The organism is Egibacteraceae bacterium (assembly GCA_040905805.1).
Classification (GTDB): Bacteria; Actinomycetota; Nitriliruptoria; order Euzebyales; family Egibacteraceae; genus DATLGH01.
In genome coordinates this window covers 78,706-129,355 of the sequence record JBBDQS010000048.1, presented here as the reverse complement: position 1 = coordinate 129,355, position 50,650 = coordinate 78,706, and the positions used below count along the sequence as shown (strand labels likewise).

Sequence of the window (50,650 nt, the reverse complement as noted above, 5' to 3'; positions counted from 1 at the left end):
GCAGCGACCGCCATGGAGGTGCTGAGTCATCCATCCCGCCGGACCCGGCAGACACACGATCCCCCCGTCGCATTCGCGGCGGGGGGATCGTTTTGGAACCTGATGGCCCCAGAACTTGGGACCGCACTGCAACCTAGTTGCCGCCCTTGGCGCTTCTGACGGCGAACCTCTGCAGGGTCTTGCTCACGTTCTGCACCTTGTGCTTGGTGCGAAGGTGGTCACCGACCTTGCTGAGAAGCTCGTCTTCGCTCGACGCCTTGAAGTGGCCCTTGCAGGTTGCACCTGCATCCGTTCAGCGGAACTCGTATGCCATGGAAGCCCTCCTCGGTTGAGGTCTCGGACGTTGGGCGCCTCCACCTGCTATTCGCAGCCAGGTGGGGGCCCGGATTGCAACGGACCGCCGCTCAGCCCTCCACGCCGAGCGCGTCCTCGAGTGCGTAGCGGGTCTCCTCCAGGTGCGAGTAGATCTCGCCGATGAGCGGCTCCAGGGGCTCAGCGCCCTGGGCGATCGCACGGACGCCGGCGTTGATCGTGCCGACCGTGAAGTTCACGTGGTTCAGGATGAGCGCCACCCGGGTGAGGTAGATCGCGAGGACCGCAACGGTCAGCGCGACGCCGATCAGGGTGACGACAGCAGCCAAAGGCATGTCTACTCCTTCTCTACAGCTGCTTGAGGGCAGCGCCGTAGCTCTTGACGCCGGAGGAAACCTCGGCGAGCAGGTCGCGGGTGTTCTCGAGCTCGTCGACGGCGTCGAGCGCTGCGATCAGCAGCACACCGTGCTCGAGGACGTCGTCACCGTACCGTCGAATCTCGACGATGGGCTCCATCAGGTTGTTCAGCAGGGTCACCACCACCGGGATGACGACCGCGACGAAGATCAGATTGCCAAGCCACCACAAAGCCATGTCGTCTCCTTCTACTGGACGGCGCGCGCGTAGCGCTGCACGTTGCCGGCGATGCGCGGAAGCATCTTGGCGATCTCGCCGAGCGCCTTGTTGACGCGTACGACGGGCGGCGCGATCGATTGCACCTGCTCCTCGACGGCGCGCACACCGAAGGCGACGTTGGCCAGGGTGGCCGACACCGACCGCAACCGGGTGGTGATGACCACCAGGTAGATGGCCAGCACGAGCACCAGGAGCAGGATCTCCGCGACGGTCAGAACGATCAGCAGTCGGATCATTGGGCACTCCAGAGCTCGTCGTGGCGGCGAATCTCGTCGCGCAGCTTGTCCACGGTGTTGGCGGTCCCTTGCAGCTGCCAGGCGGTGGCGGTGTTGGCCGCCAGCTTGGTGGCCATCTGCCAGACGTCGGCGAGACCTTGGTCGATGTCCTGCACGAAGCGCAGGAGCAGCGTGAGCAGCGCGATCACGACCGCGATCACGACCGCGCCGATGCCGAGCGCGACCGACCACATCGCGATCTCTTCTTGGGCGTACGCGAGTACCGTCATGCTTGCGGTCATGCTTGTGCCTCCAACGCTTCCCGGGCTTCGGTCGCACGATCCAGGATGGCCTTCGCCGAGGTGTTCACGGCGTCGATGTCCCACAGCGGCAGGGTCTGGACCCGTCCGCGGTCGAGGCCGATCAGGATGTCCTGGGCCTGCTTGGCGATCCGCGACGCCCGCGACAGGATCGCCGAGACGAGGATGACCACCACCCATACGAGGGCGAAACCGAGCCCGAGGCCCAGCCACCATCCCCACAGATGTGCTTCGCCGTGATCTGCGATCACCAGCAACTGGCTCAACATCCGGTCCTCCTTCTGTGCGCGCTCTGATCTCCGACTACGATCGGCGCATGCGGCGCAATCTCATGCTCTTCGGCGCGGCCTTCACGGCCGGCCTGATCATAGTGGTCGGGGCGACGGCCGGGGAACGCTTTTTCGAGGTCCCTGGCCTTGCTGCGCCGGCGCAACCGGACGCGGCTCCGACCATTGCCCAGGAACCCGTCCAACCGGTGCCTGCTCCCGCTGACGTGGGGGACTTCACCGAGTTTCACGACGAGGAGTGGGGCTTCGTCGTCTCGTACCCGTCGGGCTGGGAGCAGGTTGCCACGGACGATCCATCCGTCCGCCTGCTCGCCACGCTCAACGGCGCTCACTCCATCCTCGTACGGGTCGTGACGCTCGACGCGGAGGTCAGCGAGGACGACCTGGCGGGCGTCCGGACCTTCACCGACCCCATCGTCATGGACGGTGAGCAGGTGGAGATGCTGGCGGAGCCGTCCGTCGTCGTCGTCGGCGGTCTGCCTGGCATCTACTACCTGTACACCTTCACCGATGCCGCCTCGAGCGCGGAGGGGGTGCACCTGCACTACTTCCTGTTCGACGGTGACACGATGATCACCATCGTCCTGCAGGCCTTGCCGAGTGCGGACCTCGACCCGCTCGCCCCCACCTTCCGAACGGTGATCGAGAGCTTCGACGCCTCGATCTAGCAAGGATGGTGGGAGCGAGCGGGTCTCGGTCACGGTGGTGCGCCTAGCAGGAGCCGCCGCCGCCGCCGCCCAGCAGCCCGGCCAACAAGCCGGCGGGATCAAGGCTCAGCAGGCGGACGACCGCGTTGCAGTCGATCGAGTTGGCGTGCCCGTAGATGGTGTTCTCCTGCGGGCTGAGGCCGACGTTCGCGACGATGCCGCCGGTGTCGGCCTTGATGCCCTGGACCTCAGCGATGACCACGTCGACGCGGCGGTTGATGTCCGCGACGCCCACGTTGATGTCCTGCACGACCGGCAACAACGTGTTGAACGTGGTGCCGATCTGCTGCACGGAGCCGCGGATGCCGGCCTCGGACCCGCCGATGGCGAGAACGTTGGGATTGATCTGGCCGGCCGCGACCGAGTTGATCTCCCCGGCGGTGCCGAGGATCTGGGTGACGGTGCCGTCGATGCTGCCGGCGGAGCCGATCACCTCGTCGAGCTGAGCGGACAGGGGCGCTGCCGCGTCGAGGATGCCGGCGGCACTCGCGTTGATCTCCTCGGTGAGGGCGACGTGCCGGGTGTCGTCCTCGATGTCGGTGACGAGATTGCGGATCTCGAAGACCCGCTCGTCGATCTGCTGTGCCGCCACGAGCGTGCCCGTGAGCATCAGCACGGCCGCCAGCGCCCAGGCGATGACGATGACGAGGGACGCCCCGGCGAGGCCTTCCTCGCCGCTATGGATTCGTTCCCGGAGTCGGTTGGTCATGGTCAGGCCTCCTAGCACGGGCCCGGAGTGGGGAGGCCGGTGCAGATGCTCTCGAGGTGGCCGTCGGTCTGCTGGAGCGCCGGAAGGACGTTGTTCGTATCGCTTCTGACGGGGCCGAGAATGCTGTTGGCGATGTCGACTCGCATCCAGATGTTGTCCGCGGAGAAGCCCTGGCCCGCCGGCATGCCGGTGGACTGGGTGTTCTCCAGCGAGGCCAGGATCTCATTGGCCCGCGCCAGCACCGACTGCAGGGTGTCGGAGGTGCCGACCAGGCCACCGCCGGTCCCCTGCAAGGAGCTGGACGTGTTGTTCAGCGACGCCAACGTGGAGGACAGTGACGAGTCGACCTGCTGCAGCGAGCCGCGGATCGTGCTCAGCTCGCTGACGATGGTCTGCGCCTGGCCCGGGACCGGGAGGAGCGCGGTGTCGATGCTGCCGAGGGTCTCGTTGACGAGCGCGACCTGGTCAGGCAGCGGGCGGACGTCGCCCGTGACATCGACCAGGTCGGAGTCGGTCGAGGCCAGCGCGTTGTCGATCGAGACCAGCGCGTTGGAGATGCCGATGAGGAACGCGATCACCACGACGAGGACCAGCAGGGCGATCGTCACCCAGATCCACAGCCAGCGGCTGACACCGGCTGATTCGACGTCGCCCGCCGAGCCGGGGGTCACCTGCGACGTGCGCTCGGTCTCGGCGTATCTGCTTTGGAGCTTGGTTGCCATTGGTCATGCCTCCTATTGACAGACGCCGGTGCCGGCCAGCGGCCCGAGCAAGAGCTTGTTGTCGATGCCGCACGCCGTGAAGTTGATCGACTGCGCGGTGGTCAGGATGCCGCCGGTGTCCTGCTTGATGCCTTGTGCCAGCGGGATCGTCGTGTCGAGGCTGGTGTTGATGCGCACCACGTCACCGTCGATGCGCCGGGCGACGTCGAGGATCGCGGCGGCCGTCTGGTTGATGCCCACGGCCGTCGTGTCGATGGTGGCTGCGGTGCCGCCGATGCCACCGGACGCGGCGGTGGTGTTGATGGTCTGGGCGGCTCCGAGGATCCCACCGGCGGTCGAGTTGATCGAGGTCGCGAGCCCGTCGACGGCCTGGGCGAGCGCCACGATCTCCGCGAGCAGCCCCTCCAGGGGGTCAGCGGTGTTCAGGATCGACGCCGCGGTCTCGTTCGTGCGGTTCAGCTGGACGATGGAGTCTGTCGCGGCGTTGATGCCGGTCCCGCTCTCGGCGATCGTGTCGGCCTTCTCGTTGATGCTGCGCGCGGTCGTCAAGGTCCGACCCAGCAGGCCGGCGGACACCGCCACAGCGGCGAGGACCACCACGAGAACGAGTACGCTGGCGATTTCGACCTGCCCGTGCTCTCGGGCGTGTCGTGGTGCTTTGCCTGGCCCCTGTCGGGTCGTGCCGATCACTGGACCACCTCCTGATCGTGTAGGGACGACGCGCGGTGACCACAGGTCACCACAACGGCTGTTGATGTTGATCTGGGGTCAACGCAAACCGCGTCTTGGATCAACGCGAACCTCCTTCGGGCCGGCTTGGCTCGATGTCGGCTGGACGGGCGAACGGACTGGCGACTGGATGGGCAAGGGTGCGGGGGCGGCACCAGGCACAACCGGTCACGCCTCCGGCAAGGAGGCGCAACGCTGCGTTCCTGATCCTGCGAGTGCCATGTTGGCCCTCCCCTCGATGGGGCCGACGTACGTGTACCACACACCTAGGAGCCTGACTAGTCCCGCCGGAATAAACGACTGGGACAGCCAGGGGGTTCGGTGCGGTCGGCACTTCACCCGACCAGCGCTGCTCGGACCCGGATCAGGTCAGCCGCTGGGTCATGCTGTGCAGGGTGCGGGCAGTCTAGGGGATCACGACGCGCGTCGGAGCAAGCGGCCGGAGGGAAACGTGTTCCAGTGCCTGTGGTACCACAGGTATATGCGGCTAGCATGGAGTGGCGGCACGAGCCATCGCCCCCTGTACGGCGCGGTGGCAGCAGATACCATGAGCACCCCCAGGTGGAGGAGCATCCCATGTGTCTCGGTATTCCCGGCAAGATCGTGGAGCTGGTCGATCCGGAGAACGGGATCGCCAAGGCAGACGTCAACGGCGTGCGCCGCAACGTCTCCATCCAGCTCATCCCGGCGGACGAGGGCGGCATCGAGGTCGGTGACTGGGTCTTGATCCACGTCGGCTTCGCCATGTCCAAGATCGACGAGAAGGAGGCGGAGGAGACGTTCCGGTTCCTCGAGCAGCTCGGCTCGATGTACGAGGAGGAGCTGTCCGACCTCGCCACCAGCGACATCGAGTAGGGGGCGTGTCGTGAGCCAGCAGTCGACGGCGGCGGTGCGGTCGGCGGTCGACGCGGCCCGCGCGCGGCGCCGGGCGCCGGGCGAGGCGGTGGCGGCCGACGCCGAACGGGTGGCCCGCGCGTGCCACGCCATGGCGGAGCGCTTCCACCGCGGGGGCAAGCTGGTCGGCTTCGGCAACGGCGGGACCACCTCGGACGCGCAGCACGTCGCCGTGGAGTTCGTCCATCCGGTGCTGGTCGGCAAGCGCGCCCTGCCGGGGATCTCCCTGACCAGCGACGTGGCCACGATCACCGGGGTCGCCAACCGCGAGGGGTTCGCCGAGGTGTTCGCCCACCAGCTGCGCTACCTGGCCAACCCCGACGACATCGCGCTCGGCGTCTCCTCCGACGGGCACTGCGCCAACGTGCTGCGCGGCTTCCAGGTGGCCAAGGAGCGGGGCATGCTCACCGTCGCGCTGGCGGGCGGTGACGGCGGCGCGATCGCCGCCGACGCCGCGGTCGACCACGTGCTCATCGCCCACTCCGACGACCCGAGGATCATCAAGGAGGTGCACGTGACGCTCTACCACGTCCTCTGGGAGCTCGTGCACGTGTTCTTCGAGCAGCCCGGTGTCCTGAGCCCCGAGGTGCTGCGATGAGCGACCCGGTCCCGTTCGGCACCCAGCTGACTCCCCCCGTGCCGGAGTGCTACGGGGAGGTCTGCATCACCTGCTCGGACGAGGCCGTCGAGGTCACGATCGTGGAGCTGCTGGACGATGGCCTGGCCCGGGTGGACACGGGCGCGGGCATCGAGGAGGTGAGCGTGATGCTCGTCGACGCCGAGGTCGGCGCGCGCATCCTCGTGCACGCGAAGGAAGCCATCGTTCGCTTGGCGGACTGATCATGGCCAACGACACCCCGGGCGGTTTCGAGTCGCTCTACCCGTTCCTGTACGCCGACGCATCGAACGTCGACGCCGTGCTGACGGAGGCGCGCCGGTCCACCGCCGAGAAGGCGGCGGAGATCGTCGCGCTGCGCGAGGAGGTCTTCGAGCTGCACGCCGATCGGCTGGTCGACTGCGCCGAGGCGATGGCCGCCTCCTTCGTCGCGGGCCGCAAGCTCTTCGCCTTCGGCAACGGCGGGTCGAGCACCGATGCCCAAGACGTGGTCAACACGTTCCTGCACCCCGGTCCCCCCGACCGCCCCCTGCCGGCGCTGTCGCTCACCGGTGACATCGCGGTCCTCACCGCGCTGTCCAACGACGTGAGCTTCGACGTCGTGTACGCCCGCCAGATCGCGGCGTTCGGGCGCCCCGGCGACATCGCCGTCGGGCTGTCGACGTCGGGCGGGTCGACCAACGTGCTCCGCGCCTTCGACGAGGCCTCGCGTCGCGGGCTCATCTCCGTGGGCCTGGCGGGCTACGACGGCGGACAGATGGCCGAGGCCGACAACATCGATTTCCTCTTCGTGGTGCCCTCCACCTCGGTGCACCGCATCCAGGAGGCCCAGACGACCCTGTACCACGTCCTGTGGGAACTGACCCAGACCGCCCTCGAAGGCCTAGGAGCGACACCATGAAGTTCGTCGACGAGTACCGCGACGCGGACATCGCGAAGCGGCTGTCCAAGGAGATCGCCGAGCTTGCGGGCTCCCGCGAGTACAAGTTCATGGAGGTGTGCGGGGGGCACACCCACACGATCTACCGCCACGGCCTCGAGGACTACCTCCCGGAGAACGTGTCCCTGATCCACGGACCCGGCTGTCCGGTGTGCGTCATCCCCATGGGACGCGTCGACGACGCGATCGCGATCGCCGAGTCCGACGACGTCATCATGACGTCCTTCGGCGACATGATGCGCGTGCCCGGGGGCCGGGGATCGTTCTTCGACTCCAACGCCGCCGGCGCGGACATCCGCATGGTCTACTCGCCGCTGGACGCGCTGAAGATCGCCCGCAACAACCCCGACAAGCGGGTCGTGTTCATGGCGATCGGCTTCGAGACGACCGCCCCGTCCACCGCGGCGACGGTGCTGCGTGCGGCCGCCGAGGGCCTCGAGAACTTCTCGATCTTCTGCAACCACGTCACGATCATCCCGGCGATCAAAGCGATCCTGGACTCGCCGGACCTGCGCCTGGACGGCTTCATCGGGCCGGGGCACGTCTCCACGGTGATCGGCTGCCGGCCCTACGAGTTCATCGCCCGGGACTACGGCAAGCCCATCGTGACCTCGGGCTTCGAGCCGCTGGACATCCTCCAGGGCGTCTACATGATCCTCAAGCAGCTGCAGGAAGGGCGCTCAGAGGTCGAGAACCAATACAGCCGCGTCGTCCCGTGGGACGGCAACCGCGCGGCGCTGAAGGTCATCGGCCAGACGATGGAGCTGCGGCCCTACTTCGAGTGGCGCGGCCTGGGCTTCATCTCCCAGTCGGCGATGCAGGTCCGCGAGGAGTACGCCGCCTTCGACGCCGAACGCGTCTTCGACGTCCCGGGCGTGCGCGTGGCCGACCCCAAGGCCTGCCAGTGCGGCGAGGTCCTGAAGGGCGTGCTCAAGCCGTGGGAGTGCAAGGTGTTCGGCACGGCCTGCACCCCCGAGACCCCGATCGGCACCTGCATGGTGTCCAGCGAGGGCGCCTGCGCGGCCTACTACAACTTCGGACGGTTCACCCGCGAGCGCGTCCGGGAGGCGACCGGGACATGACCGACCAAGCCGCCGCTCCCGGCGTCCCCCCCGACGACGACGGGGCGCGTTCCGCGGACTGGGCCGAGGAGGCCCTGCGCGAGCACGAGGAGTTCCACGAGCTCGCGCCGCACGCCCCCGGTGAGGCGCACCTCTCCCGCGAGGAGCAGGTGCACCAGAAGATCGAGCGCGCACGGGCCCGCAAGGCGCGGATCAAGGAGGAGCGCATCACCATGTCGCACGGGGCGGGCGGCAAAGCCACCCAGACCCTGATCGACGCGCTGTTCCTGGAGAGCTTCCGCAACCCGACCCTGGAGCGCATGGAAGACCAGGCGATGCTGGACGTGGGCGGCACCCGGCTGGCGTTCACCACGGACTCCTTCGTGGTCTCGCCGCTGTTCTTCCCGGGCGGCAACATCGGCGACCTGGCGGTCAACGGAACGGTCAACGACCTCGCGGTCTCCGGCGCCCGCCCGCTCAGCCTGTCCGCCGGGTTCATCCTGGAGGAGGGCTTCCCGATCGCGGACCTGCGGCGGATCGTGGAGACCATGGCGACCGCCGCGGCCGCGGCGGGTGTGCAGATCGTCACCGGGGACACCAAGGTCGTCCCCCGCGGCAAGGGCGACGGCTGCTACATCAACACCTCCGGCATCGGCTTGCTCGAGCGGGACCTGAACCTGTCGGCCGCGAGCGCCCAGCCGGGCGACACGATCATCGTGTCCGGACCCATCGGCGAGCACGGCGTGACGGTCATGCTCGCCCGCGGGGAGCTGGAGATCGAGTCCGACGTCGTCTCCGACACCGCCCCCCTGCACGAGCTGATCGACCGGCTGCTCGACGCCACCACCGGCGTGCGCTGCATGCGCGACGCCACGCGCGGGGGCGTGGCGACGGTCCTGAACGAGATCGCGCAGGCCTCGCAGATAGCCGCGGTGCTCGACGAAGGCAAGGTCCCGATGCGCCCCGACGTCTTCGGCGCCACGGAGATCCTCGGCATCGACGCGCTCTACGTCGCCTGCGAGGGTCGCATGGTCCTCGTCATCGACGGCGCCGAGGCGGACGCCGCCCTGGAGGCCCTGCACGCCCACCCCCTCGGCAAGGGCGCTGCGGTGATCGGTTCGATCAGCGACGATCCCCCCGGCCTGGTGCTGCTGAAGACCACCTTCGGCGGGACCCGCATCGTCGACGTCCTGGTCGGCGACCCCCTCCCCCGCATCTGCTGAGGCGGCCGGGCCACTAGCTGTCTTGGGGGTCGGGCTCCTCCATGAGCTCGGTGATCTGCGACACGGCGCGCGCGAAGGCGACCATGGAGAAGTTCTTCAGTCGCAGGTTGACCCCCCCGGCGGGCCCGTCGGCCTTGAAGCTCAGCGACAGGCCGGGGTGGCGCATGTACCAGCCGCCGACCGCGCGCAGGGCACTGGCGCAGGCCGCCGCGTCGGGGAACTCGAGGAGGAACACCCGCAGGGCCACCTCCTCGGTCTGCTGCGGGGTCGGCGTCAGGCGCGGCTCGACCTTCTTGGGCCCGCTCGGCAGCGACAGCTGCGGCAGGCGGCTCAGGCGCTGCTGCAGGCCCATCTGGTCCTTCAGCACCTTCTGCAGCTCGTTCAGGATCGTCGTCTGCTCCTCGACGTCGTAGTCACCCTCGGGGAAGGTGACGACCACGCGCAGCTCACTCACAGCGCCCTCGCGACGAAGGCCTCGAGCTGGGCGAGCGTGCGGACCTCCACCACCTCGTCGCATGCCGGCGCGAACTGGCTCATGACCGAGTCTCCCGTGTCCCAGTGGGCGCGCGGCTCGGGGTTGAGCCAGTACAGGCTGCGGGCGCGGTCGGCGACGCGCTGCAGGTACTCCACGCCGGTGCTGCGGAAGTTCCCGCGGGCGTCGCCCACGACCAGGACCGTCGTGCGCGGAGCGATCTCCCGGCCGACGCGCTGCCAGAACTGCTCCATGCAGTTGCCGTACCAGGACTGGCCGTCCGTGGTGACCACCTCGGCCTCGGCTTCGACCCGGGCGAGCGCGGCCGGGAAGGAGCCCGCCGTCTGGAGCATGGACGTGACCTCGTCCACGGCATCGACGAAGACGAACGTGCGCACCCGCTGGAACTGCGTGGCGAGCCCGTAGGTCAGCTCAAGCGTGAACTTCGCGAACGCCCGCATGGACCCGGAGATGTCGCACAGCAGCACGATCTCCGGCTTGCCGGCGATCGGACGGCGGAACCGCGGCTCGACGAGCACGCCGCCCGTCGACAGCGACGAGCGGATCGTCCGTCGCATGTCGAGCCGGCCCCGGCGGGCGCGGCGGCGACGGTGGGACAGGCTCTGGGTCAGCTTGCGGGCCAAGGGGGCCAGGGCGGTGCGCATGCGCTCGACGTCGGACTGGCTGGCCCAGAGGAAGTCGATCTCATCCGGTGGGGGACGGCGGTTGCGGCCCGCCAGCTCCTCCGGGCTCAGGACCCCCAGCATGTCCGAGAAGATCTCGTCGGTGAGCATGTCACGGAAGGCCTCCATGCGGTCGCCGATGTCCTCCGTGATCGCACGGCGCTCCAGGGCCGTGAGCCCCTGGCCCGAGACCTCGTCGTCGTAGAGCTGCTGCATGATGGCGTCGAGGTTCAGCCCCCGCAGCGCCCGGAACACCGCGGCGTCCTCGCTGAGGTTCGCGTCGGACTCGTCACCGTGCTCCTCGACCCGCTCCTGGGCCATCTCGCGCAGCCGCTCCCGGTCGCCGGATCGCAGGGCCTCCGTGAGCTCCTGGCTGGGGTCTCCCCCACCGCGTCTCCTGCTCTCGGCACGGCCCTGCCGCGGTGACCGCATCGGGAAGTAGAGGTCGAAGATGCGATCGAAGCGCGGCCGCAGCGCCGGCTCCTTGCAGAGCACGGCGGCGAGCGCGGCGCGGACCACCTCCCGGTGCTCCAGCGGCACGGCGGGCAGGGCCACCAGGGCATCGCTGATCTCGGGGGCCGACACCGCGATCCCCGCGGCCCGCAGTTCGCGGGCGAAGGCGACGACGTGCTCGCCCAGCCCGGCTGTCCGGGTCTCAGCCACCGGAGCCCTCGTCGAGCTCGCGCAGCACCGTCGCCTGGTCGCTGCGGTGCTTCAGCAGCGTGCCGCCGGTGCGCTCCAGCGCATCGCGGTCCGCCGGGGTGAGCCCGAGGTCGACGAGCGTCGCCGCCCAGTCGAGCGTCTCGGCGATGGACGGGGCCTTCTTCAGCTCCAGGCCGCGGATGGCCTGCACCGTGCGCACCACCTGCTGCGCGAGCGTCTCGGTGATGCCGGGCACCCGCGACAGCACGATGGCACGCTCGCGGTCGGGGGTGGGGTAGTCCATCCACTGGTACAGGCACCGGCGCTTGAGCGCCTCGGACAGCTCCCGGGTCGCGTTCGACGTCAGGATGGTCAGGGGCTGGCTGTGGGCGGTGATCAGCCCAAGCTCGGGGATGGTGACCTGGAAGTCCGACAGCACCTCCAGCAGCAGCGCCTCCGTCTCCATCTCGATGCGGTCGACCTCGTCGATCAGGAGCACGACCGGCTCCGACGAACGGATCGCATCGAGCACCGGACGCGACAACAGGAACGGCTCGCTGAAGACGTCGTCCAACGGGCTCCCGCCGTCCTCGCCGTTGGCCGTCGCGGCCTGCAGGCCGAGGAGCTGCTTGCGGTAGTTCCACTCGTACAGCACCTTGGTCTCGTCGAGACCCTCGTAGCACTGCAGGCGTATCAGCCGGGCACCGGTGGCCTGCGCCAGCGCCAGCGCCAGCTCGGTCTTGCCGGTGCCGGCCGGACCCTCGAGGAGCAACGGCTTGCGCAGGCGAGCGGCGAGGTAGACGGTCGTGGCGGTCGCGGCGTCGGCGAGATACCCGCCCCGCCGCAGCATGTTGGCTGCTTCCTCGACCGACGGGATGTGGAGCCCGGTAGCAACCATGGCGCCTCCTCTGGGTGCGGGTGGGGACTACAGGCGGATCAGCACGCGGATGCCGTCCTGCGACGGTTCGTTCTCGATCCACGCGTGGATCGGGTCGATCTCGCCGAAGGCCTCCGCGATGGCGCTGCCCTCGGGCAACGGTCCGCGCACGCGCACGAACCGCTCCATGAACCCCTGCAGCTCGTCGGGGTCCGGGACCTGTGACTCCAGCCAGCGCACCGGGAAGGGGTGGTCGGTGAAGCTCGCCGGTGGCCGGTCGCACAGGAACGGCCGGAACGACAGCTCGGCGATCTGGGCCGTGCGGCGATCGTCGGGCTCGGCCACGCGGCCGCACTGCGGGCACTGCCCGGGATCAGTCATAGGGGCACCCTACCTCTGCTCGCCGGTCATGCCACTTCCGCACGCACCTCGTCGAGGATGCGGCAGACCTCGGTGACCGCCACGTCGACGGCCTCGCTGACGACGTGGGAGAGCCCCACCTCGAGGACGTCGGTCTCCTGCGGCTGGCAGCCCACGAGCAGGAAGCGCTCGGGCAGCACACCGAGCGCCCTGGCGAGCATGAACGCGCTCTCCGGCTTCGTGTAGTGCATGTCGGAGAGGAAGTCCCAGCGCTCCAGGTCCGGCATGTCCTCGACCACCGCGACCTCGGGTTCGATCACCATCACCGTCCCGGGTGGCCGGCCGTGGTCGACCGCGTCGAGCACGATCAGCACGTCGGTCGGGTCGTACAGCGCCATGACCAGGTTGATACCGCCCGTGCCCGTCTCGATGACCCGCACGGTCTCGCCGAGGTCCATGTGCACGAGCCGGCGGACCGCCTCGACGCCGAACCCGTCGTCGCCGCGCAGGACCTGCCCGACGCCGGCGACCAGCACGTTCTTCACCGCAGCGTGTCCAGGGCGGTGCGGATCGCCTCCCGCCCGTCCTCGACGCTCAACCGCACCAGCTCGTCGACACCCGCGTCGAGGCTGGCGACCAGCGCGTCCGCCACGTAGAAGCCCACCCGCCACTGGTCGTCGATGAATCCCGCGCCGAAGAACATCTCGGTCGCCTCCTGCTCGTCCTCGTCCAGGGCCTTCCCGAAGCGCTGGAGCACCAGGTCCTGGTTCTCCCGGCACCACGGCAGCCACTCCTCGAAGCCGGCGACGCCGTACCAGAAGTAGTCCGCCTCCGGCCGGTCGGGGGCGACCGCTCGTGAGACCTGGATCGCCAGGCCCTCGGCGAACGCCGTCCAGGCGAGATCGGTCGGCGGTGCCTGGCCGAGGAGCGTCTCGTGCCAGGCGTGGGTGTCCTCGTGGGCGACGAGCACGCGCTGGGTGTCGGGTTCGCCGAACCACTCGAGGCAGTGCAGGACCGCCACCTCACCATCGAGGCGCACCACTGCGGCGTTGGTGGAGAACGTGCCGACCATCAACACGTGCATTGGCTCGGGCAGGCCCGCCAGCCCGAGGGTGTCGCGGACCGCGGGCTCGACCTCCTCGATCAACCGCGTCACGATCGGCGCCGCCGGCTCGACCACCCGGCGCACGTCGGTCAGCTTGTGGGTCACCGCGGGCACCTGGTCGGCGTCGCCGTGCCCATCGAAGAAGACCGCGAACACCTCCGGGTGGCGCGATCGGTAGCGCTCGTCCCACAGGTACCCGCGCGTGGCACGATCCTCGAGGAACGCCGCCTTAGCGAGCGCTACGAAGTCAGGGATCGTATCCAGAATGCGGGCCACGGCGTCGCCACGCTAGCACGCCCACGCTTGCCTGTTTACCCCGGGCCCGTCGTATGGCAGGCTCGACGGTGAGGGAGAAGGCAGGAGATCGCCATGAGGAAACCGTTGAACAGGCTCGCGGGCAAGGGTCCCAAGGGGGGCTCTGACCCCGAGCAGGAGGCCGCGCGGCAGCTCGAGGAAGCGCGCCGTGAGACCGCTGAGCGCCTGGGTGGGTCCAGGATGGCTCCCGCGGCGCCGCCGCCGGGGTCCGTCTCGGCGCCGAGCGCGTCGCCGCCGGCGCCCACCCGGCCGCCCGCGCAGCCGGAGCCGGCCCCCCCGAAACGCGGGGGCTTCCTGGGCGGGACGCCACCGCCTGCGGCTCCCCAGCAACAGGGGGCCTTCGCGGCACCGCCCACGCTCGGCGGGGGCGCGACCCCCTCCGAGGAGCGCCGGGCCATCACCGACATGGCCATGGAGGATCTGCAGCGCCAGCGGCAGGCCGCCGCCGAGGACAGCGCCGCCGCGGCTCGCGCGGCGCGCATCCCGGAGGAGGAGTACGAGCGCCGCCGACCCCCCGCACCCGGTGAGAGCCTGCCGGGGGTGCCGCCGCCGCACATCCCCTCCGAGGACCTGCGGGACCAGGCGCTGCGCGAGATCCTCGAGCGCAAGGAGCGCCTGGACCGCGAGTACCGCGAGCGCAACCCCGAGGTGGCGGGCGGGGCCCCGTCCGACGCCACCAAGACCAAGCTGCACGGGCTGGCCCAGAAGAAGCAGGCGGCCGCACAGGCCGCTCGAGCGCAACCCGCGCAGCCGGCTCCCGAACCGGCGTCGACCACCACCACCGACGAGTCGGTCGAGGAGGCCCTGGCCGCCATCAAGGGGGTCGGGCCGGTGATCCGCAGCGCATTGCTGGAGCGCTTCGCCTCGGTCGAGGAGATCCGCGATGCCGATCCCGCGGAGCTGACCGAGGTCGACGGCATCGGGCCGGCGCTCGCGTCGCGCATCAAGACCGCGCTCTGACGGTCGGCGGGTACTCTCCTCCCATGGAGATGACGGCCCCGACGACGCCTGAGCAGCAGCTCGCAGAGCTCGAAGCCCGACTGAAGGCCACGCCGCGCGCCGCCCGTCCGCTCGAGCATGCCTCGCTACGGCACTCGATCGGTCTGGCCTACGCCGAGCTGCCCTCGGGCGACCGGCGGATGAACCTCTCCCGAGCCGTGGCGTCCTACCGGCAGGCGGCGAGCCTCTTCGGCCCGCACCGCTTCCCCGTCGAGCACGCCCGCGTGCAGAACGCGCTGGGGGCGGCGTTGCGCGAGCTCGGTGAGCCGCAGGCGGCGATCGACGCCTGCTCCCGGGCGGTCGACCTGCTCGCAGGAGGCCACGTCCCCGGCGAGCTCGCCGCGGCGCTCAACAACGTCGGTCTGGCCCGCAGCGACCTCGGCCAGCACGAGCAGGCGGTGGGCAACCTGCGGCAGGCCGTGGAGATCTTCGCCGCCGCCGGGGAACCACGCCAGGGCGCGATGGCGCGCCACAACCTGGGGCAGGCCCAAGCGGCCGGTGGCGACCACGAGGCCGCGGTGCAGACGTACGAGGACGCGATCGGGGAGACCGACGACGAGGAGCTGCCCTACCAGTGGGCACTCCTGCAGCACGCCCGTGGTGTCTCGCTGACCGCCCTCGGCCGCAGCCAGCAGGCTGCGTCGGCGTTCGAGGAGTCGCTCGGGGTCTTCACGCGCCAGCGATACCCCTTCCAGTACGCCCTGGCCAAGAACAACCTGGGCCTGGCCCACGCCCAGCAGGCTGACATCACGTCCATGCGCCGGGCGCTCGCGTCCTACCACGACGCGCTGCAGGTGCTCGACATCCGCATGCACAAGCCCCAGCGGGACCAGACCTTTCGCAACCTGGAGCTCGTCGAGGCGGCACTCGAGGATCGGGGCGAGCAGTCCACCAGGGCCGAGCACTTCGTGGCGCTGCTCGGCGACATCGAGGAGCCCGAGCGCCTCGGCCTGCTCCGCCGGCGCATGCTCGACCTCCTCATGCTGCCGGAGAAGCAACGCGACGAGCGGCTCACCGAGCTGGAGGTCGCGGTGCTGAACCTCGAACGGGAGCAGGCGCTGCGGATCACCGCGACCTGGCTCGACGTCCTGATGGAGCTGCCCGACGACCTGCTGGTCGCGGCGCTCCAGGCCCGCATGTTCGCGCACGGGTTCCTGCCATCCGACGAGGCGCGCGAGGCCGCGGGCGAGATCATGGAGTACGCCATCGCCAACGAGCTGCTGGCCCCCCAGCGCATGCGGGTGCGCGACACCCTGGAATCCCTCGGATACGAACGGCCATGACCCGTCGACACGACAAGGGCGCCCGATGACCGACAACGGCCAGGCCATCACCAAGGACGAGCTGGCGGAGGCACAGGCGGCGGCGGAGCGCTTCCTGACGTCTATCGACAAGGGCGACCACCACGAGGTGTGGGAGCACTTCTCGGAGCAGGCCCGGGCCTACGTGCTCAACCGCGCCGTCGACCGGGGCATGGCCTTCGACCTGATGAGCGCCCTCCGGCAGGGGACCGCCTCCGAGGAGGACCTGGACACCTACTACCAGGAGCTCTTGGAGGGGCTGCGTCGTGATCTGCGCGCCGTGGAGATCAGCCGCATGACCTACGAGGCCAAGCCGGAGCCCGAGTCCACCACGCGCCAGGTGCGGGTGACCTACCTGCTCGAGATGGACGTGGCGATCGGCAACCAGCGACCGTCCATACCGGCGGGCTCGGTGATCATGACTCCCGAGGACGGTCGCTGGAAGGTCGATCGGCTGATCCCACGCCCGGGATAGTGGTGGAAGAGCCCGCAGGCGGCGACCTCTCCGCCGAGCGCATCGTGGCCGCGCTCGGCTCCGACCGCACCTTCGGTCACCCGGTCCAGTACTTCGGGGTCGGCGTCTCCGCGGAATCGCTCGCCCTCGGGTGGGCGCGGAAGCAGGACGCGCCCGAGGGCGCCCTGGTGGTCATGGACGTCGAGCTCTCCGCGCGGGGCCGGCGCGGGGTGACCTGGGTCTCGGTGGCGGGTCGGTCGCTGGCCTTCGCCCTGGTCCTGCGTCCGGCGCTCCCCCCTGCCGGCGAGGGCCTGCTGTGGTTGCTGGCATCCCTGGCCGCCGCCGAGGGGGTCGAGGCGGCGACGGGCATGGACGTCGCGCTGAAGTGGCCGAACGACCTGTTGGTCGGTGGGCGTGGGGTGGGTGGAGTCCGGGTCGACGCCCAACTCGGTCCGGGGATGATCGACACGGCGGTGCTGACGGTGCGCCTGAACGTCGGCTTGGAGCCCGACGACTTTCCCGACGGCCTGCGCCCACAGGTGACCAGCCTGGCGATGGAGATGCAGGGCGCCGCCCCGCCACGCCTGGCGGTGCTGGAGGCCATCCTCGGTCGACTGGACGAGTGGTACGAGGCCGGCGTGCCGGCACTGCTGGAGGGCTACAAGGCCCGGTGCGGCACCCTCGGCACGCGGGTTCGGGCGCTGCTCATGCCTGCCGGCGACGCGGTCGGGACCGCCGCGGACATCGATGACCAGGGCGGGTTGGTGATCAAGACGCCCAGCGGGCACGGCAGCATCGGCGTGGACCGCCTGAAGCGGCTCGAGGCCGACTAGCGCCTCGGTGCCGCTACGCGTCGCCCTCCCCGGGCACGACCGCCGCGCGCGCCGCAGCCTCCGGCACGGGGATGGCGGACCCGCCGGTGCCCAGCGGTTCGCGTCGCAACCGCAACGTGTCCCAGTGCCCGAACTCGTTCTCGGGCTTCCAGCGCATCATCCAGCAGGCCTCGCCCCACCGCTCGTGCATCTGGCGTTGCTTCACGTCCGCCAGGAACCGCGAGCAGGCTTCCTCGTCGCGCAGCACGGCCAGCGCGTAGTGGTCGTTCAGCCCGGAGAAGCCCGTGACGCTGCGCAGCACGGCCTCGTCGGCCTGCAGCCGCCGCCCGACCCGCCGCATCTCCCGCCACGCCCGGAACGTCTGCCCCGGTCGCGCCTCGATGCGCAGCACGATCGAGCCCGCACCGCTCACCGCGCGGCGGTGGCGGCGAGCCGCCGGGGACGAGTCGTACGTCGGGTTGCCGTCAGGGCCGGCCGAGGCCTTCAGCACCGGCAGCGCCTCCAGCGCGGCCTCGAGCGCGGCCTGCTCCTGCGGCGTGCGCGGACGCGACTTGCGTCGACCGTCGTCGCGTGGACCGAGCGTGGCGTCGTTCCACGTGCCCACCTCCTCCTCCGTCGGCCGCCACCGCATCAGCCAGAAGGACTCCAGCCACTTGCCGAAGAGCCACATGATGTCCTCGTGGGCCCCCGACCGCATGAAGTCGAGCATCTTGTCCCGGGTCTCCCACGCGGTGATGGTCCAGAACTCGCGCGGACCGGCGATGATGCTGGCGAACCGCACGCATCCCGGCGTCTCCTCCAGCTGCCGGCGGATCTTGCGCGAGTGGTAGAACATCTGCGGGAACCGGTGGAAGCCGCGCAGGCGCGACCGCGTGGTGACGGCGAAGGTCACAGGGGGGGCCAACGGCTCACCCTCCCGCGGTCGTGCGGGCTTCTGCGGCGGCGTAGTCGATCAGCGTCCGGGTCAGGACGACCCCGTGCCGATCGCGGGCATGGGCCGCCACCTTGGCAAGCAGCTCATCCTTGCTGGCTGCCCGGTGCACCGCCCTGCAGGCGACGCCGACATCGGCGCAGGCGAGCTCGACGCTCATGGTGCTCCCTTGTGTCGTGGTGTCACTCGGTCACGGTGGCTCACGTATCGGCGGTGACGGCGTCGGCGACGCCCTCGAGGGCCTCTGCGACCGCCGTGAGGTTGCCGTTGACGTCGGTGAGCGCCGGGCCGACCGGACCCGTGCGATGGGCGATGGACCGGACCCCGAACGTCACCTTGCCGAGCGTGTCGTTGACGTGGTTGACGATCATGACGACCCACGTCAGGTAGAAGGCCAGCGCACCCACGAGCAGACCCGCGAGGATCAGCGTGACGATCGCCGCTGCGGACATCTGCTGCGTCTCCTGTCGGGTGGGTGCCGGTCAGATCAAGCGGTGCAGCGCCGTCACGTACCGGCCGGCGTGTTCCCCGGCCTCCGCCACCGCGGTGCGCGTGTCGGCAAGGGCAGGCAGGGGATCCAGGGTGCCGGTGAGGCGGACGCCGTGCTCCAGGATCTCGTCGGCGTACTGGCGGACCTCAAGCGCCTGGGCGATGACCCGGTTGGCGAGGAGCACCACCAAGGGGATGACGACCAGCAGGGCGGTCGCGTTGGCGATCCACCACAGGACCACGCCGGTCACCCCTTCCTCGAAGCTCTCCCCGGGCCGGTTCGCTGCCGGGACACGTTCGGCTCGGACTACTCCCCAATGATGGCACACATCGCCGCCACTGTGTAGGGGCTCAGCCCGGCACCATCGGGCATGCTCGTGGTACCGTCGAGGGGTCGGGCGTCGTACACCGGTGGCGAGGAGAAACCTATGAAACTCGGAATCGTCGGCAAGGGTGGCGTGGGCAAGACCACCTCCTCCGCACTCATCGCGCAGGCGTACGCCGCGCGCGGAGATCGCGTCATCGCGATCGACACGGACTCGAACCCGAACCTCGGCATGTCGCTCGGCCTCAGCTGGGACGACATGGAGGCGGTGCCGGTCCTGCCCCGCGGGCTCATCGTCGGCACCGACGGCGACATGACCTCCCAGGAGGTCATCGACAAGTACGGCCGCGAGACACCGGCGGGTCCGATCCTGCTCTCGGCGATCCGGGTGGTGGAGGCGGGCGCGGGCTGCACCTGCTCGGGGCACGCGTCGGTGCGCAACTTCCTCGGCGAGGTCCTCGCCGAGCAGGCCGACGTGACCCTCGTGGACATGGAGGCCGGCCTGGAGCACCTCAGCCGATCCGGTGGCACCCTCGCCTACGCCGACGTGCTGCTCGTGATCATGGAGCCCAGCCGCAAGTCGGTCATCACGGCGGCCCGCACGATCGCGCTGGCCGAGGAGCTCGGCATCCCCAGGGTCTACGGCGTCGGCAACAAGGCCCGCCTGCCCGACGACGCGGAGTTCTTCGCCGAGATCGCCGCGGAGTACCGCGTCCCGTTGGCGGGGGTCATCCCGATGGACTCCGGCGTGACCGACGCCGACCGCGACGGATCGGCGGTCACGACGAACCCGCCCGACGCCGTGCGGATCGCGCTCGACCGCGTGATCGACTTCATCGCCGAGGAGCCCGCCGACGTCGCACCGGTCGGCTAACCCGACCCTGTCGTGGTCGTGGCACACGCCGGCGGCTGACCCCCACCATCGGGGTGTGGTTGCGCCGCTGCGTACAGCCGGGCTGCTGCGTACAGCCGGGCTGCTGCCGGCCACCGGCAGGGGCGGGCGGCGTGCCCGGCCCGCAGTGTGCGTCCCGCGCAGCGCTGCGCCCGCCCGACCAGGTGATCGAGTGGACACTTATCGGGTTCGAGACACCGATACATCCTGATATATCCGGGTGCTCAACCAGAAAAGTGTCCACTCCACACCCAGGACGGCGCCGACCAGCTGCTTGCGCCCTGGAAGTACTGCGGCCTCCCAAGCCAGCGCTTGCGCACAGCCGGACACGCAGGCCACAGGCGGCGTCACACTGGCCAGCGGGGCCAAACCCACCCACGGTCGTTCACAGGAGCCAACTTTTGGGTCTTCTCAACGATCCGTGGGTTCACCGAGCGTCTCGCCGTGCCCTTGTAGCCCGGTCGCGGAAACCCGCGACCTTCGCCGACACGGCGCGATGCTGGGGTAGCCTGCCATGCCGCCTCCGCGAGGACCACCACTATCGCCGGGGAAGTGGCCTGGCCACGCGACCACCTCCAGATTGGTGCACTGGCCCGGCCACTCGCCCGGGGAAGTGGGCCTGGCCACGCGACCACCTTCAAAGCGGTGCACTGGCCCGGCCACTCGCCCGGGGAAGTGGCCTGGCGACGCGACCACCTCCCAGGTGGCGCACTGGCCCGGCGACGCGGCCGGCCACCGGCAGCGGGCCTTGGTGGTCAGGGCCTGAACGGGCCGTGCGCAGCGCCTGCGCGCACGCCTTCCACCACCCTGGGCCGTCGTCGCCGACCTCGGCGCATTCGGGAGTCGGCCAGGTGCGGCGCCGTCTACGGAGACGCCGCTGGGCCCACCCACCCCAAGAAGTAGGGGCTCGGATCGCCTGCGCGACCGCGTGGAACCCGCGTGAACAGCGGGCCGTTCACAGGAGCCAACTTTTTTGCTTCCAGGCTGTCGCAAAATGACCAAGCGGGATGGGCGCTCACCCCACATGTTGTGCCGGATCGCCAGGGGATGTTTGCATCTTGCGGTTCGACCCGTGCGGTACCAGCATTTTGCGACAGCCTGCTTCCGGGACTTTTTTGCTTCCGGGGTTGACCTTGAACCCACGTTCAAGGCGTATCGTGGGCTCCATGAACGACCTCACCGTCTCCAAGCTAGCTGAACGCGTCGGCAGCACGGCGTCCGCGCTGCGCTACTACGAGCGCATCGGGCTCCTGCCCGAACCGAGGCGCAGTCAAGGCGGCTACCGCCTGTACGACGAGGCCGCCGAGGAGCGCGTGCGGTTCATCAAGCGGTCGCAGCGCTTCGGACTGCGGCTCGACGAGATCAGCGAGCTGCTGTCCATCCGCGAGCGGGGCCAGTGCCCCTGTGGGCACACCCGCGAGCTGCTCGCAGCACGCCTCACCGAGATCGAGGAGGAGATGGCCGGTCTGGCCAGCCTGCGCGATGACATCACGCGCATGGTGGATGAGCTCCCCGCCGCTGACGAGCGCGCCGGCTGGGGTTGTGCCGACGAGCTCGTCTCGATCACCGACCGACCGACCGACCACGACCGTGACACCGACAAAGGAGACCACCGATGACCGACCAGACCCCCTGCCAGTGCGGCTGCGGCGCCACCGTGGACGTCGCCGCACCGACCCAGACCGACCAGACCGCCTGCGGCTGCGGCTGCGGCACGAGTGCCGAGGAGCCGGCGCGCGTGCAGCCGGCACGCGAGACCGTACCGACCGGAGCGTGCGGGTGCGGCACCGAGGCCGGCGCCGGCCCCAGCGAAGCGGGCGAGGCGTGCACCTGCGGGTGCTGCGACCCGATCCCCGCCTGAGACGTGAATCGCCGGAGCGCCAGCGGAGGCGATTCACCGCTGTGCCGGGTGACCGGCTAGGACCCCGCGGCGCGGCGCGCGAACGTCACGCCGCGGGCAGCAGGTCCCCGGCGAGCGCGACGAGCGCTGCGACCGCCGGCGCGTCGGGGTCCAGATCGAGCGGCGCAATGCCCTTGCGATCGGCCTCGACGATGACCGGGTCGTCGGGGATCGGCACGACCTCCACGCCGGGGAAGGCGGCTCGGACCCGCGCGATGTCCTCGTCGTTGCGGACGCGGTTGGCCAGGACCACCGTCCTCGTGCTCGCCCGCTGACCCGCCAGGCCGGCGGCTCGCGTCCCGACCTCGAGGGACTTCGCGTTGGCTTCGACGACGATCACGACCGCGTCGACCGCGTTCTCCTCGAGGCGGGTGAGCGTGCCGATGCCCGCCTCGCAGTCCGCGATGACGACCGATGCTCCGAACTCCCCGGACCCGAGCAACTGCTCAGGCGAGAGTCCGCATCATAGGCAGCCCGGTTCCGGGTTCTCGATGCGCGAGACCACCGCCAGGCGCACGTTGTCGGGAGCGTCGGAGCCGAAGCGGTCCATCAGCTCCGCCCAGCCCGGCGCGTGCTCCTCCTCGCCTTCGGCCAGGGCCTGGCGCATGGAGTCCAAGCGCTCGGTCTCGGTATCGCCGACGCCGAGCGAGATGCCGAGGTTGGGGTTGCTATCGCAGTCCAGTGCGACCACCGCCCGCCCTTGGCGGCCCATCGTGCGGGCCAGCACCGCCGACGTCGTCGTCTTGCCCGACCCACCTTTGCCGACCACTGCGACCTTCATGCGGTTTCCTCCTCGGCACGAAGCCGTTCCACGAGCGAGTCTATCGCCTTGACCACCGGTGAGTCCCGGGCGTCCTCGACGACCGGCCGGCCTCGCCGGTCGGCCTCCGCCATCGCGTCGTCCAGGGGGACCGCCCCGATGACCTCCAAACCGGTGCGCTCCGCCACCATTTCGACATCCCCCTCGTCGCGGACCTTGTTGGCCAGGGCGACGACGCGCGGTGGGTCGTCGATGAGCTGCAGGCGCGCGAGGCGCCGCGCCGAGAGCAAGGACTTGGCCATCGGCTCGACGACCACCAGCACCGTGGTGGCGTAACGGCCCCAGCCGAGGAACGGCTGGCGCGTCCCGCCGGGGAGATCGCCGACGATGCTCCACTTGTCGTCGGGCAGCTGCCCGGTGATCTGGCGGTAGGCGAACTGCGAGCGCATGAGCCCGCGGCCGGCGTCGTGGATCTTGCCGAACTGCAGGACCCGGACCCCGTCCGGACCCTCGGCGGCGTACTGCTCGACCGCGTCCGCGGCGGTCAGCCCCTCCCGCAGGATGTAGCGGGGGCCACCCTCCTCGGGGTTCTCCATCACCGCCTCGTCAGGGATGCCCGCATCGGTGCTGTCCATGCCCAGCGAGTAGGCAAGACCCGGCAGCGGGTCCGAGTCCAGCACCAGCACGGGCTCCCCGCGCTGCGCGAGGAGGCGGGCGAACGTGCCGGCGATCGCCGACTTGCCGGCGCCGCCCTTACCGACGAATGCAATGCGCATCCGCATACCGTACCGGGTCGCTCCGTATCATGGCGAGCACATGGCTGATTCCCCGGCTGATTCCCCGGCTGATTCCCGGGCCGGCGACGCCTCCGGACGGGTGCGCCACCGTATCCGGGTCGACGGCGTCGTCCAGGGCGTGGGCTTCCGGCCGTTCGTCCACGCGCTCGCCTCGCGATGCGGGCTGACGGGCTTCGTCGGCAACGACGCCGGTGGCGTCTTCATCGAGGCCGAGGGGCCGGCCCCCGCGCTGGAGCGGTTCGTCACGGCTCTCGAAGGCGAGGCCCCTCCCCTGGCCGTGGTCGAGGGCGTGCGTCGCGAGCGCCTCCCCCCGGTCGGGGGGCAGCGGTTCGTCATCGTCGACAGCCCGCCGGGCGGGCGCCGCGAGACCCTCATCTCGGCGGACATGGCCACCTGTGGGGACTGCCTGGCCGAGATCGCCGATCCGGCCGACCGCCGGTACGCCTACCCCTTCACCAACTGCACGAACTGCGGCCCCCGCTTCACCATCGTGACCGACGTGCCCTACGACCGGCCGAACACGACCATGGCCGGCTTCGCGATGTGCGCCGCGTGCGCCGCCGAGTACCACGACCCCCGCGACCGCCGATTCCATGCCCAGCCCGTGTGCTGCCCGGCCTGCGGACCGACGCTGTCGCTGACGGACGCCGAGCACGCAGCCGTGGCGGGCGATCCACTCGCGGCCACCGTGGCCCTGCTCCATGCCGGCCGGGTGGTGGCGATCAAGGGCCTCGGCGGCTACCACCTCGCGGTGATGGCAGGCGACGAGGCTGCCGTCGAGGCGCTGCGCCACCGCAAGCATCGCGAGGACAAGCCCTTCGCGGTGATGGCTCGCGACCTCGACGCTGCGCGGACCCTGTGCGCGGTCGACTCCGTGGAGGCGGCGCTGCTGACCGGCCCCCGTCGCCCGGCCGTGCTCCTGCGTCGCCTTCCGACGGCGCCGGTGGCGACCGGTGTGGCGCCGGGCAACGGCCACCTCGCGGTGATGCTGCCCTACACGCCCCTGCACCACCTGCTCGCGGACCAGCTCGGTGCGCCGCTCGTCCTGACCAGCGGCAACGTCTCGGACGAACCGATTGCCTACCACGACCAGGACGCCCGCGAGCGGCTTGCCTCCATCGCCGACGCGTTCCTCATCCACGATCGGCCCATCCACATCCGCACCGACGACTCGGTCACCCGGGCCTTCCGCGGTCAGGAGCTGCCCGTCAGACGGTCCCGCGGGTACGCGCCCCAGCCGCTGCGGCTGCCCCACTCCACGAGCCGCGCGATCCTCGGCTGCGGCGCAGAGCTCAAGAACACCTTCTGCCTCGCCCACGGCCGGCGCGCCTTCGTCTCCCACCACATCGGCGACCTGGAGAACTACGAGACCCTGCGGTCGTTCACCGAGGGCATCGCGCACTTCGGCAGGCTCTTCGACATCGTGCCGCAGCTGGTCGCCCACGACCTGCATCCGGAGTACCTCTCGACGAAGTACGCAGCGGAGCTGGAGGCGGTCGAGCTGCTCGGGGTGCAGCACCACCATGCGCACATCGCTTCGTGCCTGGCCGACAACGGCCATGCTGGTCGCGTCATCGGGGTGGCGTTCGACGGGCTCGGCTTCGGCACCGACGGCACACTGTGGGGTGGGGAGTTCCTGGTCTGCGACCTCACGGGCTTCGACCGTGCCGCGCACCTGGCCCCCGTGCCCATGCCGGGTGGCGCACGGGCCATCGCCGAGCCGTGGCGCATGGCGGCGGCCCACCTCGACGCCGCCGGCCTGGCGGACGAAGCCCACGATGTCGCCCGGCGCAACGAGGCGCGGTGGGACACGATCCTCGCGGTGGGCCGCTCGGGCGTGTCGGCGCCTGCCACCTCGAGCGCCGGCCGCCTCTTCGACGCCGTCGCGGCACTGGTCGGCATCCGCGACCATGTGCGCTACGAGGGGCAGGCGGCGATCGAGCTCGAGCAGCGGGCCGACCCGCAGGAGGCGGGCACCTACCCCATGCGCCTCGAGGATGGCGCACCGCTGCGACTGCGCGGCGACGAGCTGGTTGCCGCGGTCGTCGAGGACCAGCGCCGGGGCACGGATGTCGGTGTGCTGGCCGCCCGTTTCCACAACAGCCTCGCCGCCGCGGTCGTCGAGACCTGTGTCGTGCTGCGCGACCGCACCGGCCTGTCGACCGTCGCGCTGTCCGGAGGTGTCTGGCAGAACCTCCGCCTGCTCGGCACCGCCGTGGACCTGCTCGAGCAACGGGGCTTCACGGTCCTGCGCCACCGCCAGGTGCCCCCCAACGACGGCGGCATCAGCCTCGGACAAGCCGCCGTCGCCGCCGCATCGTCCGGGCGCGGGCATTGACGCGGCACACGATCTGTGCATGCATGGCCGTCAAGGTCGAGCGCGCGAGGACAATGGTGACGAGGACGAGCGAGGAATCGCAGGCGCGCACGCAACGCACGCTGGCGGCCCCGGGGGGGTCGGACTCCGCGCAGCCCAAGAACTTCCTGCAGGCGTGCCTCCTGCTGTTCCTGCGCGAGCAGCCCTCACACGGGTACGCGCTGATCGAGCAGCTGGACGCCATCGGCAGCCGCAGCGACCGCGGCGTGGTGTACCGCACGCTCCGCGTGCTGGAGCGCGAAGGCCTGGTCCGATCGACCTGGGAGCACTCCGAAGCCGGCCCGTCGAAGCGCAGCTACTCGCTCACGGCGACCGGTGAGCAGGTCCTCGTCGCTTGGGCGGACACGCTCACCCACAGCGCACGGATGCTCGATGAGTACCTCGAGCGGTACGAACAGGTGGCCGCGCACGGGACGGACTGACGCAGGCGGAGGGCGCGCACGTGCACGCCCCCCGCACGTCAGTCAGGAGGTGGGACGGTGCCCTCCACGTGGAAGTCGACGGCGTCGCGCACCTTGAGCGCTCCCATCAGCCCGCTGTAGGGCTTGATGCCCCATTGGCTCTGCACGATGGTCGTCGTCACCTTGGCCGCCCCGTCGGTCAGCGACACGTCCAGGGTGGCGGGGCGCGTGGTCCCCGCGATGGTGAGATCGCCATGCACCGTCAGGCTGTCGCCACCGCCGTTCTCCACGCTGGTCGAGCGAAACGTGATCTCGGGGTGCTTGCTCGCGTTCAGCGACTTCACCATGTTCTTCTTGATGTCGGCGCGGTCGCCGTCGGACAACGGCTTCACCCCGCCCGTCCCCTGAACTGCGGTGATCGAGGGCACGTCGACCGACGCGGTCACGGTCGACTTGGTGACGTCCTCGTCGACCTCGACGATGGCGTGCCACGTTCCGGCTTGCATGATCAGGTCGTGGCCCACCTTGCGGGCCATCCCCTCGCGGAAGGTATGGACCTGCAAGAGGGCTTGGTCGGGACCGAACTCGTATTTGCCTGGAGGAATATTCATGGTCGCGGATCTTAGACCTCCCCGACGCGCCACCACCAATCACCGTTCGCCGCGCACTAGACCACCGGGTCCCGCCACAGCGGGCAGGTCATGCACCGCGGGCCTCCGCGCCCGCGCGGCAGCTCGTGACTGGTGATCTCGCGGACATCGATGCCGGCCTCACGCAGGCGCCGGTTGGTGTCGACGTTGCGCTCGTAGGCGACCACCACCCCCGGGCGCAGGGCAAGGGTGTTGTTGCCGTCGTCCCACTGCTCGCGGTCGGCGGCGACCTCATCCTCGCCGGTGGTCACCACCCGCAGGCGCGCCACGCCGAGACCGTCGGCCAGGGCGGCGACCAGGTCGGTGACCGGCGCCACCCGCATGCGCGGTGACCCGGGGCTGATGCGATACGCCGGCAGACGGGACCGGGCCGGAGGCCACAGGACCACCGCGTCGGTGTCGACGACGGTGAGCACGGTGTCGAGGTGCATCGTCCCCCGGCTCTTGGGCAGGTCGACGGCCAGGACCCAACGGGCGGCGCCCGCCTCGAAGAGACGTGCCGCGAGGTTCTCCGCAGCCACCGGGGTCGACCGCTCGGACAGCCCGACGGCCACGCAGTCCTCGGACAGGACCAGGATGTCGCCACCCTCGATGGTCGCGCCCCCCGTGACGGCCTCCCCGCCGAACCAGCTGCGCCGGGCATGCGAGAAGCGGGGATGGTGCGCGTAGACGGTCTGCCACAGGCGCCGCTCCGACTGTCGGGCCCGGTGGTGCATCGGGCCCAGGACGAGGCCGGCGCCGATCCACGCTGACGGATCGCGGGTGAACACGGTGTTGGGCAGCGGCGGCACGAGGAATGCCCCCGGGCCGAGCACGCCGCCCACGAACCCGTCCTGTGCGCCGGGCACCTCGGCGACCGTCACGCCGCCGACGAGGGCGGTGACCAGGGCCGCGGGCGTCAGCGACGCGAGGTGCTCGCCGACCCGCCCCACGAGCTCGACACCGCAGGTGTCGGGCGTCGCGACCCCGGCGATCAGGCCGGTGCGGACGTCCTCCGAGCCCAGCACCTCCTCGAGCAGGTCGGCGAACAGCCGCACGGTGACGCCCTCGGACCGCAGCAGGTCGGCGAAACCGTCGTGCTCGGCCTGGGCTGCGCTGACCCAGACGAGCTCGTCGAACAGCAGGGACTGCTTGTTCGCCGGGGTCAGGCGACGCAGCTCGAGGCCTGGCCGGTGCACCACGACCTCGCGCAGGGGACCGACCTCGGAGGTGACGGACACACCGGAAGGCACGGGCACGGTGGGCCGAGCCTATACTCGCGACGCAACCGGAAGGAACGCGGGCATGACGGGTTTCATCGTCATCGGCGCGGTCGGGTTGGCCATCGTGGTTGCCAGCCTGGTCCTCGGCGACATCCTCGAGGGCGTCTTCGACGCCTTCGACCCCGACGTGGGGGGCGGCGTCTTCTCCACGCCGGTGATCGGGTCGTTCCTCGCCGCCTTCGGGTTCGGAGCGGCGCTGATCATGGCCGGGACGACCGTGGGTGCGGCGGGCGGTGCGCTCGGTGGCCTGGTCAGCGGCGTGGCGGTCGGCGCGCTCGCGCTGGTCATGACCCGATCGTTGATCAACATGCCCACCGACCGGACCGTGCGCAGCGCGGACTACGTCGGCACGGTCGGTGTGGTCATCACCCGCATCCCCGACGACGGGCTCGGCGAGATCTCGCTCACGTACGCCGGCCAGATCAAGAAGCTGTCGGCCCGTGCAGCCGAGCCCGTCGCGGCGGGCACGAGGGTGGTGGTCACGCAGGTGACCTCGTCCTCGTCGGTCCTGGTCCAACCCGCCGATCACGCATAGGGGAGACGCCCATGTTCGACTTCATCGCCGAGAGCCCCCTGGTCGCCGGCATCCTCGGCGCGGTCATCCTGCTCGTGCTGGTGGGCTACCTGATCGTCCGCCGCGTCCAGGTGGGTGGGCCCAACGAGGCCTTCATCATCACCGGGCGCAAGGGCCGGCCGGTCAAGAACCCCGAGACCGGCGAGGTCTCCACGGACATGTCCGGGCAGCGGGTGATCATGGGCGCGAGCGTCTTCGTGCTGCCGTTCGTGCAGAAGCTGCACGTCATGGACCTGCGCAGCCGGCGCATCTCCGTGCGCATCACCGGGGCGGTCAGCGAGCAGGGCATCAAGTGCGACCTGGAGGGGGTCGCCCTCGTGAAGGTCGGGGGGAACGAGGATGCGATCCGAGCGGCGGCGCAGCGCTTCCTGACCCAGCAGGAGGGCATCGAGGAGTTCACCCAGGAGGTCCTGGCCGGCTCGCTGCGCGCCATCGTCGGGCGCCTGGCGGTCGAGGCGATCATCAAGGACCGGGCGGCGTTCGCCTCCGCTGTCGCCGAGGAGGCCGAGACCTCGCTGACCAACCAGGGCCTGACGCTCGACACCTTCCAATTGCAGGACATCCAGGCCGAGGGCACCTACCTCGCCGACCTCGGACGCCCGGAGGCGGCCCGCGTCGAGCAGGACGCCAAGATCGCCGAGGCCAAGGCCGGCCAGGCCAGCGAGCAGGAGCGGCTGCGCGCCGAGGAGCAGATCGCCATCGCCGAGCGCGCCCTGGAGCTCAAGAAGGCCGAGATCCGCGCCGAGACCGACGAGGCCAACGCCCGTGCCGCTGCCTCGGGCCCCTTGCAGGCGGCCGCCCGCGACCAGGAGGTCATCGCCGAGCAGGAGCAGGTCGCCGTGCGCCAGGCCGCCCTGAAGGACCGCCAGCTGGACACCGAGATCCGCAAGCCGGCGGACGCGCAGCGCTACCAGGTCGAGCAGGAGGCGGAGGGGCGGCGCAACGCCGCCATCTTCGACGCCGACGCGGAGAAGGCCCGCCGCTCCCGCATGGCGGAGGCGGTGGAGCTCGAAGGTCGCGCCGATGCCGCCGCGATCCTCGCCCGCGGCAAGGCCGAGGCCGACGCTCGGGAGAAGAACGCCAAGGCATTCCAGCTCTACAACGACGCCGCGGTGATCGAGCTGATCTCCGGCGTGCTGCCCGATGTCGTCCGCAGTGCCAGCGAGCCGATCTCGGCGGTGGAGAAGATGACGGTGATCTCGACCGACGGTGCCTCGCAGCTGACCCGCAACGTGGCGACCAACGTCGAGCAGGGCCTGCAGGTGGGGTCGGACCTGCTGGGCCTGGACCTGCGCGCGCTGCTGTCGCGGCTCGGCAAGCCCGACGACCGCAGCGATGCCCTGTCGCACGTCAAGCGTCCCGGCGGCGACGGCGATGGCGAGCCAGAGACCCGGGACGGCTGAGCCGCCGGGCGGTCACCGCCACGCCATGACCGAGCCGGACGCCGCGCCGAAGCACCGGATGCTCGGCTTGGACGTCGCCCGCGCCCTGGCGATCATCGGCATGGTCATGGTGCACTTCGGTCCGACGAGGTCCGACGAGGACCTGCTCGGCCGCCTGTACGGGATGACGCACGGACGCGCGTCCATCCTCTTCGTCGTGCTCGCCGGGATCGGCGTGTCACTGCTCGCCGGGGACCGGTCGCTGCAACGCCTGCGCTCCGCGGGAGCGCGGCTGGCCTTCCGGGCCCTGCTCCTGCTGCCGATGGGACTGGCGTTGCAGGAGCTCGACGTCAACGTGCTCGTCATCCTGCAGTACTACGCGCTCTACTTCCTGGTCGCGTTCCTGCTCGTGCCGTTGGGCGACCGGGTGGTGCTCGCCGTCGCGGCCGTGGCGATGGTCGGGGGTCCCGTCACCTACATCGGGCTCTGGCGCGCGCAGCCCGAGTGGTTCGCCTCGCGGGTCCCGGCCGCGTGGAGCGACGGCGCGGGCGAGATCATCCGCGACCTGCTGCTCACCGGTTCGTACCCGGTCCTCACCTGGATCGGCCCGGTGCTGTTCGGCCTGTGGCTCGGCCGCCAGGACCTGCGGTCCACCGCCGTGCGGGTGCGCCTGGTCGTCGGCGGGGCCGTGACCGCCGGCGTCGCCTACGGGACCTCGACGGTGCTGACGGCCCGCTACGGGGCACCGACGATCGCGCCCGCCTGGGACGAGCTGCTGGTGGCCGAGGCGCACAGCCAGATGCCCCTCTGGCTCCTCGGTGCCACGGGCGTCGCCACCGCGGTGGTGGGCGCGAGCCTGCTCGTGTCCACCCGGCTGCCCCGCGGCACCTGGCCGCTCGCGGCCACCGGGCAGCTCGCCCTGACCGTCTACGTCGGCCATCTGCTCGTCCTGGGGTTCGAGCCCGACCTCCTCGTGCGGGAGACGGTCGAGGGCGCCGTGCGCACCGTCGGCGCCTTCACCGCCGTGACGGTCGTGCTCTGCTCGGCGTGGCGTGCGGTGCTGTCCCGCGGCCCGCTGGAGGCCGTCCTGCGCCTGCCGTGGGCGTGGCGCCCACGGCCGCGCGAGACGCCGGGCTAGCCGACGGCCAGGTCGCGCTCACCGACCAGGCGCTGACCGAAGAGCTTGTCAGACAACCCGGTCTGGTCCAGGTACAGGCAGATCCCGCCCATGAAGAACGGCCAGCCCGCGCCGAGCAGCAGGCCCGTGTCGATATCGCGGGCGTCGGCAACCACACCCTCGTCGAGCATGATCTTGACCTCGTCCGCGAGGGCTTCGACGGCGCGCTGGCGGATGGCCTCGCCGGTGAGCTTCTCGACGTCCGCGTCGACCACCACCGCGTCGCGCACCGCGTCGTGGGGCACCCGCCCCTTGCTCCAGTCGTAGATCCCGTCGACGTCGAGCTCGGCCAGGCGCCGGAAGCTCGCATCGATCGGGAAGCGCTCCGGGTAGGCGTCGTGCAGCGTCTCGGCCGTGTGGAACGCGACCTTCAGGCCCACGAAGCCGAGCAGCTCGAACGGGCCCATCGGCAACCCGAGCTCCTTGATGGCGTCGTCGATCTCGGTGAAGTCGTTGCCGTGGCGCAGCGCTTCGATGCAGGCGGCGTTGAAGCGGGTCAGCAGGCGGTTGACGATGAACGCCGGCGTGTCGGCGCATCGCACCCCGGACTTGCGCAGTCCCTTGGAGACCTCGAAGGCGGTGGCCAGGGCGGTGTCGTTGGTGGCACCGCCCTGCACGATCTCCAGGAACGGCAGGACCGCGACGGGGTTGAAGAAGTGGAAGCCGACGACCCGTTCGGGATGCTCCAGCTGCGAGGCCATCTCCGTCACCGACAGCGACGAGGTGTTGGTGGCAAGGACCGCCTCCGGGTCGACGACACGCTCGACGTCGGCGAAGATCCGCTGCTTGAGATCCATGCGCTCGAGCACGGCCTCGATGACGAAGTCGCTGCCCGCAAGCGGCTCGTTCTCCAGGGTGTAGGTGACGATTCCCTTCAGGAAACGCGCCTTGCCCTCCCCCATTCGGCCGCGCTGCACACGCTTGTCGAGCTCGCCCTCGATGTGCCCACGCGCCTGGTCGAGGACGCCCTGGTCGATGTCCTTCATGACGAGCGGGACCTCGAGGCGCTGCAGGAACAGCGCCCCGAGCTGCGCCCCCATGAGACCCGAGCCCACCACGCCGACCTTGCGGACCCGGCGTGCCTCCGCGTCGGGCCGCCACGGCTGGCGCTTCACCCGCTGCTGGGTGAGCTCGAAGCTGTAGACGGCGGCCTGCGCCTGGCGGGAGGGCAGGAGCTCCGCCAGGCCGTCGGCCTCCATCCGGTAACCCTCGTCGAGGTCACCGCCACGAGCCGCGTGCTCGATCAGGTCGATGGCGAGGTAGGGAGCGCGGGTCGCCCCATGCACCCGGTTGTCCGCGGCCTCGCGTGCCCCGGCGAGCGCGGCGTCGAGGGTGTCCGTGGCCGGCTCGGCGCGCTCGATGCGCTCCTCGCCCGTGACCAGGCGCTCGAGCAGGGCGACCGATTGGTCCAGGAAGTCGACGGCCTCGATCAGCCGGTCGGCGAGGCCCAGCTCGAAGGCCGCGGCGGGCTTGAGCACCGTGTTGTTGTTCAGCGCGTTGTGCACGATGACCTGCAGCGCGTTGTCCGCCCCGATCAGCCGGGGCGCGAGCTGGGTGCCGCCCCACGCCGGGAAGATGGACAGGAACACCTCGGGGAAGGCGATGGCGGCGGCCCCCGTGGACAGGGTCCGGTAGTCGCAGTGCAGGGCGATCTCCAACCCACCGCCCATGCAGGCCCCGTTGATGGCCGCCAGGGTCGGGACCGGCAGGGCGGCCAGCCGGCGGAACACCGTGTGCCCGCCCTCGGCCGCCCCGCGGGCGAACGCCTCGTCGGCACCGTGGAAGCTCTTGAGGTCGGCGCCGACCGCGAAGATGAACTGCTTGCCGGTGAGCAGCACCCCCTTCAGGTCGGACTGCCCCTCGAGCTCGTCGAGCGCGTCGGACAGCGACCGCAGCGCCTCGGAGCCGAACGTGGTCGGCTTCTTGTAGTCCTCACCGTTGTCCATGGTGAGGATGGCGAGGCGCCCGGCGCGGGCGGCATCGAAGTAGGTGACCTTGAACTGCGTCACGGGTGTGGTTGCCATTGCTAGATCCGTTCCCAGAGGACGCTGGCGCCCATGCCGAGGCCGATGCACAGCGTCGTGATGCCATAGCGCGCGTCATCGTTGGTCGCGAAGAAGTGGGCGAGCTGCTGGGTGAGCCGCGCACCCGACATGGCCAGGGGGTGACCCAACGCGATCGCTCCACCGTAGGGGTTGACCTTCGTCGTGTCGTGGGGCAGGCCGAAGTGGTTCAGGAACGCCACGCACTGGACGGCGAAGGCCTCGTTCATCTCGACGTCGTCGATGTCGTCGATGGTGAGGTCGTTGCGCTGGAGGAGCTGCTCGGTCGCGGGCACCGGCCCCCACCCCATCGTCTCGGGTTCCACCCCGACGAAGGTGTAGTCGACCAGGCGCATCCTGGCGGACAGGCCCATCTCCTCGGCGGCTCTGCTGCTGGTGAGCAGGGTTGCGCCGGCGCCGTCGTTCAACCCGGCGGCGTTGCCGGGGGTGACGCGACCGCCCTCGCGGAACACCGTCCGCAGACGGCTGAGGTCCTCCATGGTGATGCCGGGCCGGGGGTGCTCGTCCCGGGTGACGACCCGCCACCCGTCCTCGCTCCACACCGTCATGGGGATCACGTGGTCGTCGAACGCACCGTCCGCCCACGCCTTGGCCACCCGCTCCTGGGACTGCAGGGCGTAGGCGTCGGCCTGCTCACGGGTGATGTCGGGGACCTTGTCGTGGAGGTTCTCCGCGGTGTTGCCCATGACCAGCGCCGAGGGGTCCACCAGCTTCTCCGACAGGAACCGCGGGTTGGGGTCGACGTTCTCGCCCATCGGGTGGTGCCCCATGTGCTCGACGCCCCCGGCGATCACCACGTCCTGCGCGCCGACGCGGATCGCGTTAGCCCCGTTGGTGATGGCGGTCAGCGCGCCGGCGCACATGCGGTCGATCGCGTAGCCGGGCACCGACTCCGGCAGGCCGGCGAGCACCGCGGTGGACCGCCCGAGGGTGAGCCCCTGGTCGCCGGTCTGCGACGTCGCGGCCCACACGTTGTCGTCCACGCGCGCCGGGTCGAGGCTCTGGTTGCGCTCCAGCAGTGCACGGATCGTGCGCACCGCCATGTCGTCGGCCCGCGTCAGGGCGTAGTACCCGTCGGGCTTGGCCCGACCGATCGGTAGGCGGACTCCATCGATGTAGACCGCGTCGCGCAGCTCGGCCATCGTTGCCTCCCTCGTCGCACTCCGGCGTCGTCCTCGGATTCTCGGCGTCGCCCCCGCATGTTACTGCGCGGTAACTTCGGTGCCCAGGGCACACTGGGAAATCTTCGTCCATCCCTGCCCGCGGGCCGTGACCCTACGCATCCGCGGTGCCCCAGCGCGACCGGACGACCGCGTCCACGACGGCGGGCACCTCGCCCAGGACCTCCCTGGCGGCCGCCAGCATCCCGTCGGTGACCAGGGTGCGGGCATCGTCGGCCTCGGCGCGCGGCACCTCGGCCACGAGCTCGTCGTGCACGACCAGCACCAGACCGCTTTGCCCCACGGGCGCCTCGCCGGGGAACCGTGCGGAGAGGCGGCGCCCGACCTCCGCCAGGGCGAGCTTGGTCATGTCGGCCCCCGCACCCTGGATCGGCGCATTGCGCGACAAGGTGGCCAGGCTGGGTCCGTTGTCGGTGGCCAGCGCCCGCACCCGGCCCAGCGCGGTGCGGGCCCGGCCCGTGCGCCTGCCGACCGCCTCGGCCTCGGCGAGCCACTCGGCCACCTTCGGGAACGCGGTGAAGTAGCGCTCCATGGTCGCCCTGGCGCTCGCGAGGTCCAGACCGGTGGCACGGGCGAACCCCGGCGCTCCCATGCCGTACATGAGCCCGAAGTTCAGCTGCTTGGCGGCGGCCCGCTGCTCGTCGGTGACCGACTGCTCCTCGGTGCCGAAGACCATGGCCGCGGTGGTGCGGTGCAGGTCGCCCCCACGGTGGAAGATCTCGGTCAGGGCGGCGTCGCCCGAGACCGCCGCCAGGATGCGCAGCTCCTGCTGGGAGTAGTCGGCCACGACCAGCACGCGCTCGGGCTCCCCCCCGAAGCAGGACCGATAGGCGGCGTCACGGGGGACCTGCGTGAGGTTGGGGTCGTTGCACGCGATGCGGCCGCCGGCCACGATCTGGCGCCAGTCGGCGTGCACCCGGCCGGTCACGGGGTGGACCACACGTTCGGCCCAGTCCCCGCCCCAGTTGGTCGTCATCTTGCGGGTCTGGCGGTAGTGCAGCAGGGCGGCCACGGCCGGGTGGTGGGCGTGGTCGCGCAGCACGATCTCCCGGGTGCCGTCGAGGCGCACGCCGGTGCGGGCCAGGGCTTCGCGGACCTGCTCGGGCGAATCCAGGTTCACGGGCTCGGGGCCGAACAGGTCGCGGGGGCTCTCGTCGGTGACCAGCGCCTCCTGCACGGCCCGCTCGATGTCCGGCAGTTGGGCCTCCAGCGCCCCGACCAGCGCGTGCCACCGGGGGGCGTCGAAGGCGATGCCGCGCAGCGCCAGGTCCGCCAGCACCGGCAGCGCCCCGAACTCCAGCTGGGCGACCCGCGTGAGGCCGTGCCCGACGAGCTCGCGCCACTGCTGCTCGAACACCCCCCACGTGGCCACCGCATCGTCGGCGGCGTAGCGCAGCTGCTCGATGGTGAGGGTGCTGACCGGCGAGAAGGTCTCACGCACGGACTTGTCCAGGCGCATCCCCAGGCGGAAGCCGGCGATGCCCGCCAGCCCGACCCCGGCGTCGGTCTTCTCCCCACCGTCGAGGAGCTGCTGGGCGAGCATGGTGTCGGCCACCCGGCGGACCTCCAGCCCGGCGAGGGTCAGGAAGCGCAGGTCGAACGAGCCGTGGTGGAACACCTTGAGCACGCGCTCGTCGCCGAGCAGCGGCTGCAGCGTGCGCGGGTCGACGCGGGCGGCGTCCAGCACGAGCACCGGCCGGTCCGCCCCCGCGCTGACCTGCACGAGGAGCAACCGGTCGAGGTAGGGGTCCCAGCCCGTGGTCTCGGTGTCCACGGCCACGAAGGCGGCGCCGTCGGTGGCCGCGAGCCACTCGGTGACCTGGGCCGCGGTGGTGGCGTGGACGTAGGGCTGCGGCTCGACCATGGTGCCGCCAGCATCGCATGGAACCGACGCCGATCCACCGGCGTCTCCTCCATCGGGTTCGGACGCGGTACGGTCGGTGGACCCTCAGCTGTGCAGGGTGGGGCGGTCGCGCAGCGACCGCCATGGGATGCCGAGGAGGACGCGGATGCGAGTGGTGGCGCTGGTGCTGGCGGGACTGCTGTTGGTGGCGTGCGGACAGGAGCCCGCCCTGACACCGTCCGAGGACCCCGAGGAGGACGTGCCAGCCGCAGAACCCGGTGACCGAGAGGGAACCGAGGTGCTCGAAGGCACGCTGGGCGGCGACGCCCAGCTCGAGGGCGGCTGCGTGTGGCTCGAGGCCGGCGACGGCCGCTACGAGGTGGTCTACCCCGACGGCTACCAGGTCGCCTTCGATCCCGTGCGCCTGCTCGGTCCCGAGGGCGAGACCGTCGCCGGGGAGGGCGACACCCTGCGGGTCGAGGGCCAGGTCGTCGAGGACCGCGTGTCGGTCTGCCAGGTGGGCACCATCTTCCACGCCACCGCGGTCGGCACCGGGACCTGAGCGGCCGCAGCACACTGGCACCCCGTCCGTTCGCGTAACCGAGGAGGCTTCGCCGTTGTCCCGTCCCAAGGACCGCCCGTGGCTGATGCGGACCTACTCGGGGCACTCGTCGGCGTCCGCGTCCAACGCCCTGTACCGGTCCAACCTCGCCAAGGGTCAGACCGGCCTGTCGGTGGCGTTCGACCTGCCGACCCAGACCGGCTACGACGCCGACCATCCCCTGGCCCGGGGCGAGGTCGGCAAGGTCGGCGTGCCGGTCTGCTCGATCGACGACCTGCGCACGTTGTTCGACGGCATCCCGCTGGCGGGGACGAACACGTCGATGACCATCAACGCCACGGCGGCGTGGCTGCTGTCGCTGTACGTCGGCGTCGCCCGGGAGCAGGGCGCCGATCCGGCGGCCCTGGCCGGCACGACCCAGAACGACATCATCAAGGAGTACCTGTCGCGGGGCACCTACGTGTTCCCCCCACGGCAGAGCATGCGCCTGATCGCCGACACGATCACCTACAGCGTGCGCGAGATCCCCCGTTGGAACCCGGTCAACGTGTGCAGCTACCACCTGCAGGAGGTCGGCGCCACGCCCGAGCAGGAGGTGGCCTACGCGCTGGCCACCGCCACGGCCGTGCTCGACACGGTGCGCGACTCCGGACGGGTGGCCGACCGCGACTTCGCCACGGTCGTCGGGCGCATCAGCTTCTTCGTCAACGCCGGCATCCGCTTCGTCGAGGAGGTCGCCAAGATGCGGGCCTTCGTCGAGCTGTGGGACGAGCTGTGCCGCGAGCGCTACGGCGTCACCGACCCGGCGCTGCGCCGGTTTCGCTACGGCGTGCAGGTCAACTCGCTGGGCCTGACCGAGGCCCAGCCGGAGAACAACATCGCGCGCATCCTGATCGAGATGCTGGCCGTCACCCTGTCCAGGGACGCACGCGCCCGCGCGGTGCAGCTGCCCGCCTGGAACGAGGCCCTCGGCCTGCCCCGCCCGTGGGACCAGCAGCTGTCGCTGCGCATGCAGCAGGTCCTGGCCTACGAGACCGACCTGCTCGAGCACGACGACCTGTTCGCCGGAAGCGGGGTCATGGAGGAGCGCACCGCAGCCATCACCGAGGGGGCGCACACGGAGTACCTGCGGGTCCTGGAGCTCGGCGGTGCGGTCGAGGCCGTCGACTACATGAAGGCCGAGCTGGTGCGCTCCAACGCCCGGCGGTTGGCCCGCATCGAGTCGGGTGCCCAGACCGTCGTGGGGGTCAACGCCTTCACCGGGACGGAGCCCTCGCCGCTGACCACGGGCCGTGACGCCGGCTTCCTCACCGTGGACCCCGACGCCGAGGCCGAGCAGGTCGCGCGCCTGCAGTCCTTCCGCGCCGGCCGCGACGACGCGACGGCGCAGCGCAGCCTCGACGCGGTCCGACGCGCGGCGGCGGGTGGGGACAACGTGATGCCCGCCTCGATCGAGGCGGCACTGGCCGGGGTCACCACCGGTGAGTGGACCGACGCCTTGCGGGAGGTCTTCGGCGAGTACCGCGGCCCGACCGGGGTCGCCGGCGCGCTCGGGTCGTCGGACGCCGATGCGCTGGCGGCTGCCCGCCGGAAGGTCAAGGCCGCCGAGGCCGCGGTCGGGCGCAAGCTCAAGCTGCTGGTCGGCAAGCCGGGGCTGGACGGGCACTCGTCGGGCGCCGAGCAGGTGGCGGTGCGCGCCCGCGACGCCGGCTTCGAGGTCGTCTACGAGGGCATCCGGCTCACCCCGGCCCAGATCGTGCGCGCAGCCGTCGACGAGGACGTCCACGTCGTGGGCCTGTCGATCCTGTCCGGCTCGCACGCCGCGTTGGTCCCCGAGGTGGTGGACGGCCTGCGGGCCCAGGGTGCCGACGTGCTGGTCGTGGTCGGCGGGATCATCCCGGCCGTGGACGCCGAGGCGATGCGCCGCCACGGCGTCGCTGCTGTCTACACGCCCAAGGACTACGAGGTCAGCCGGATGGTCGGCGAGATCGCCGATCTGGTGGCCGCCCGCGCCACCGCCTGATTGGGGCGCTACCACTTCGCTCCATGAGCGCCTGACAGGGGCGCCGCGAGCCTTTCGCGGTGCGCGGGGTGCGCGCCTTCGGGCGCGGGAGCCTCGACGCAGTCAGCTGACGGGGTAGCCGGCGGCGGTGAGCGACCCTTCCAGCTGGCGGATGTGGTCGTGGCCGCGCGCCTCGACCTCGATCTGCACCTCGACCTCCAAAACTCCCAGGCGCGTGCCCAGGCGGTGGTGGGAGATCGCGACGACGTTCGCGCCGGCGTCGCCGATGAGCGCCAGCAGGTGCGACAGTGCGCCTGGCCGGTCGCGCAGCCGGGTGCGGAAGGCGAAGTAGCGGCCCTCCTCGAAGAGCCCGGACTGCAGGAGGCGCGCCAGCAGGAGCGGGTCGACGTTGCCGCCGGCGAGCACCGGCACGACGGTTCCCGCGCCCATGGTCACCCCCTCGAGCAACGCCGCCAGCCCGGCCGCACCAGCCGGCTCGACGACCTGCTTGGCCCGCTCCACCAGCACGAGCACGGCTCGGGCGATCGCCTCGTCGCTGACGGTGACGACCTCGTCGACGTGGGCGGCGATGTGCGCGAGCGTCAACGCACCCGGTGTCCTGACCGCGATGCCGTCGGCGAAGGTGGTCGTCTCCGGCAGCGTGCGGGGCGCCCCGGCCGCGAGGGAGGCCGGCACGGCTGCCGCTCCGGCCGCCTGCACCCCGATCACCCGCACCTCCGGGCGCACCGCCTTGATCGCCGCCGCAATGCCCGAGACCAGTCCGCCCCCACCGACCGGCACGAGCACCGCACCGAGGTCGGGCACCTGCTCGAGCAGCTCCAGGCCGATCGTGCCCTGCCCGGCGATGACATCGAGATGGTCGAAGGGGTGCACGAACGTCGCCTCGTGCTCCCTCGTCCACGCCTGCGCGGCGGCGTGGGCGTCGTCGTAGCTGTCGCCGGCGAGCACCACCGTCGCGCCGTAGCCACGGGTGGCCTCAAGCTTGGGCAGCGGCACACCGACGGGCATGAACACCGTGGCGGGCACACCCACCAGCGCCGCCGACAGCGCCACACCCTGCGCGTGGTTGCCGGCCGAGGAGCACACCACGCCCCGCTCCCGCTCCCGATCGGAGAGTCCCGCGATGCGGTTGTAGGCCCCGCGGATCTTGAACGAGCCCGTGCGCTGCAGATGCTCGCACTTCAGCACGGTGGGGTGCCCCGCCAGCCCGCTGACGGCACGGGACTCCTCGACCGGGGTCTGCTGCACCACACCGGCGAGCCGTCCAGCGGCGCGCGTGACGTCTTCCAGGGTGACGAGGGCCATGGGGCTCGGGCCGGTCAGCTCTTGGGTCGCGGCACCAGCCGGTCGGCGGTATCTGCGCCGACCAGGTCGGCCAGCAGCGCGCGGACCGCGGCGGCGTCGCGCTGCTCGACATCGTGGGACCCGTGCACGTACTCGTATGCGGCGTTGTCCTGCACCCACTGCCCGTCCTGGACCGACTCGAACAGCTCGTAGTCCTGGCCCGCCTCGACGCGGATCACCACGGGGCCCTCCCGGGTGCTGGCGACGCCTGCGGGCAAGGTGTAGTAGCGGAACCGGCGGCTCACGGTGACCTCCTCGTCGCGGCCCGTACCCTACGCGATCTAGAGCGGCGGCCAGGGGTAGGCACGACGGGGGGCGTCGACCACCGGCAGGGCCGACGCCTCGGACAGCGCGGCGGCGCGCAGCCCGAGCGCGGCGACCTCGCCCGGGCTCAGCAGCGCATCCAGGCGGCGGCGCAGGGCCTGCTCAGGGTCGTCGAGGGCGGTGCGCAGCCGGGTGATGTCCGCACGCCACGCCGCCTCGAGCGCGGTCCCGCCGAGCTCCCAGATGACGGTGCGCAGCTTCATCTGGACGTGGAACGTGAGCCCGTGGTCGATGCCCCACAGGTGGCCGTCCTCCCCGCGCAGGACATGGCTGCCCTTGCGGTCCGCGTTGTTCACCAGCAGGTCGAAGACCGCCAGGCGGGCGAGCGCCGGGTGGAAGCGGGCGTCCTCGACCAGCGCGAAGTAGTGGCGGGCCGGGTCGTGGGGGACGAAGAGCTGCGCGGAGCCGGCCCCCATCGGCCCGTCGCGCAGCACCGTGGGCGGCACGACCTCCCACCCGAGGAACTCGCTCACCGCGTAGGCCGCGACCTCGCGCTGGCACAGCGTGCCCGTCGGGAAGTCCCACAGGGGACGCTCGCCGGCGCGCGGCTTGTAGATCGCCAGGGGCCCGTCGTCGGCGTCGTCCAGCCGCACCAGCATGGTGTGGTTGCTCGCCTCGGCGACATAGCCGAGCACGGTGAGGGGCGCCTCCCGCAGTTGCCCCACGACCTCCTCGTCGATCTGCACGTCACACGGTGAGGGGTCCGTGCCCGTTCATGGAGGGGCACACGTGACCGTGGATGGGGTCGATGGGACGCGAGCAGAGCCGGCACGACTCGCGGGCGCCGGCCTCGACGGCGAAGGCCGCGTAGGCCGCCAGGGCGATGAGCTGGTCCCGGCTCATCCAGAACCGGGCGCTGGCCGGCTCGTCGGGCTCGTCCGCCTCGGGCAGCTCCTCCGCCTCCAGCAGGAACCGCTCCCCCTCGTCGTCCATGCCGAGGCTCATCGAGCCCGCCCGCCACGCCGGCACGGCCGGATCCAGCAGCGCCTGCCCGGTCGTGTCCAGGTCGTCGGGGGTGACGGTGACGTCCACGCGGGCCAGCAGCTCCTGCGAGAGCTGCGCGAGGGTGCGCACCTGCGCCTTCTCGACGAGCAGCACCACCAGCTCGCCGCCCTGACGGGCCTGGAGGTAGAAGGTGCGCCGACCCGGCTCACCGATGGCGCCGGCGGTGATCCAGTCCACGTTGTCGAGCTCGAAGGACTCACCCACGGGTGGCGCCTTTCTTGGCCGGCTCGGGGCGCGGTCTGCGGAACCGTTCGGGGGTGAGCGGCCCGTCGTCGTTGAAGCGCAGCAGCGCGGGCTGCCCGCCCGGGGACAGGGCCAGGGCGGTCACCGAGGCCGGGCTGACCTGCAGGCGCTGGAACAGGTCGAGCGGCTGTCCGAGGTAGAAGGCCACCACCGCCTTGATGACGTCGGCGTGGCTGACGGCCGCGACCAGGTCCTTGGCGTGGCGCGCCACGATCTCCTCGATGGCCTCGACGGCGCGCAGCTGCGCGGCACGGATCGTCTCGCCCTCGGGGAAGCGCACCAGCGACGGTCGTGCCTGGATCACCGGCCAGAGCTTGGTGCGGGCGACCTGCTTCAGGGGCCGGTCCGTCCAGCGGCCGTACTCGACCTCGAGCAGCCCGTCCGCGTGCTCGACCGCCAGCTCGTGCGGCGCAGCGACGATGGCCGCGGTCTCGTGCGTGCGGGCCAGAGGGCTGGCGTAGACCGCCTTCAGCGGCAGGTCCGCCAGACGGTCCGCGGCGGCTCGGGCCTGGGCGCGACCACCGTCGTCCAGGCTGGCCTGCGTACGGCCCCCGAGGCGCTTGCCGGTCGCGGCGGTCGTGGCGTGGCGGATGAGCAGGAGGGTCGTCATGTGCCCGCCAGCCTATCGGGACGTCCGTGTTGAGTAGGCTCGAACCACCGCCGCAGGACCGACCAGGAGACGCCCAGGATGGCCGACACCCGCACCGAACGCGACTCGATGGGGCCGATGGAGGTGCCCGCCGACGCCTACTACGGCGCCTCCACACAGCGGGCCGTGGTCAACTTCCCGATCTCGGGGCAGGGCATCCCCCCCGAGCTCGTGCGGGCGCTCGGACTGGTCAAGGCGGCCGCGGCAACCGTCAACCACGGACAGGGGCTGCTGGACGACCCGCAGTTCCGGGCCATCTCGCAGGCCGCTGCCGAGGTCGCCGCGGGCGAGCTCGACGGGCACTTCGTCGTGGACGTCTTCCAGACCGGGTCGGGCACCAGCTCGAACATGAACGCCAACGAGGTGATCGCCAACCGGGCGATCGAGCTCCTCGGCGGCCGGCTCGGCTCCCGCGACCCCGTGCATCCCAACGACCACGTCAACGCCGGCCAGTCGTCGAACGACGTGTTCCCCACGGCCGTGCACCTGGCGGTCTACGAAGCGGTCGCGACAGGCCTGCTCCCCGCCCTGACGCGACTGCGGGTGGCCCTGACCGCCAAGGCCGAGGAGCTCGCGGCGATCGTGAAGCCGGGACGCACCCACCTCATGGACGCCACACCCGTCACGCTCGGCCAGGAGTTCTCCGGCTACGCCCGGCAGGTGGAGCTGGGCGCGGCGCGGGTGGAGGCAACCCTGGAGCGCCTGGCCGAGCTGCCGCTCGGGGGCACCGCGGTCGGCACGGGACTGAACGCCCCGGCGGGCATGACCGCGGGGGTCATCGCCGAGCTGCGCCGGACCACCGGGATCCCGGCGCTGCGCGAGGCCACGAACCACTTCGAGGCCCAGGGGGCCCGCGACGCCCTGGTCGAGGTCAGCGGCGCGTGCAAGGTCGTGGCGGTGTCGCTGACGAAGGTCGCCAACGACCTGCGCTGGATGGGCTCCGGACCGCGCACAGGGCTTGGGGAGATCCGCCTCCCGGAGATCCAGCCGGGCAGCTCGATCATGCCGGCCAAGGTCAACCCGGTGATCCCCGAGTCGGTCACGCAGGTGGCCGCGCAGGTGATCGGCAACGACACCGCCACCACGGTGGGAGGCATGTCCGGGGCGTTCGAGCTCAACGTGTACATCCCGATGATGGCGCGCAACGTGCTCGAGTCCGTCCGCCTGCTGGCACGGTCCTCGGTGAGCTTCGCCGAGCGGTGCATCGATGGGATCACCGCGAACGTGGAGCGCTGCACCGAGCTGGCCGAGCGCAACCTGTCGACGGTCACCGCGCTGGTGCCCGCCATCGGCTACGACCGGTCCGCGGAGCTCGCGAAGCAGGCCCTGGTGGAGGACCGCCCGCTGCGCGACGTCGTGAAGGCCGCCGGCGTGCTGGCCGACGACGAGGTCGACCGCATCCTGGACAACCGGCGCATGACCGAGGGCGGGGTGCTCTGACCGCGGGCTACGCGCGCCGCAGGGTCGCCGCCAGGTGGTGGGTCAGCGGCCGGCCGACCGCGGCCATGCGCACCGCGTAGGACAGCTGGTCGCCGTCGACGTCGATGTCGCGCTCCAGCGCGTCGACCCGCCTGGCGGTCGGGGTGGTGCCCACGGTCATGGTCGCCAGACGCAGGGACGTGGCCGAGACGTGCCCGGCGTAGACCTCGACGATGCCCGTCGGGTGGGCGAGCACGAGCTCGACCGCGCCGGCGCCGGTGTGGCGCAGGTAGCCGGACTCGGCGTGCAGCGGGCGGCCGTCGTCCTCGGCCCAGGTGCGCTGGGTGTAGGCGAGAAACGGCTTGCCGACGTGGGTGAACGCGACCTGCTCGCGGTAGGCGAAGGACGCGATCGTGGGGTACTCCCCCGCCCCGGTGCCCTCCCAGGCGCCGAGCAGGAACGCCAGAGGACCCAGCGCCTCGTGCAGGGCGGGGGACTCACCCATCGCGCACCTGCAGGCGCGCGCCGGGGGTCAGCCCCCACCGGGCGAAGGCGCCCGCCTCGGCCTCCAGCACCGCACGCGTGTGTCGCACAGGTCGGGCCAGTCGATGGCGGCGCATCGTCACCGTGCGCAGCACGACCAGGTCGCGGTCGCAGAAGGCGACGTCGATGTCGAAGCGCATCCGGATGGTGTGGACCATGGTGGCGGGGCTGAGCAGCATCGCGCCCGCGATGCCGTCGCGGCCGAGCAGGCCACGGGTGCGGGCGTCGATCGACGTGGCCAGCTCCAACGGTCCGAGCACGCGCCCGTTGCAGACCAGCACGGCCACTAGCCCGCCACCTGGCGGGCGGTGGCGAGGTCCGGGGCGACGCCGACGCGCACGCGGTCGCCGGCGCACACGACGACGGTGTGCTGGTCCTGCCCGCGGGCGGCCAGCGCCTCGTCCCCGGTGGTGGAGACCGACTGCGCGTCGGGGAACGCGGCGGCGTGCCAGGCGGCCATCGATGCGCAGAGGTCGGGCTCGTCGGCACGCTGCGCCAGGGCGATGCCCACCGCGCTGTCGGCCCCGTCGGTCCACAGCTCCAGCTGCCCACCCGCCCACGCCGCAGCCCGCTCACGGGGCGCGTCCAGACCCGCACCGGCGTCGTCGCCGGGCGCGGAGAACAACCACAGCAGCTCAGCCGCCCCAAAGGTGGTGGTGCGCGCCTGGGACCACGAGCCGCCCGGCGCGCCCAGCCCAGCGACCGTGACCGCGGGCTCCCCGGCGGTGTAGCGCTCCGGCCACAGGATCTGCGCGGTCGTGGTCGGCAGCGCGTCGTAGGCCGCGTCGACCGCCGGCCACCCGCCGTCGGCGTACAGCGAACACACGAACGCCATGCCCTCGGTGTAGGGGAAGACCAGCTCGCGCTGGAGGTACTCGGGGAAGCCGGTGATCTGCTCCTGGCTGGCTGCCACCGACGGGTCGGTGGCCATCGCCAGCTGGTCCATCAGCTCCAGGGCGCCGAGGGCGAACTGCTGCATGAACAGCGTCGCGTCGCCCTCCACCAGGGCCAGGCCGGCACGTGCCTCGTCGCCACCGTCGCCGTCGTGGTGGTCCACCGGCAGGCCGAGGTTCTGGTCGGCGGCGGCGTGCTGCAGCTCGTGGGCGAGGATCACCAGACCGGCAGGGCGTAGCGGTGCGGCGGGGTCGTCGGCACCGACGACGAGCTCCCCGGTGTCGGTGCTGTAGAAGCCGGCCGCCTGCTCGCCGACGAGGTCGAGGATGAGCGCACGCATGTCCGCGTCGCGCTCCACCGCCCCGAGCGCGGCGAGCACCCGCCGGTCGCGGTCGGCGTCGGTGGCGGTGTAGTCCTCGCTGACCAGCTCGGTGATGCGCGCGACGAACTCCGCGGTGGGCACCAGCTCGGTCTCGACGGGCTCCTGGAACGCCAGGCCGCGCATGGCCTCGACCCGCTCGACGGCCGCGTCGACCTGCTCGTCGAGGTCGTCGGCCACGATCGGGTCGTCGCCGCCGAGCATGCCATCCGCCCCGCCGCCGGCCAGGCAGCGGGTCAGGTCCGCGCCGCCGGCGCCGCCCAGCAGGTCCTCCAGGCCGCCGGCCCCGCCGAGCAGCCCCCCGAACAGCCCCTCGAGATCCAGGTCGCCGTCCAGCAGCCCGTCGAGCAGCCCGTCAAGGTCCCCGTCCCCGCCGCCGAAGAGGTCGTCGAGCAGCTCACCGAGCCCTCCGCCCCCCGCGGCCCGCCCGGCTTCGAGCTCGGCGATCCGCTCCTCGGCCTCGGTCAGATCGGCGCGCAGCCGCTCGACCTCCTGGCGCTGGGTGTAGGAGAGCATGCCGAGCACCGCCAAGGCGACGAGCACGACGAGCAGCAAAGCCGGCAGCAGCCACGTCGGCAAGCCGGGACGCGCCCGCTCGGACGGGCGGCTCCACCCGGGTTCGTCCGGCGGCGGCGGGACGGAGGGCAGCACCATGGCACCGAGACGGTATCAAATCGGCCTCAGCCCCTGGTGAAGGACTGGTCCGCAGGGGCCGGTGACGCCGCTGTCCGCAGCCGCTCACGCAGCCTGTCGGTGTCGATCGGGCCGCCGATCGGGCGGACGAAGAAGACGTCGTGGGCGGCCTCGCCCACCGTGGCCACGCGGGCGCCGACGACATCGAGGTTCTCCTCGGCGAGCACCTGCGCGAGCCGGTAGAGCATCCCAGCCGTGTCGGGACCGTGCACCTCGATGCGGGTGGCCATGGGCCGGCGGACGAAGCGCACCTCGACAGGCATGACCTCGCCGGCGGGCGCGCGCGGCCGTCGCACGGCTTCCCGCCGCTCCACGAGGCCGGCCACGTCCAGCGCCCCCGACGCGGCGTCCGCCAGCGCGGCCGTGACGGCGTCCCAGTCGACCGAGCCCTCGGCACGCACGACGAACCAGTCGAACGCGACGCCGTCGGCGCGGGTGAACGCCCGCGCGTCGAGCACTGCCAGCCCCATCCCCGCCAGCACACCCGCGCAATCGGCCACGAGGCCACGCCGGTCGTCGGCGGCGACGGACACGGTGACGGTGCCGGGGATGGGTCCAGGGCGCTGCACGGCCCGCAGCTCCTGCTCACCGAGCGGCTCGCGCAGGAGCCGCGCGTGCTCGACGAGCTGCTCGGGCGTGGCGGCGTGCAGGTAGCGCTGCGGCAGGCCGGTCAGCACCGCGTCCAGCGTCGGGTCATCACCCAGCAGCTCCCGCGCCGCCGCGATCACCGCGTCCGGCCCGCCCAGGGTCGCGGGAAGATCACCGTCGGCGACCAGCAGCCCGCGGACCCGGGTGTGCAGCTGGCCGAGCAGCAGGTCCTTCCACGGCGAGTTCGCCGCCGGCCCCGTGGCCCGGGCGTCGGCGAGGGACAGCAGGTACAGCCCGTCGAGCGTCTCGATGTCGCCGACCTGCTCGGCCACGGCGGCCAGCTCGTCCTGGTCGTCGAGGTCGCGACGGGTGGCGACCTCGGGCATCAGCAGGTGCATGCGCACGTAGCGCGCCACCCGGTCGGCACGCAGCTGGCTGAACCCCATGCGCAGGACCCACTCGCGGGCGACGCGCGCGCCCGCGGTGCTGTGGTCACCCGGCCAGGCCTTGCCGATGTCGTGCAGCCACGTGGCGAGGAGCAGCGCGTCGGGGTCGGCCAGTCCCTCCCACAGCTGCTGCTGGCGCTGTTCGATCGATCCACGGGCGATCAGCACCAGCTCGGCGACGGCCTGCAGGCAGTGGGTGTCCAGGTCGTAGCGGTGCAACGGGTTGCGCTGCGAGCGACCGCGGACCCGGGCCCAGTCGGGCAGGTGCGCGGTCAGCAGGCCGAGATGGTCGGCGTCCTCGAGTGCGGCGACGCCGTCGGGTCCGGCGCGCAGGGCGGTGAGCAGCGCGGCACGGCTGGCGGCGTCCCAACCCAGCCGCGGTTGCGCCTCGACCTGGCGGCGCAGTCGTTCGCTGGTGGCGCGTCCGAGGTGCACTCCGCGCCCCGCTGCAGCTGCCACCGCACGCAGTCCCAGCGCCGGGTCGGCGGTCAGCGAACGGCGCCCATCGACCTCGACGAGGCCGCCGACCAGCTCCACCCCCTCGTCCAGGTGCTCCCCGGGCGCACCCCGCCACCGCCGACGCCCCCGTCGCGCGTCGGCGATCAGCAGCGGCCAGGTGCGGCCGTGGACGTGCGAGACGGTGCGGGTGGCCAGGCCGACGCGGTGGGACAGCTCGTCGGCGTCGCCCCATCCGAGCAACGCGGCGACCTCGTCCTGCTGGTCCAGGCGGAGCCGGTCGAGGTCGGCACCGCCCCGGCCGCTGGTGGCCCCGCTGACCAGGTGCAGCGCACAGCGCGCCGCGAGCAGCGTGCTTCCGGCCACGGCCAGCTCCCGGCGGTCCGGTGCGCCGAGGTAGCGGGCGCCGACCAGCGGGTCGAGCCCCACGTCGCCGAGCACGCAGGCGGCCGCCCATCGCAGGCTTTGGAGGTCGCGCAGGCCGCCGGCGCCCTCCTTCAGCTCGGGCTCCAGCATCCCGGGGTGCATCCCGGCCGCGGCGTGGCGTTGCTGATCGGCGTCCGCGAGGTCACCGAGCACCTTCGCCGACCGGAACCGCAGCCAGCGGCGCAGTCGGGTGGCGAGGTCGTCGACCAGACCGGGGTCACCGGCGACCAGCCGCCGGTCGGTCAGGGCCGTGGCGGTGTCGACCCGCTCGGACGCCGCCCGGACGGCCTCGCGGCCAGTGCGCACCGCATGGCCGACCGACAGGCCGGCGTCCCACAGGGGGTAGCAGAGCGACCGCACCAGCTCCTCGAGGTCGCGGTGCGCCCACCCGTCGTGCAGGAGCAGCAGGTCGATGTCGGACGCCGGACACAGCTGTCGCCTGGCGTAGCTGCCCAGCGCCACGACGGCCATCCCGCCTTGGTTGCCGGTGGACGCCGACCAGCCCCGCAACGCCTCGTCGACGACGTCCGTCCACGCCCGGCACCACTGGGGTCCCGGCGGACGGTCGATCGCCCGGGGGTCGAGCTCGCTGCGAGGGCCTGCCGTGCTCAGATCGCCTCCGGCCCGTGCTCGCCGGTGCGGATGCGCACGACCTCGTCGAGGGGCAGGACCGCGATCTTGCCATCACCGATCTTGCCGGTGCGCGCCGCCTTCGTGATGGCGTCGATCACGCCGTCCACCGCCTCGTCCTCGACCATCACCTCGACGCGGCTCTTGGGGACGAAGTCGACTTGGTACTCCGCGCCCCGGTACACCTCCGTGTGCCCCCGCTGACGGCCGAATCCCCGGGCATCCACGACGGTCAGGCCGGCAACGCCGATCTCCCGGAGCGCCTCCTTCACCTCTTCCACCTTGAACGGCTTGACGATTGCGATGACCAGCTTCATCGGCGTGCCCTTCCCTTCGAGCCCTTGACGATATCCGACTGTCCATACTGCGGGGCACGGGTTTCCCTCCCGTCGCCCGCGTGTTTCGCCGGCGTTACATCTGCGGTGGGTCGGCGAGCACCAGCAGGCTGGCCGTGAACCCGTGCAGGAAGCTGCGATCGCCGACGGGACCGAGCTCGCCGGCGCAGTGCAGCCCGGCCAGCGGCACGCCCCCGAGCGCCTCGCTCACCAGTCCGGCGTCGTGGTCGGCGACGCCGAACAGCCGCTCGCCGCGGCCGTTGCAGGTGAACAGCAGCGCGGCCGCCGAGCCCTCCGTGGAGAAGTCGGCGAGCATGGCCCGCAGGTCCTCGTCGGCGCTGTGGGCGTCACGTACGTGGAACCGGACGGTCTGGCCCGCGCGGACGATGTCCCCGACGGCGATGGCGCCCGTGTCCGTCTCGGCGCCCATGACCCCGCGGACCAGGAAGTCCCCTCGGCCGTGGGCTTCGCGGTACTCGTCGATGACCATGCCGATGTGCAACCCGGCGCGCATGAGCTGCCGGTCGGGGGCGTCGGCATCGGCGAAGATCGACTGGATGCGCTCGACCGGTGTCGCACCCGCCAGCTCGGTGATGAGGTTGCGGTCGGCGGCGGTGACCGTGTAGCTCTCGCCGATGGGACGGCAGCCCTGGCTGACCAGGGTGCGCACCGCCACGCCCTGGAGGGCGACCGCGACGGCGCCGCCCTCGACCGTCTGCCTGTCGAGCAGCAGACGAGCCTCGCCCGCCCTGCTCGCGCCGCTGGCCATCCCCCCGGACACGGGCACACCCGGATGGCTGTGGTCCCACCACGTCAGGAACACGTCCGCCGGGAACGAGAACGGGTCTGCGAGGAGCAGCAGCGCGTCGGTGTCCGCCGGTGGTTCGGGCCACTCCTGCCCGACCGCTCCGGGGTCGGCGGGCGGCGGGTAGCGCAGGGGGGTGATGCCGGCGCCGGGCAGGGTGGCCGCCCACAGCGACACCCCGAGCGGGTCCTCGATCTCCCGGGCGCCCGCCAGCAGCGCGCCGGCGGTGACACCGATCAGGTGGCGTGGCGCCAGCCGCTCGGCTATGCGGGTGGCCACCGCCGCGGCCTCACCGGCGTGCGCTCCGCCCAGGAAGACCACCGCCAGGTCGGGGCGCTCGTCGAGCTCGGCGACGACGGCGTCGACGGCCTCGTCGGTGGCGGTGCGCGCGTCCCCGTCGACCGCTGCAGCAGCGGCCGCCCGTATCCCACTCCGGCGATCCACGTCTCAGCACCTCCATGGCGGTCGCT

At 71.5% G+C, this 50,650-nt stretch carries 59 protein-coding genes; 22 read left to right on the top strand and 37 right to left on the bottom strand.

Annotated features, from left to right (window positions below):
* Positions 1–404: 404 nt before the first annotated feature.
* Genes WD250_06240 through WD250_06220 form a run of 5 tightly spaced genes read right to left on the bottom strand, consistent with a single transcriptional unit; the run spans position 405 to position 1,749 of the window.
* Positions 405–647: a hypothetical protein gene (locus WD250_06240; protein ID MEX2619801.1), complete on the bottom strand. Its 243-nt coding sequence runs from the start codon at positions 645–647 to the stop codon at positions 405–407.
* 13 nt (positions 648–660) lie between these two features.
* A complete protein-coding gene (locus WD250_06235) occupies positions 661–906 on the bottom strand; it encodes a hypothetical protein (GenBank protein MEX2619800.1) in 246 nt (81 codons plus the stop codon).
* Between the two features lie 11 nt (positions 907–917).
* Complete coding sequence (locus WD250_06230; GenBank protein MEX2619799.1) at positions 918–1,184, bottom strand: hypothetical protein; 267 nt, start codon at positions 1,182–1,184, stop codon at positions 918–920.
* Positions 1,181–1,453: a hypothetical protein gene (locus WD250_06225; GenBank protein ID MEX2619798.1), complete on the bottom strand. Its 273-nt coding sequence runs from the start codon at positions 1,451–1,453 to the stop codon at positions 1,181–1,183. The genes WD250_06230 and WD250_06225 overlap by 4 nt, the downstream gene beginning before the upstream one ends.
* Positions 1,454–1,461: 8 nt before the next feature.
* On the bottom strand, positions 1,462–1,749 hold the full coding sequence (locus tag WD250_06220) for a hypothetical protein (protein MEX2619797.1): 288 nt from the start codon (positions 1,747–1,749) through the stop codon (positions 1,462–1,464).
* Between the two features lie 50 nt (positions 1,750–1,799).
* Here WD250_06220 and WD250_06215 point away from each other — a divergent pair, with 50 nt between their 5' ends.
* Positions 1,800–2,438, top strand: a complete 639-nt coding sequence (locus WD250_06215) for a hypothetical protein (GenBank protein ID MEX2619796.1) — start codon at positions 1,800–1,802, stop codon at positions 2,436–2,438.
* 43 nt (positions 2,439–2,481) lie between these two features.
* Here WD250_06215 and WD250_06210 read toward each other — a convergent pair whose 3' ends face one another.
* From WD250_06210 to WD250_06200, 3 genes are read right to left on the bottom strand one after another with little or no spacing between them, the layout of a single operon-like run.
* Entirely contained in the window at positions 2,482–3,186 is a 705-nt protein-coding gene (locus WD250_06210; protein MEX2619795.1) for a hypothetical protein, read from the bottom strand.
* 11 nt (positions 3,187–3,197) lie between these two features.
* Positions 3,198–3,908 carry a hypothetical protein gene (locus WD250_06205; GenBank protein ID MEX2619794.1) on the bottom strand — a complete coding sequence of 237 codons (711 nt, stop codon included), beginning with the start codon at positions 3,906–3,908 and terminating at the stop codon, positions 3,198–3,200.
* Between the two features lie 12 nt (positions 3,909–3,920).
* Entirely contained in the window at positions 3,921–4,508 is a 588-nt protein-coding gene (locus tag WD250_06200) for a hypothetical protein (protein ID MEX2619793.1), read from the bottom strand.
* A gap of 705 nt (positions 4,509–5,213) precedes the next feature.
* On the opposite strand from WD250_06200, the gene WD250_06195 reads away from it, so the two are divergent.
* Genes WD250_06195 through hypE form a run of 6 tightly spaced genes read left to right on the top strand, consistent with a single transcriptional unit; the run spans position 5,214 to position 9,371 of the window.
* Positions 5,214–5,492 carry a HypC/HybG/HupF family hydrogenase formation chaperone gene (locus tag WD250_06195; GenBank protein ID MEX2619792.1) on the top strand — a complete coding sequence of 93 codons (279 nt, stop codon included), beginning with the start codon at positions 5,214–5,216 and terminating at the stop codon, positions 5,490–5,492.
* A gap of 10 nt (positions 5,493–5,502) precedes the next feature.
* Positions 5,503–6,129 (top strand): SIS domain-containing protein, encoded by a 627-nt coding sequence (locus WD250_06190; GenBank protein ID MEX2619791.1) that lies wholly within the window; start codon positions 5,503–5,505, stop codon positions 6,127–6,129.
* Entirely contained in the window at positions 6,126–6,371 is a 246-nt protein-coding gene (locus WD250_06185; protein MEX2619790.1) for a hypothetical protein, read from the top strand. The genes WD250_06190 and WD250_06185 overlap by 4 nt, the downstream gene beginning before the upstream one ends.
* Before the next feature lie 2 nt (positions 6,372–6,373).
* The gene (locus tag WD250_06180; protein MEX2619789.1) at positions 6,374–7,048 is read left to right on the top strand and encodes an SIS domain-containing protein; all 675 of its coding nucleotides are present in this window, start codon (positions 6,374–6,376) and stop codon (positions 7,046–7,048) included.
* Positions 7,045–8,169 carry a hydrogenase formation protein HypD gene (hypD, locus tag WD250_06175; protein ID MEX2619788.1) on the top strand — a complete coding sequence of 375 codons (1,125 nt, stop codon included), beginning with the start codon at positions 7,045–7,047 and terminating at the stop codon, positions 8,167–8,169. The genes WD250_06180 and hypD overlap by 4 nt, the downstream gene beginning before the upstream one ends.
* A complete protein-coding gene (hypE, locus tag WD250_06170; protein ID MEX2619787.1) occupies positions 8,166–9,371 on the top strand; it encodes a hydrogenase expression/formation protein HypE in 1,206 nt (401 codons plus the stop codon). Before hypD ends, hypE begins: the two co-directional genes overlap by 4 nt.
* Before the next feature lie 13 nt (positions 9,372–9,384).
* On the opposite strand, the gene WD250_06165 is transcribed toward hypE, so the two are convergent.
* Genes WD250_06165 through WD250_06140 form a run of 6 tightly spaced genes read right to left on the bottom strand, consistent with a single transcriptional unit; the run spans position 9,385 to position 13,786 of the window.
* Positions 9,385–9,825 (bottom strand): hypothetical protein, encoded by a 441-nt coding sequence (locus WD250_06165; protein ID MEX2619786.1) that lies wholly within the window; start codon positions 9,823–9,825, stop codon positions 9,385–9,387.
* A complete protein-coding gene (locus WD250_06160) occupies positions 9,822–11,189 on the bottom strand; it encodes a VWA domain-containing protein (protein ID MEX2619785.1) in 1,368 nt (455 codons plus the stop codon). Before WD250_06160 ends, WD250_06165 begins: the two co-directional genes overlap by 4 nt.
* Positions 11,182–12,066 carry a MoxR family ATPase gene (locus tag WD250_06155; GenBank protein MEX2619784.1) on the bottom strand — a complete coding sequence of 295 codons (885 nt, stop codon included), beginning with the start codon at positions 12,064–12,066 and terminating at the stop codon, positions 11,182–11,184. Before WD250_06155 ends, WD250_06160 begins: the two co-directional genes overlap by 8 nt.
* A gap of 27 nt (positions 12,067–12,093) precedes the next feature.
* A complete protein-coding gene (locus WD250_06150; protein ID MEX2619783.1) occupies positions 12,094–12,426 on the bottom strand; it encodes a hypothetical protein in 333 nt (110 codons plus the stop codon).
* Between the two features lie 26 nt (positions 12,427–12,452).
* Positions 12,453–12,950, bottom strand: coding sequence for a hydrogenase maturation protease (locus tag WD250_06145; protein ID MEX2619782.1), 498 nt, complete (start codon positions 12,948–12,950; stop codon positions 12,453–12,455).
* Positions 12,947–13,786, bottom strand: coding sequence for a hypothetical protein (locus tag WD250_06140; GenBank protein MEX2619781.1), 840 nt, complete (start codon positions 13,784–13,786; stop codon positions 12,947–12,949). Before WD250_06140 ends, WD250_06145 begins: the two co-directional genes overlap by 4 nt.
* A gap of 93 nt (positions 13,787–13,879) precedes the next feature.
* Here WD250_06140 and WD250_06135 point away from each other — a divergent pair, with 93 nt between their 5' ends.
* From WD250_06135 to WD250_06120, 4 genes are read left to right on the top strand one after another with little or no spacing between them, the layout of a single operon-like run.
* Positions 13,880–14,785, top strand: coding sequence for a helix-hairpin-helix domain-containing protein (locus tag WD250_06135; GenBank protein MEX2619780.1), 906 nt, complete (start codon positions 13,880–13,882; stop codon positions 14,783–14,785).
* A 23-nt stretch (positions 14,786–14,808) separates the two neighbouring features.
* Positions 14,809–16,107, top strand: a complete 1,299-nt coding sequence (locus tag WD250_06130) for a tetratricopeptide repeat protein (GenBank protein ID MEX2619779.1) — start codon at positions 14,809–14,811, stop codon at positions 16,105–16,107.
* A 25-nt stretch (positions 16,108–16,132) separates the two neighbouring features.
* Positions 16,133–16,600: a hypothetical protein gene (locus WD250_06125; protein ID MEX2619778.1), complete on the top strand. Its 468-nt coding sequence runs from the start codon at positions 16,133–16,135 to the stop codon at positions 16,598–16,600.
* Between the two features lie 2 nt (positions 16,601–16,602).
* Positions 16,603–17,412: a biotin--[acetyl-CoA-carboxylase] ligase gene (locus WD250_06120; GenBank protein MEX2619777.1), complete on the top strand. Its 810-nt coding sequence runs from the start codon at positions 16,603–16,605 to the stop codon at positions 17,410–17,412.
* A gap of 13 nt (positions 17,413–17,425) precedes the next feature.
* Here the strand turns inward: WD250_06120 and WD250_06115 are convergent, their stop codons facing one another.
* Genes WD250_06115 through WD250_06100 form a run of 4 tightly spaced genes read right to left on the bottom strand, consistent with a single transcriptional unit; the run spans position 17,426 to position 19,083 of the window.
* Complete coding sequence (locus tag WD250_06115; protein ID MEX2619776.1) at positions 17,426–18,316, bottom strand: hypothetical protein; 891 nt, start codon at positions 18,314–18,316, stop codon at positions 17,426–17,428.
* A 4-nt stretch (positions 18,317–18,320) separates the two neighbouring features.
* Positions 18,321–18,503: a DUF1059 domain-containing protein gene (locus WD250_06110; protein MEX2619775.1), complete on the bottom strand. Its 183-nt coding sequence runs from the start codon at positions 18,501–18,503 to the stop codon at positions 18,321–18,323.
* A 40-nt stretch (positions 18,504–18,543) separates the two neighbouring features.
* The gene (locus tag WD250_06105; GenBank protein ID MEX2619774.1) at positions 18,544–18,795 is read right to left on the bottom strand and encodes a hypothetical protein; all 252 of its coding nucleotides are present in this window, start codon (positions 18,793–18,795) and stop codon (positions 18,544–18,546) included.
* Between the two features lie 30 nt (positions 18,796–18,825).
* Complete coding sequence (locus WD250_06100) at positions 18,826–19,083, bottom strand: hypothetical protein (GenBank protein ID MEX2619773.1); 258 nt, start codon at positions 19,081–19,083, stop codon at positions 18,826–18,828.
* Between the two features lie 177 nt (positions 19,084–19,260).
* Between WD250_06100 and WD250_06095 the strand changes: the two genes are divergently transcribed.
* From WD250_06095 to WD250_06085, 3 genes are all read left to right on the top strand, one after another.
* Positions 19,261–20,031: an AAA family ATPase gene (locus WD250_06095; GenBank protein MEX2619772.1), complete on the top strand. Its 771-nt coding sequence runs from the start codon at positions 19,261–19,263 to the stop codon at positions 20,029–20,031.
* Between the two features lie 1,184 nt (positions 20,032–21,215).
* Positions 21,216–21,668, top strand: a complete 453-nt coding sequence (locus WD250_06090) for a heavy metal-responsive transcriptional regulator (protein ID MEX2619771.1) — start codon at positions 21,216–21,218, stop codon at positions 21,666–21,668.
* Positions 21,665–21,910: a hypothetical protein gene (locus WD250_06085; protein MEX2619770.1), complete on the top strand. Its 246-nt coding sequence runs from the start codon at positions 21,665–21,667 to the stop codon at positions 21,908–21,910. The genes WD250_06090 and WD250_06085 overlap by 4 nt, the downstream gene beginning before the upstream one ends.
* 85 nt (positions 21,911–21,995) lie before the next feature.
* Here the strand turns inward: WD250_06085 and WD250_06080 are convergent, their stop codons facing one another.
* Genes WD250_06080 through WD250_06070 form a run of 3 tightly spaced genes read right to left on the bottom strand, consistent with a single transcriptional unit; the run spans position 21,996 to position 23,485 of the window.
* Positions 21,996–22,391, bottom strand: a complete 396-nt coding sequence (locus tag WD250_06080) for a hypothetical protein (GenBank protein MEX2619769.1) — start codon at positions 22,389–22,391, stop codon at positions 21,996–21,998.
* A gap of 21 nt (positions 22,392–22,412) precedes the next feature.
* Positions 22,413–22,730 carry an AAA family ATPase gene (locus WD250_06075; protein ID MEX2619768.1) on the bottom strand — a complete coding sequence of 106 codons (318 nt, stop codon included), beginning with the start codon at positions 22,728–22,730 and terminating at the stop codon, positions 22,413–22,415.
* Positions 22,727–23,485 carry an ArsA-related P-loop ATPase gene (locus tag WD250_06070; GenBank protein MEX2619767.1) on the bottom strand — a complete coding sequence of 253 codons (759 nt, stop codon included), beginning with the start codon at positions 23,483–23,485 and terminating at the stop codon, positions 22,727–22,729. Before WD250_06070 ends, WD250_06075 begins: the two co-directional genes overlap by 4 nt.
* Before the next feature lie 40 nt (positions 23,486–23,525).
* Between WD250_06070 and hypF the strand changes: the two genes are divergently transcribed.
* Both hypF and WD250_06060 read left to right on the top strand, forming a co-directional pair.
* Positions 23,526–25,844, top strand: a complete 2,319-nt coding sequence (gene hypF, locus WD250_06065; protein ID MEX2619766.1) for a carbamoyltransferase HypF — start codon at positions 23,526–23,528, stop codon at positions 25,842–25,844.
* Between the two features lie 23 nt (positions 25,845–25,867).
* Positions 25,868–26,305 carry a helix-turn-helix transcriptional regulator gene (locus WD250_06060; GenBank protein ID MEX2619765.1) on the top strand — a complete coding sequence of 146 codons (438 nt, stop codon included), beginning with the start codon at positions 25,868–25,870 and terminating at the stop codon, positions 26,303–26,305.
* A gap of 38 nt (positions 26,306–26,343) precedes the next feature.
* Here the strand turns inward: WD250_06060 and WD250_06055 are convergent, their stop codons facing one another.
* Both WD250_06055 and WD250_06050 read right to left on the bottom strand, forming a co-directional pair.
* Positions 26,344–26,895: a YceI family protein gene (locus WD250_06055; protein MEX2619764.1), complete on the bottom strand. Its 552-nt coding sequence runs from the start codon at positions 26,893–26,895 to the stop codon at positions 26,344–26,346.
* A 56-nt stretch (positions 26,896–26,951) separates the two neighbouring features.
* Entirely contained in the window at positions 26,952–28,172 is a 1,221-nt protein-coding gene (locus WD250_06050; protein ID MEX2619763.1) for an arginine deiminase, read from the bottom strand.
* A 46-nt stretch (positions 28,173–28,218) separates the two neighbouring features.
* On the opposite strand from WD250_06050, the gene WD250_06045 reads away from it, so the two are divergent.
* The 3 genes from WD250_06045 to WD250_06035 are packed head-to-tail and all read left to right on the top strand — an operon-like array spanning position 28,219 to position 31,290.
* Positions 28,219–28,731: a hypothetical protein gene (locus tag WD250_06045; GenBank protein MEX2619762.1), complete on the top strand. Its 513-nt coding sequence runs from the start codon at positions 28,219–28,221 to the stop codon at positions 28,729–28,731.
* 11 nt (positions 28,732–28,742) lie between these two features.
* Positions 28,743–30,173: an SPFH domain-containing protein gene (locus WD250_06040; GenBank protein MEX2619761.1), complete on the top strand. Its 1,431-nt coding sequence runs from the start codon at positions 28,743–28,745 to the stop codon at positions 30,171–30,173.
* Positions 30,174–30,198: 25 nt separating this feature from the next.
* Complete coding sequence (locus WD250_06035) at positions 30,199–31,290, top strand: heparan-alpha-glucosaminide N-acetyltransferase domain-containing protein (GenBank protein ID MEX2619760.1); 1,092 nt, start codon at positions 30,199–30,201, stop codon at positions 31,288–31,290.
* On the opposite strand, the gene WD250_06030 is transcribed toward WD250_06035, so the two are convergent.
* The 3 genes from WD250_06030 to WD250_06020 form a co-directional block, all read right to left on the bottom strand.
* A complete protein-coding gene (locus WD250_06030) occupies positions 31,287–33,353 on the bottom strand; it encodes a 3-hydroxyacyl-CoA dehydrogenase NAD-binding domain-containing protein (GenBank protein MEX2619759.1) in 2,067 nt (688 codons plus the stop codon). The genes WD250_06035 and WD250_06030 overlap by 4 nt on opposite strands.
* Before the next feature lie 2 nt (positions 33,354–33,355).
* Complete coding sequence (locus tag WD250_06025; protein ID MEX2619758.1) at positions 33,356–34,534, bottom strand: thiolase family protein; 1,179 nt, start codon at positions 34,532–34,534, stop codon at positions 33,356–33,358.
* A 133-nt stretch (positions 34,535–34,667) separates the two neighbouring features.
* On the bottom strand, positions 34,668–36,437 hold the full coding sequence (locus WD250_06020; GenBank protein MEX2619757.1) for a DNA polymerase: 1,770 nt from the start codon (positions 36,435–36,437) through the stop codon (positions 34,668–34,670).
* Positions 36,438–36,582: 145 nt separating this feature from the next.
* On the opposite strand from WD250_06020, the gene WD250_06015 reads away from it, so the two are divergent.
* Both WD250_06015 and WD250_06010 read left to right on the top strand, forming a co-directional pair.
* Positions 36,583–36,978 carry a hypothetical protein gene (locus WD250_06015; GenBank protein ID MEX2619756.1) on the top strand — a complete coding sequence of 132 codons (396 nt, stop codon included), beginning with the start codon at positions 36,583–36,585 and terminating at the stop codon, positions 36,976–36,978.
* 55 nt (positions 36,979–37,033) lie between these two features.
* Positions 37,034–39,001: a protein meaA gene (locus WD250_06010; GenBank protein ID MEX2619755.1), complete on the top strand. Its 1,968-nt coding sequence runs from the start codon at positions 37,034–37,036 to the stop codon at positions 38,999–39,001.
* 102 nt (positions 39,002–39,103) lie between these two features.
* On the opposite strand, the gene ilvA is transcribed toward WD250_06010, so the two are convergent.
* The 5 genes from ilvA to WD250_05985 are packed head-to-tail and all read right to left on the bottom strand — an operon-like array spanning position 39,104 to position 42,527.
* Positions 39,104–40,306, bottom strand: a complete 1,203-nt coding sequence (gene ilvA, locus WD250_06005) for a threonine ammonia-lyase (GenBank protein MEX2619754.1) — start codon at positions 40,304–40,306, stop codon at positions 39,104–39,106.
* A gap of 14 nt (positions 40,307–40,320) precedes the next feature.
* A complete protein-coding gene (locus WD250_06000) occupies positions 40,321–40,590 on the bottom strand; it encodes a hypothetical protein (protein MEX2619753.1) in 270 nt (89 codons plus the stop codon).
* Positions 40,591–40,626: 36 nt separating this feature from the next.
* A complete protein-coding gene (locus WD250_05995) occupies positions 40,627–41,355 on the bottom strand; it encodes an SCO1664 family protein (GenBank protein MEX2619752.1) in 729 nt (242 codons plus the stop codon).
* Position 41,356: 1 nt separating this feature from the next.
* Positions 41,357–41,878 carry a DUF3090 family protein gene (locus tag WD250_05990; GenBank protein ID MEX2619751.1) on the bottom strand — a complete coding sequence of 174 codons (522 nt, stop codon included), beginning with the start codon at positions 41,876–41,878 and terminating at the stop codon, positions 41,357–41,359.
* Entirely contained in the window at positions 41,871–42,527 is a 657-nt protein-coding gene (locus tag WD250_05985; GenBank protein ID MEX2619750.1) for an MSMEG_4193 family putative phosphomutase, read from the bottom strand. Before WD250_05985 ends, WD250_05990 begins: the two co-directional genes overlap by 8 nt.
* Before the next feature lie 78 nt (positions 42,528–42,605).
* Here WD250_05985 and WD250_05980 point away from each other — a divergent pair, with 78 nt between their 5' ends.
* Positions 42,606–44,006, top strand: coding sequence for a class II fumarate hydratase (locus tag WD250_05980; GenBank protein MEX2619749.1), 1,401 nt, complete (start codon positions 42,606–42,608; stop codon positions 44,004–44,006).
* A 7-nt stretch (positions 44,007–44,013) separates the two neighbouring features.
* On the opposite strand, the gene WD250_05975 is transcribed toward WD250_05980, so the two are convergent.
* From WD250_05975 to WD250_05950, 6 genes are all read right to left on the bottom strand, one after another.
* The gene (locus WD250_05975) at positions 44,014–44,490 is read right to left on the bottom strand and encodes an FABP family protein (GenBank protein MEX2619748.1); all 477 of its coding nucleotides are present in this window, start codon (positions 44,488–44,490) and stop codon (positions 44,014–44,016) included.
* A complete protein-coding gene (locus WD250_05970; GenBank protein MEX2619747.1) occupies positions 44,483–44,815 on the bottom strand; it encodes a DUF192 domain-containing protein in 333 nt (110 codons plus the stop codon). The genes WD250_05975 and WD250_05970 overlap by 8 nt, the downstream gene beginning before the upstream one ends.
* Positions 44,815–46,455, bottom strand: coding sequence for a hypothetical protein (locus WD250_05965; GenBank protein MEX2619746.1), 1,641 nt, complete (start codon positions 46,453–46,455; stop codon positions 44,815–44,817). Before WD250_05965 ends, WD250_05970 begins: the two co-directional genes overlap by 1 nt.
* Positions 46,456–46,481: 26 nt before the next feature.
* Positions 46,482–48,980: a [protein-PII] uridylyltransferase gene (gene glnD, locus WD250_05960; protein ID MEX2619745.1), complete on the bottom strand. Its 2,499-nt coding sequence runs from the start codon at positions 48,978–48,980 to the stop codon at positions 46,482–46,484.
* Positions 48,981–49,018: 38 nt separating this feature from the next.
* Entirely contained in the window at positions 49,019–49,357 is a 339-nt protein-coding gene (locus WD250_05955; GenBank protein MEX2619744.1) for a P-II family nitrogen regulator, read from the bottom strand.
* A gap of 94 nt (positions 49,358–49,451) precedes the next feature.
* Positions 49,452–50,624, bottom strand: coding sequence for an FIST N-terminal domain-containing protein (locus WD250_05950; protein MEX2619743.1), 1,173 nt, complete (start codon positions 50,622–50,624; stop codon positions 49,452–49,454).
* Positions 50,625–50,650 lie beyond the last annotated feature (26 nt).

Excerpts from the sequence above, each read along its gene's own strand:
- WD250_06240 (MEX2619801.1), bottom strand. The coding sequence starts at position 647 with ATGCCTTTGGCTGCTGTCGTCACCCTGATCGGCGTCGCGCTGACCGTT.
- WD250_06235 (MEX2619800.1), bottom strand. The coding sequence starts at position 906 with ATGGCTTTGTGGTGGCTTGGCAATCTGATCTTCGTCGCGGTCGTCATC.
- WD250_06230 (MEX2619799.1), bottom strand. The coding sequence starts at position 1,184 with ATGATCCGACTGCTGATCGTTCTGACCGTCGCGGAGATCCTGCTCCTG.
- WD250_06225 (MEX2619798.1), bottom strand. The coding sequence starts at position 1,453 with ATGACGGTACTCGCGTACGCCCAAGAAGAGATCGCGATGTGGTCGGTC.
- WD250_06215 (MEX2619796.1), top strand. The coding sequence starts at position 1,800 with ATGCGGCGCAATCTCATGCTCTTCGGCGCGGCCTTCACGGCCGGCCTG.
- WD250_06210 (MEX2619795.1), bottom strand. The coding sequence starts at position 3,186 with ATGACCAACCGACTCCGGGAACGAATCCATAGCGGCGAGGAAGGCCTC.
- WD250_06205 (MEX2619794.1), bottom strand. The coding sequence starts at position 3,908 with ATGGCAACCAAGCTCCAAAGCAGATACGCCGAGACCGAGCGCACGTCG.
- WD250_06195 (MEX2619792.1), top strand. The coding sequence starts at position 5,214 with ATGTGTCTCGGTATTCCCGGCAAGATCGTGGAGCTGGTCGATCCGGAG.
- WD250_06185 (MEX2619790.1), top strand. The coding sequence starts at position 6,126 with ATGAGCGACCCGGTCCCGTTCGGCACCCAGCTGACTCCCCCCGTGCCG.
- WD250_06180 (MEX2619789.1), top strand. The coding sequence starts at position 6,374 with ATGGCCAACGACACCCCGGGCGGTTTCGAGTCGCTCTACCCGTTCCTG.
- hypD (MEX2619788.1), top strand. The coding sequence starts at position 7,045 with ATGAAGTTCGTCGACGAGTACCGCGACGCGGACATCGCGAAGCGGCTG.
- hypE (MEX2619787.1), top strand. The coding sequence starts at position 8,166 with ATGACCGACCAAGCCGCCGCTCCCGGCGTCCCCCCCGACGACGACGGG.
- WD250_06155 (MEX2619784.1), bottom strand. The coding sequence starts at position 12,066 with ATGGTTGCTACCGGGCTCCACATCCCGTCGGTCGAGGAAGCAGCCAAC.
- WD250_06150 (MEX2619783.1), bottom strand. The coding sequence starts at position 12,426 with ATGACTGATCCCGGGCAGTGCCCGCAGTGCGGCCGCGTGGCCGAGCCC.
- WD250_06135 (MEX2619780.1), top strand. The coding sequence starts at position 13,880 with ATGAGGAAACCGTTGAACAGGCTCGCGGGCAAGGGTCCCAAGGGGGGC.
- WD250_06130 (MEX2619779.1), top strand. The coding sequence starts at position 14,809 with ATGGAGATGACGGCCCCGACGACGCCTGAGCAGCAGCTCGCAGAGCTC.
- WD250_06125 (MEX2619778.1), top strand. The coding sequence starts at position 16,133 with ATGACCGACAACGGCCAGGCCATCACCAAGGACGAGCTGGCGGAGGCA.
- WD250_06110 (MEX2619775.1), bottom strand. The coding sequence starts at position 18,503 with ATGAGCGTCGAGCTCGCCTGCGCCGATGTCGGCGTCGCCTGCAGGGCG.
- WD250_06105 (MEX2619774.1), bottom strand. The coding sequence starts at position 18,795 with ATGTCCGCAGCGGCGATCGTCACGCTGATCCTCGCGGGTCTGCTCGTG.
- WD250_06095 (MEX2619772.1), top strand. The coding sequence starts at position 19,261 with ATGAAACTCGGAATCGTCGGCAAGGGTGGCGTGGGCAAGACCACCTCC.
- WD250_06090 (MEX2619771.1), top strand. The coding sequence starts at position 21,216 with ATGAACGACCTCACCGTCTCCAAGCTAGCTGAACGCGTCGGCAGCACG.
- WD250_06085 (MEX2619770.1), top strand. The coding sequence starts at position 21,665 with ATGACCGACCAGACCCCCTGCCAGTGCGGCTGCGGCGCCACCGTGGAC.
- WD250_06075 (MEX2619768.1), bottom strand. The coding sequence starts at position 22,730 with ATGAAGGTCGCAGTGGTCGGCAAAGGTGGGTCGGGCAAGACGACGACG.
- WD250_06070 (MEX2619767.1), bottom strand. The coding sequence starts at position 23,485 with ATGCGCATTGCATTCGTCGGTAAGGGCGGCGCCGGCAAGTCGGCGATC.
- hypF (MEX2619766.1), top strand. The coding sequence starts at position 23,526 with ATGGCTGATTCCCCGGCTGATTCCCCGGCTGATTCCCGGGCCGGCGAC.
- WD250_06060 (MEX2619765.1), top strand. The coding sequence starts at position 25,868 with ATGGCCGTCAAGGTCGAGCGCGCGAGGACAATGGTGACGAGGACGAGC.
- WD250_06055 (MEX2619764.1), bottom strand. The coding sequence starts at position 26,895 with ATGAATATTCCTCCAGGCAAATACGAGTTCGGTCCCGACCAAGCCCTC.
- WD250_06045 (MEX2619762.1), top strand. The coding sequence starts at position 28,219 with ATGACGGGTTTCATCGTCATCGGCGCGGTCGGGTTGGCCATCGTGGTT.
- WD250_06040 (MEX2619761.1), top strand. The coding sequence starts at position 28,743 with ATGTTCGACTTCATCGCCGAGAGCCCCCTGGTCGCCGGCATCCTCGGC.
- WD250_06035 (MEX2619760.1), top strand. The coding sequence starts at position 30,199 with ATGACCGAGCCGGACGCCGCGCCGAAGCACCGGATGCTCGGCTTGGAC.
- WD250_06030 (MEX2619759.1), bottom strand. The coding sequence starts at position 33,353 with ATGGCAACCACACCCGTGACGCAGTTCAAGGTCACCTACTTCGATGCC.
- WD250_06025 (MEX2619758.1), bottom strand. The coding sequence starts at position 34,534 with ATGGCCGAGCTGCGCGACGCGGTCTACATCGATGGAGTCCGCCTACCG.
- WD250_06020 (MEX2619757.1), bottom strand. The coding sequence starts at position 36,437 with ATGGTCGAGCCGCAGCCCTACGTCCACGCCACCACCGCGGCCCAGGTC.
- WD250_06015 (MEX2619756.1), top strand. The coding sequence starts at position 36,583 with ATGCGAGTGGTGGCGCTGGTGCTGGCGGGACTGCTGTTGGTGGCGTGC.
- ilvA (MEX2619754.1), bottom strand. The coding sequence starts at position 40,306 with ATGGCCCTCGTCACCCTGGAAGACGTCACGCGCGCCGCTGGACGGCTC.
- WD250_05985 (MEX2619750.1), bottom strand. The coding sequence starts at position 42,527 with ATGACGACCCTCCTGCTCATCCGCCACGCCACGACCGCCGCGACCGGC.
- WD250_05980 (MEX2619749.1), top strand. The coding sequence starts at position 42,606 with ATGGCCGACACCCGCACCGAACGCGACTCGATGGGGCCGATGGAGGTG.
- WD250_05975 (MEX2619748.1), bottom strand. The coding sequence starts at position 44,490 with ATGGGTGAGTCCCCCGCCCTGCACGAGGCGCTGGGTCCTCTGGCGTTC.
- WD250_05965 (MEX2619746.1), bottom strand. The coding sequence starts at position 46,455 with ATGGTGCTGCCCTCCGTCCCGCCGCCGCCGGACGAACCCGGGTGGAGC.
- WD250_05955 (MEX2619744.1), bottom strand. The coding sequence starts at position 49,357 with ATGAAGCTGGTCATCGCAATCGTCAAGCCGTTCAAGGTGGAAGAGGTG.